Consider the following 50,977-nt stretch of genomic DNA (forward strand, 5'->3'; position numbering starts at 1 on the left):
GATAACAACCCTGCAGACTCATCCAATGTAAACGCTGCCATCTGAAATCGTAGCTTATCTTCACATCTTTTACCGGCGTGTGTACTTTTGAACCTTTTATGACCGGAACCACCAGCGTAAGCATCCCATCAGGCGAGTAGATATTTGCCCGGTTACGATAGGTTTGCTTTGGAAAATGCTCGTGCTTTTCGATCACAAAATCGGGATTATAGTTATTTAGCTCAGCAAAATATTCAACCGGTGGCAGATAAAACATGGGCAGTACAGCGCCTTTTTCAATCATATATTCTATGTTTGTGTTCAAAAATCGGACAAAATAATGATAAAAAAAGCGGTTTCGTACATAGGTATTTTCTTTTTATACCTATTGTCGTTGATGCCGTTTTGGTTTTTGTACCTTATATCTGACCTGCTTTATGTGCTGGTTTATTATATGGTAGGCTACCGCAGAAAGGTCGTTCAGCAGAATTTGCAAAATGCTTTTCCAGAAAAAAGTGCGGAAGAAAGAAAGAAAATCGAGCATAAATTCTATCATCATTTTTGCGACCTGGTAGTTGAAACAGTAAAAACTATAAGCATTTCGCCCAAGCAACTGAGTAAACGAATAGTGGCCACCAATCCCGATTTGGCCGACAAGGTACTAAGCAGTAAAAGTAAAGTAATAGCAGTTGCGGGGCATTATTGCAACTGGGAACTGTTGGCTTTGGGTATTACCTCGATTACGAGCAAAAAATTCCTGATTATTTATAAGCCTTTATCTAATAAAGTTTTTGACCGTTTTTTTATTAATACCAGGTCAAGATTTAGAGGAATTCCCGTTGCCATGAAACTGGTATTACGCAAAATGGTTGAACTGAAGAATGAACCTTTTATGACCGTTCTTTTAGGTGATCAAACACCGGTGCGCCACGAGGCAACCTATTTTACCAATTTTCTCAATCAGCCTACACCTGTGTTTTTGGGAGTAGAAAAAATGGCCAAATCTTTTGATTGTGAAGTTTATTTCTGCGATATGCGGAAGGTAAAGCGGGGTTACTATACCTACACGGCAGTTCCTTTGATAGAAGACGCGAAAGCGGCGGCACCGCATGAGATCACTAAAGCGCATGTGCAATATCTGGAAAAAGTGATCAGGGAGGAACCCGAATACTGGCTATGGTCGCACCGCAGGTGGAAGTTTAAACCTGAGGATATTGAAGGAGCAATTGTAGACTAGTTTATTTATGTGCCCGAAAAATTGTACAATTGCAGGCGCTATGCTTATCACCATAGCTCATCATAAATATTGAATGACAAGTACGCCTAAAGTTGCCATCGTAATATTAAACTGGAACGGGTTAAAATATCTCCGCGAATTTCTGCCTTCTGTAATGGCGTCAACCTGGCCCAACCTGGATATTGTTGTGGGTGATAATGGCTCCAGTGATGATTCAGTTATTTTTCTAAAAGAAAACTTCCCAACTGTTCAGATCATTCAAAACGATAAAAACTATGGCTTTACCGGAGGCTATAATCGTGTGCTGGAAAAGGTAGAAGCTGATTATTTTATCCTGCTTAACTCGGACGTTGAAGTGCCTGCTGGTTGGATAGAACCTGTAATTGAATTGATGGAAAGCGACTCGTTGATTGCTGCTGCTGCACCTAAGATCAGGGCCTTTGCACAAAAAGATCATTTTGAGCATGCTGGTGCTGCCGGTGGATTTATCGATAAATATGGCTATCCATTTTGCCGCGGACGCATGTTTTATGAAATAGAGGAGGATAAGAGTCAATATCAGCAATCGGGCGAAGTGTTCTGGGCCACGGGCGCTGCCATGTTTGTCAAAAAGCAATATTGGGTTGCAGCAGGTGGATTTGACGAACGCTTTTTCGCTCACATGGAAGAGATCGACCTTTGCTGGCGATTAAAGAACATGGGTTACAAAGTGATGTATTGCGCGCAATCAGAAGTCTACCACGTTGGTGGCGGGACCTTGAATACCGAAAATCCTTTTAAAACCTTCCTGAACTTCCGGAATAATTTATTGCTGCTCAGAAATAACCTTTCCTTTTGGCGGGGATTATTCATTATTGGCATCCGCTTTTGGATGGACTTGCTGGCTATAGTCCGTTTCCTAAATGAAGGCAAACGCAAAGATGCCTGGGCCGTGAGCCGCGCACATCAGAATTTTGTGGGGCACCTTTTCAAAGGCGGAGGGCCAAGGACCAAAAGGAGTAACCTGCCCGATCTGAAAGGCATGTACAAACGCAGCATTGTTTGGGACTTCTTCATGAAAAAGAAACATTCTTTCTCATCGCTTGATCCGAAGGACTTTTACTAATCGCCGATTTATGAAGCGGGTAGGTTAATGCCTTCCTTAGCAAATATTTCGTAAATGGCTGCCAAAATTTTGCTTCTCAATTCCGGCGCGTTTGAAATATCTGCTGCCCAGAATGATGCCCTGAACTCCACAAACTTATCGGTAATGTTATTTACAAAAACAGACGGCCCCGGCGTGCTCATGATATCATCACGGTTACAGAGCAAATCAGTCAGGAGTTTTTTCACCTTTTCAATATCCGAACCATAAGCTACCGCGATTGCCATTTCTACGCGACGATTGGTATTGCTCAGCGTCCAGTTCACTACCTGTTGTGATATCATGTCGCCATTTGGAATGATCACCTCAGACCCATCACCGGTAGCCAGCTTGCTTGATCGTATGCCAATTTCCTTGATGGTGCCGGCATGACCGCCTACTTCAATAATATCTCCGATCTGAATAGGCTTTTCAAATGCCAGTATCATACCTGATACCAGGTTGTTGACAATATTCTGTAAACCGAAACCAATACCAACGCCGAAGGCACTGAATATAATGGTCAGCTTATCTATCGGGAATCCTGATGCTGCAACCGCCAACAAAAAGCCCACGGTAAACACACCGATTCGGATTAAAAGGGTAGACGCCCGGTTTTTCTTCTTTAGTGCGCTCAGATCGGAAGCATGTTGGGCTGACAGATCATAAAAATAGCTAATGATCCTCGACAGCAGTGTAGATAACCAGATAACGATAATAAAGATTACAAATCCCCCGAATGTGAATGAAGCCCCGCCAATTGAACGTGATTGATTTAAGACATCAGTAAGGTAATCGTGCACCCAATCGTCAATGTTCAGATTTTGAAGCAGAAAAAAAATCCAAAGCAAAGCAGCAAAAGCGCTTAACGTACTTCTGAATTTCTTTTGCAATACCGCATAGTCTATCCAGGCAATAAAAGTACTTTCAGCTTTTTTGGAGTGAAATTGCAGGAATATTCCCTGTATCAATATCTGGATAATAAAATACAGGCTTATCAGCATCCATAAGTTAAATACAGCAGTTATTCCCAGTATCTTAGCCAGGCTGAACCTGCCTGTTAAGTTTAATATAAACGACAGCGCTTGCAGAATAATAAATACAATTGCAACGGTACGTGTACCAGGCAACTGGCCTTCTTTTTCCTTTCTAACTTTTTTCAAAAATAACCAAGCTATGATTATTGCTGCGATACTTAATAACAGGATGACATACTTATCAGTGATTGTGATCTGTATCAGCAGATTACTCAAGGCATAAACTATCGTGAGGACAAACATCTGAATCAGAAAGCTAAAGGTTGTTTGAGAGAAGCTCTTTTTAACGAGAATGAGGACAAAAATTATAGAGATTAAAAAGAATATCTCTGCATATGCCACCGGCGGATGACTGTAGAAATAGGGTATAAGGGCAGTAACCACCAGTAATGAAGCTGCCAGCGGATTTGAATAAATATAATTGGTATTATCCGGAATAACTTCAGTTTGTTCGCTGTTTTTTAGTGTTCTTTGCCTGTTATAGAATATCCAAAAAGTAAAAGCTATCAGGAATAATAAACTAACAAGGTGGGTGGCAGTGCCATTCTTTATAAAGTAATAAAGCTGTGTATTATTAAGATCAATTGTCGCTTTTAATGCAGAGCCTAAGTCGTTGTATTGAGGGCTCTTTTCCCATATCAAGCCAAACTCACCATCCACTGCTCTGTCGGCAAATCGTTTTATTTTCGCATCAATCTGGTCGCTTTCGTCCAATACAGTGGTATAGGCAACAGATACCTGATTTTGTAATAGATTTACAGCCAATAAATTCGCTCTGTTGGCAGAATCCGTTTTGCGCCACAAATCTCTGAGCTTGCTCAGCTTGTCATAAAAAGCACCCCTTAAAGCCAGGTCCTGTGGAACAGCTCTCAACAAAGTATCCTTAGAACATTTTATAATATCATGCTGGTTCTGTACAAGTTTTGAGTTGACATCATCAAGGCTTGATTGCCAATCGTCCAGGTTGCCCTGGATATGGTCCAGGTTATCGCGCAGCACAAACAAGTATCGCAGCGTGCTCGACTTTTTGTTATTGGCAAGCTGCTGTATTCTTGTCAGCCTTTTGGCTATACGCGGCATTTGCTGACTTACGTCTACGGTATCCAATCCATCAGCCAGGTCGTTGTTTATCTGGTTAAAACTGGAAATATACTGCTCAATATGCTGTAAAAGACTGTGAACTGAAGTATCGGCCTTGTTGAGGCTTTGCAAAACCGAATCGCGCGAATGTTTCAGTTTTCTTTCGTTATCCCTTAAATTTTTAGGCTTTTTCTTTTTCTCCTGGGCAAAACTATTATGAATGCCCAGAGTGGTCATAACCACTATGATCAGTAGAAGTGCTTTGGCTATTTTACGCATAGGATAATGTAAAAACGATGGATGCTAAGGCTTATTATCAGTTTTATACGCTCAAAAGTGGTTATACGTTTACAAAGTTTTCAACAGCCAGACGGTAGGAGTCCATTCCAAAACCTGCGATCACCCCACGACAATTAGCTGCCAGCAATGATTTATGACGGAACTCTTCACGCTTATATACATTGCTGATATGTACTTCGATCACGGGTGTTTTAATGCCGGCAATCGCATCGCTAATGGCTACCGATGTATGTGTATAAGCACCCGCATTGATCACAATACCATCGCAGCTAAAACCTACCTCGTGCAGCTTATTAATAATTTCACCTTCCACATTACTTTGATAATAATTTATGGTGATGTTTGCATAACGTTGGCGAAGGGCGACAAGGTAGTCTTCAAAACTGCTGTCGCCGTAAATGGATTTCTCGCGGACGCCAAGCAGGTTTAAATTAGGGCCGTTGATAATTTGTATATTCATTAGCCCAAACTTAAGTATAAAACATTAAAAGCAAAATCAATTGGACTGGCGATCGGCGATAAAAGGCTTTCAGGCATATCTTAAACTTGAAAAGGGGCTTTCAGATAATTCAATAGAAGCCTACAGCAGAGATATAGATAAATTGCAGCAGTTTGCTGATAGTCAAATCAATAATCTTAAACCCGATGCTTTTACGTTAAATGATCTTCGACAATTTATCAATTGGGTAAATGAACTGGGTATGATCCCATCATCACAGGCCAGGATATTATCGGGCATTAAATCCTTTTATAAATATCTGCTGGCTGAGGATATAATCAAGAATAATCCTGCCGAATTACTGGAAGCGCCCAAGAAAATGCGTAAGCTGCCTGATACTTTAAGTTACCAGGATATTAATAAGTTGATCGAAGCCATTGATCTATCCAAGCCAGATGGTACCCGAAATAAGGCCATCATCGAAGTGCTTTATAGTTGTGGCTTACGTGTATCGGAGTTAACAGAGCTCAAATTATCAAACCTTTATCTCGAGATAGAATTTGTAAAAGTAATCGGCAAAGGCAATAAGGAACGTTTGGTGCCCATTGGCGGCGAAGCCATAAAAGCGCTTAAACTTTGGATCGATCATGACCGGGTACACATCCCAATAAAAAAGGGAGAAGAAGATATGGTATTCCTGAATCGTAGAGGCTCGAGGCTAAGCCGGGTCTATATTTTTATGCTGATCAAACAACTGGCAGAAATGGCAGGCATTAAGAAATCTATCAGCCCACATACATTACGGCACTCATTTGCAACCCATTTAGTTGAAGGTGGCGCTGACTTGCGTGCCGTGCAGGAAATGCTGGGTCATGAAAGTATTACTACGACGGAGATATATACACATTTGGATAGGGAATATTTGAAGGAAACGATTATATCCTATCACCCGAGGAATTGAGTTGCAGCGGCACGGGCAGTAGCAGTTTTAACTTGAACAAATTAGTGCAACTGCAACTGCTAACTGCTACTATAAGCAGCTTTAATCATCCTGTCTTTACCACTCATGTCTTTTCTTAACTCAATGTTAGTGAATTTTTTACTGCTTAATAATTCAATTATTTGTTTACCATAACTTTCGTTGATTTCAAAGAATAATAATCCGCCTTTTTCTAGGTGAGTTGAGGCGAAATCTGCTATTGCTTTATAAAAAATAAGCGGATCATCCTCGGGTACAAACAATGCGGCATGCGGCTCAAAGTCGGTCACATTAGTGTGCATCTGCTTTTTGTCTTCAAGGGTCACGTAAGGGGGGTTGCTAATGATGATTTCGAATTTCGGATTTTCGATTTCGGATTTAAGGTTTAGTATATCAGCCCGGATAAAATTGACATTGACTTTATTTAATTCGGCGTTTTCTTTTGCGGTTTGTAAAGCTTCGGATGAAATATCTATTGCAGAAACCTGAGCATCAGGCAGGTTTTTCTTCAGGCTGATGGGGATACATCCGCTACCTGTACCGATATCTAATATATTAAAAGGTGGCTGCCAACTGCCAACTGCCAACTGCCAACTTTTTATCATCCAGTCTACCAATTCCTCAGTCTCTGGCCGGGGGATCAGTACTGATGGATTTACCTTGAAAGTCAATCCATAGAATTCTGTATAACCTAATATATATTGAATCGGTTCTCCTGTTGCCAGGCGTGTTAATATGTTTGTAATTCTCTCACTATCAGGTGTTGATATCTCTGTTTCCGGGAAAGCTTTGATTTGGGCTGATGAGATATTAACAACATTTTCTAACACCATCATACACAATGAATTGACTTCATTGGCGTCATAAATGGTTGATAATTGATCTGCGAATTCAGCCGATACTTGCTTAACCGTTTTCATGTCGCAAAGAAACGAAAAGTTCTTTGGTCAATTCACTGTATTTTAGCGCCTAACTAACCTTGATTTAACAACTTATTCTATAAATTTTAACATTATAAAAATTCCGGTTTGCACAAGCCTATATTTGCGGCATGTTATCCCATGAACAATACATGCAGCGCTGTATCGAACTCGCTGAATTAGGTGCTGGCAACGTAAGCCCTAATCCTATGGTAGGGGCGGTAATTGTTCACGAGGATAATATCATAGGCGAAGGTTTTCATCAGCAATATGGCCACGCACATGCCGAAGTAAATGCTGTAAACCAGGCCCTTGCCAACTTTGAAGATGCTGAGGAACTTTTAAAACAATCCACAATTTATGTTTCTTTAGAGCCTTGCGCCCACTACGGCAAAACGCCTCCATGTGCTGATCTGATCATTAAACATCGAATCCCCAAAGTGGTAGTAGGCTGCCGCGATCCTTTTGCGCAGGTTGATGGAAAAGGCATAGAGAAATTACAGGAAGCAGGTATAGAGGTCATAGTTGGCGTCCTGGAAAATAAATGTCAGTGGTTCAACCGACGTTTTTTTACCAGGGTGCAAAAACAAAGGCCCTATGTGATCCTGAAATGGGCTCAAACCAACGATGGTTATTTTGCGCCGGATGATAAAAGTCAGTTTTGGATAACAGGAGAAGAATCGCGCAGACTAGTACATAAATGGCGTAGTGAAGAAGATGCTGTACTGATCGGGAAGCATACTGCCGCCATTGATGATCCGCAATTGAATACCCGTTACTGGCCGGGTAAATCGCCCAAAAGAGTAGTAATCGATAGGAAATTAGAGCTAAATAAAAACTTAAATATATACGATCAAAATACTGAAACACTGATTTTTAACGAGATTAAAACTGATATTGACGGAAAAGTTAAGTATATTGCGCTTGAGGATTTTGAACGTTTTGTGCCGCAGTATATCCTATTCCAGTTATATATGCAGGATATTCAGTCGGTGATCATTGAAGGTGGTGCGCATACATTAAATAGCTTTATCAATGAGGGGCTATGGGATGAGGCAAGGGTTTTTACAGGTGAAGCGGTATTGGGACGAGGAATAAAAGCGCCTTATATCAATGGAATTTCGGGCAGGGAACAAATTGTGGGGAATGATCGTTTAAGATTCTTTTATTATAAGCCTGTTAATTAATGTTTTATATTTTTTTAAGCATTTGCTGCAGTGTTACCGTTTCGGTGTTGTTAAAACTCGCCAAGCGGTACCAGATTGATGTTTATCAGGCTATAACCTGGAATTACTCAGCAGCTATATTCCTCACCTGGATATTTTTCAGACCACATTTTACAGATTTGCAGGGAGCGCCAATTCTTACTTATGCTGGTCTTGGGATACTTCTCCCTTTATTATTCATCGTTATAGCGGCATCAATTACACTGACAGGAATTGTACGCACAGATGTAGCTCAGCGACTTTCATTATTTATTCCTGTTTTATCATCGTATGTAATTTTCGGAGAAGTTTTAAACGGTATAAAGATCACCGGTATATCCATCGGTATTATCGCTATGCTTTGCCTTATTCCATGGAAACAAAAAGGTGCAGTAAGAAGAAGGCCTACTAATTCCTGGCTTTATTTATTGACGATTTTTGTTGGCATGGGGGTGATTGATGTACTCTTAAAGCAGATTGCCAAATTCACTGCAGTTCCGTTTACCACCTCGCTTTTCATCGTTTTTAGCTTAGCTTTTTTTGTTGCATTTATAGGCTTACTTTATATGGTTTTCACCAAAAAGATGCGCTTTTCGTGGCCTCATATTCTGATAGGCTGGGTATTGGGTGCAGCTAATTTTGGTAATATCCTGTTCAATATCAAAGCGCACAAGGCTTTGGCCGATCATCCGTCAACCGTATTCTCCACAATGGACATTGGCGTTATCGTTGCAGGTTCATTGGTAGGCTTATTCATATTCAGAGAAAAACTAAGCAGGCTTAACGTTGGAGGCATTATCTTAGCAATTGTTGCCATCGTAATCATTTACTTTCCTGAAATCTTCAATTTCTAAGCGATATTTGCCGGATGCTTTTTGAGGATACTTATTTAACTATCGACGCCAAAAGCGAAGGCATATTCCGCGATCGCGGCAGCAAATTTCTGGGTTATGCTTATCCGATTGCTTCTGACCAGGATATCAAAAACATCATTGCTGATCTGAAGAAAGAACATCCGAAAGCCAATCATCATTGTTGGGCCATGCGTTGGAGCACTGATCGCTCTGTCTTTAAACTGAATGACGATGGCGAGCCCTTAGGCACAGCAGGCAGACCGATACTGAATACCTTATTATCCAAAAATATCACGAATGTGGCAGTTGTGGTAGTGCGTTATTTTGGCGGTACTTTGCTCGGTGTTCCGGGACTGATCAATGCTTATAAATCGGCAACCGAATTAGCACTTGCTGAGGCTAAGATCATCGAAAAAACGGTTAATGATGTATATACCATCGTATTCGATTATTTACAGATAAACGAAGTGATGCGGATTGTTAAAGATGATAACTTGCAGCTATTGGAGCAGGCTTTTGATAACAGTTGCTCGATAAAAGTTTCTGTACGAAAAATGCAGGTAAATCATGTTATTGCGAAACTTCAAAAACTGACCTCTGTCAAAATAAAATACAATTACAGTAGCTGATCTGATCTTTTAAAATCAACAGCTTTATTGTGGCGATTTTATCTTTCCGATTACGGCTTATTTGCCTTATTTTAGTCGGGCATGCAATCATTCGAGATCAATAAGGAAGACCTGGAGCGCATCAAAACCGCGCTTGAGGGCGATGATGCTGAATTAGAGAAAGTTCTGCAGGAGTACCATGCTTCTGAGATTGCTATATTATTCGAAAGACTTCCTGTCGAATCGCGCGAAAGAATCATCAATATTCTGCCCTCAGACGAAGCATCCGAAGTTATTGCGGAAATGCACGAGGAGCAGGAGCCTGGTGAGTTGCTTATTAGCCTTGATCCGGAGAAGCGTTCGGAGATCATTGAAGAGCTGGATTATGACGACGCGACGGACATTATTTCCCAACTGGATGAGGAAGATCAGCAGGAAATATTAGAGGATATTGATGAGGAAGATGCCAGCAATATCCGTGCGCTGCTAAGCTATCCCGAGGATACCGCTGGTGGTATCATGAACTCTGAGGTCATCAAGGTAAATATCAACCAAAACAAAAAAGATGCTTTGGAAGATATTATCCGGCAGTCGGAAGAGATGGAGGAGTTTTACACCATTTATGTGGTGGATAATGATAATATGCTCAAGGGTATACTTTCCGTTAAGTCGATCCTTAAGGCTCCTGCTTATGCACGGGTTGCCGAACTGGTAAATCGTGATTTTGTATACGTAAAGGCCGAACTTGACCAGGAAGATGTAGCCGGATTGATCTCTCAATATAACCTGACCACTATACCTGTTGTGGACGACCATATGAAACTGCTCGGGCGCATTACTGTCGACGATATCATGGACGTAATGGAGCAGGAGAGTACCGAGGATATTTTGAAGATATCGGGTGTATCGGAGGATGAGGAACTGAGCGGTAACTGGAAGGATGCGGTGAAAAGTCGTTTGCCCTGGCTGGTTATCAACCTGGCGACTGCTTATCTGGCTGCCTCTATTATCCGGCATTTTGACTCGACAGTTGCTTTGCTTCCACAGATCGCTGCTTATATGACGATTATAGCCGGTATGGGTGGTAATGCAGCCACACAGGCACTTGCTGTGACCGTGAGACGTATTTCGTTAAGTGACCTGACAGACAGACAAGCTTATAACACTGTAATAAAAGAATTCCTTGTTGGATTGATCGATGGAGCAGCGAATGGGCTTGTCGTTTTTGCCATAGCCTTAATGTATGATGCCAACCCGATGTTGGGTTTAGTATTGTTCCTGGCGATGACAGGTAACCTGGTGATAGCCGGATTAACAGGGTCATCCATTCCATTAATATTAAAGAGGGTAGGTATTGACCCGGCTGTGGCGTCATCCATCATCATAACCACATTTACAGATTGTGCAGGATTTTTACTGCCGCTTTACCTTGCTACCAAGCTTTTGTTGCACCATCATTAAAGCAACGGAGCTTTTCCATAAATTTGAATAATTAAACCGAAACGAATGACAGAGATTAGAAACAATTGGACGAAGGAAGAAATTGCTGAAATATACCATAAACCATTGCTTGACCTGATTTATGAGGCGGCAACCATACACCGCGAAAATAAGGATTATTCAGAAGTACAGATCAGTTCGCTGATATCGATCAAAACAGGCGGCTGTCCGGAAGATTGTGCTTATTGTCCGCAGGCGGCGCGCTATAATACTGGAGTGAATGTTCATGCCATGATGCCAACTGAAGAAGTAATTGCTGCTGCCGAAAAAGCAAAAGCAGGTGGTGCATCAAGATTGTGTATGGGCGCTGCATGGCGCGAAGTACGCGATAACCGCGATTTTGATAAAGTGATCGATATGGTAAAAGCAGTGAACGATCTGGATATGGAAGTATGCTGTACACTGGGTATGTTGACCGAAAGTCAGGCACAACGCTTAGCTGATGCAGGTTTGTATGCTTACAATCACAATCTGGATACCTCCGAAGATGATTACAAGCGTATTATCACTACCCGTACTTATGACGACCGCCTGAAAACTTTAGAGCATGTGCGTAAAGCTAAAATTACAGTTTGCAGCGGCGGTATCATCGGTTTAGGCGAAACGGTTGAAGACCGTATTTCGATGCTGAAAACATTGTCTAATCTTCCAAAACATCCGGAGTCAGTGCCGATCAATGCTTTAGTTCCCGTGCAAGGCACGCCATTGGCCGACCAACCACGTGTGCCAGTTTGGGATATGGTGCGTATGATAGCGACTACACGCATCATTATGCCGAAAACGGTAGTGCGTTTGTCTGCCGGTCGTACGGAAATGAGTTTGGTAGAGCAAGCATTATGCTTTATGGCAGGCGCTAATTCGATATTTGCAGGGGAGAAGCTGTTAACTACGCCAAATCCGTCATTTGATACGGATATGGCAATGTTTGAATTGTTGGGTCTGAAACCTCGTGCTGCATTTAAGAATGGCAGGCCTGGTAAAGTTCAGGAAGTAGTTGAAGCTTAATTTAATGGCAAAATGAAGCGAATAAAGTTCAATACTACTTTTAAAGAAGATGAAGATGAACGTATCCGTTTTTTTGCGTCACTTTCTTATTCTGAAAGATTGAGATACTTTCTTAAGGCCCGAAAATTAATAAATTTTCACGAGCCGCCTCTTGAGCGCTTTGACTTAAAAATAGACTATTCGTATCGTATGCCGAATAGTCTATTAACCAATTTATTATGAAAAAATATATCCGTCTTGTTTTATTACTGTTGATAGCTTGCGGATCATCTACAATAGGTTCATGCCAGAAAAAGTCATTAAAGGTTGTCATTATCAGGCATGGTGAAAAGCCTGATAATGGCGATAACCTGAACTGCCAGGGGCTCAACAGGGCTATGGCATTGCCAAAGGTTTTGTTTGCTAAATATGGGACTGCAAGTGAGATTTATATTCCTACTGTGAATGCTGGTGCCAAAACTAAATCTGCAAGGATGTTCCAGACTATTACCCCTTATGCGGTAAAATATAACCTGAATATTAACAGCAATTATGATACGGAAGATTATAAGCATATCGCCAAAGATGTGTTTCAGCAAAAAGGAACAGTGGTATTGTGCTGGGAGCATAATGCTATACCACACCTTGCCAAAGCATTAGGTGTTCAGGGAAATATCAGAGATTGGCCCGATGGAGATTTCGATAGCATTTGGGTAATTACCTATAAAAACGGCGAAGCTTCTTTAACTGCCGATAAAGAAGGGCTGAGTCCATCAGCAAATTGTTCGTTCTAAACTTTAGCGCCTAAAAGCCAGCGCCAGGCCCAACGCGTTGCACGGTTAAAACCTTTCCATTCGTCAACAAATTCAATAATATCTACAAGACATTTCTCAGCGAACTTCTGTTTAAAGTTTTTGGAGGCGATCTTAAAAACCTTATTCGGATTTTCAAGGCCAATGCGTTCATAAATTTCACGTTTCACATACATGGTTCGTACAAAAAGAATGTTTCCTAATATTACATAACTGTATAAGGTCCGTTTAATGTATCCTGCCTTTGCCGCATAAATTTTGAGCAGACTTTTAGTAAACAGTATATGTCTCGCTTCCTCAATATTATGCAGGTCGAACATTTTCTTTAGCACCGTGTAAATGTTTGGCGATTTACGGACATGATTACCATAAATGTCTGTAACCAACTCCACCGATACACTTCCCATAAACAGGTAATCTGCAGGAAGGTATTTGTTGCTGAATTCGCCTAAAAATTTATGTATGCCGGTTTGCTTGATGGGTTTGCCACCCAATTTTGCAATAGCTTGTCCAAACATTTCCTGATGACGAAACTCTTCAATCAACTCTCTCAGCAAGAAGCGGTGTTCGACATCATCCAAAGGCAAGGTGAGAATATGCCGTGTCATGAACAGGCAAAACAGGCATTCACCCCAGGCATAAGACGCAATCACCTGAACCAACTCGTGACGGCCAAGCTCTAATTTTTGCTCAACTGTTAGAGTATCATAGATTTCAAGCCCTTGTAATGAGGTAAGTATTTCAGGCAGGAATATATCATCAGCCTCAGGCTCCAGTTGCCATGGAATATAAGTTTCCGGCATCAGAGGACGTTCCTTGCTGATCCTGATCAAGCGTTCAATTTCCTGTACTTCCATGGTTAAATTTCCAGATTTATCATTTTAAAGTCAAAACGAGATACGCTAAAACTATCGAACAAAGTACCGCGTTATATGTTCGTGATAAGGTTTAGGTTAGTCCTGATGTAAAAATCAGGACAAGCTCCCCGCCGCCCGGTGGGGAGTTTTTTTATGAATGGGACGGAAATAAAAAGTAAAGGGTTGCCTTAGCTAAGCATATACTTAACGCCGCGGAAAACAGGGTAAATGATGATCGGCGCAGCAATCACATCGACAGTATAATGCACGTGCTGAACAAGTAGCAAACAAACTACAATGATGGTGCCGGTAAGTGCCAGTATCTTATCCCATTTCCTTTCCAGGCATAAAAATGCAAGGAAGAGGATGGATGTATGGCCTGAGAAGAACAGATCTTTGGTAATAGTACTTCTACCGTAAAAAACAGCCGTAAGCGGATCGGTTAAAACGATCAATCCTTTTGGTGGTTCAAGCGGAAAAAAGCTGATAGCCAGTACGCGCAATATGGTGATGAAAATAAACGTCCACAGATAAGTAATGTAGATGGTCGGCTTTTCGATACCGCGCCATAGAGCATAAAAGCCAATACCCCAGATCACGGTAAATATTTCCCACGAAACATCATGGGGGGGAATTGCGGCCAGTACCCAATCATTTAAGAGTGCACCATCTCTTTTTTGTATCAGGTTAAAAAAGGAGGGTAGCATTAAGGAAATAATGATCATCAGTATCGAACCAATGATCAGTTGTGCCCGTTGGAGCTGCGAACTCCAGGTCATTTTCCAGTTCTTTCTTAACGCTATCGCAATTGGTCTTGCCACTTTTCTCTAGTCTTTTAAATCGGGGAACAAAAATAACAATATAAATGAATTGTTAAGTTTCTCTAAATTCTAAATTAATAACTAAGACGTAAAAAGAAAAAAATAGTTACATCCGGTAACATTTTTCCTTTTCAGGCTGTCTTATAGGTATTGTGCCACCGATCTATTCTAATCCTCTTCATCTTACCACCTCTGTGTAAAATTTATTAGCTGAATATCAATAAGTTAATAAAAAATACTAATTGATTAGTTGTAATACTAATATATTAGTATTAATTTAGATTTAAATTTTATAACGACATGCAAAAACTGGCGAAAAGAGAAGAACAAATAATGCAGGTGTTCTGGACATTGGAGAAGGCGTTTATTAAAGAAGTGATTCCCGAGCTCCCTGACCCAAAACCGCACTATAACTCAGTGGCAACGATGGTGAAGATATTGGAAGACAAGGGTTTTCTTGCTCATGAGACTATCGGTAACATATATCGCTATTATCCAATTATTTCACGGAATGATTACCAGGGTCATGCGATGAAGGATATTGTAAGCCAGTACTTCAATAATTCGTACCCAAGCATGCTGGCCTACTTCGCCAAAGAGCAAAAACTATCAGAATCTGAATTAAACGAAATATTAGAAATCATTAAATCAGCAAAAAAATGATACCCTATATCCTGCATGTAGCATTGCTCATATTGGTTTGTCTGTTGTTTTATAAGATATTTCTGCAAAGAGAGACATTTTACCGTCTTAACCGGGTAGTGTTGTTGATCTGTCTTGGCTTATCCTTTGTATTGCCATTGATTTCCATTCCCCAGGCATGGACATTGCGGATTGTCCCAACTGAGGCTACTGCAATCCAACGAACGGATGTTAAACCAACACAACAGCCTCAGACCTCAGTACCCCTGGAGCAAATCATTAAAAAACTAGCTGTAGAAAAAGTGCAGCCTGTAAAGGCTAAGCCGGTTGTTGTGGCGCAGGAGAAACCAGTTGCACAGGAAAAACCTATTTGGCCGGTCGTTATAAAATGGCTGTTCTATTTGTACTGGGCCGGTGTTGCTGCTTTTGGGTTGAATTTGCTACTACAGGTTATTGTATTGCTGATCCGGGCTTATTCTCACCCTGTTATAAAGGATGGCAAATTCCGCATTGTGGAAGTAACTGGTGATAAAGCACCATGTTCATTCGGTAATAATATTTTTATTAATCCTGAAAAATACGACTGGGATACCTATAACCAAATATTGATTCACGAAAAAGTACACATACAGCAGGGGCATAGTTTTGATATTATGCTGTCTGAGCTAGTGCTTGTTTTTCAGTGGTTTAACCCATTTGCCTGGTTATACCGTGGGGAACTGGAAAATAATCTGGAGTTTTTGACTGATGAGGCTGTCCTCGATCAAAACGAAGTAGAGAAATCCAGCTACCAGATGAGCTTACTAAAAGTATCAGCGCCACATTTAGCGCTGAGCGTTACCACCAATTACAATCAATCACTATTAAAGAAACGTATAGTTATGATGAATGCAAAGAAGTCCAACATCCATACGATGTGGAAATATTTTATCCTCATCCCGATCATGGGAGGGTTAGCCTGCGCGCTGAACGAAACTGCTTTCAGCCAGACTAATAAAAGCACACACGCTAAAACAACAGTAAAGACTCACCAATCGCACCAAAACTGGGGAAATACCGACAGAACTTCAGGCTCGTGGTTTGCAACGATAAAAGGTGAGCGGGTTCGTATCGAGTTCAGAAGCGATGAGGATGATAAGGATTGGAACAGCAGTTCGGATAATTTTAAGCTGAGCGAATTATCAGCTGTCCCAAGAGACCAGAAAGGTGATTTTGCCATTACCCGCGATGCCGGTACAATGAAATTTAATGGCATGTTTGATGGGAACCAAGGCTTTGGACATTACAAGTTTGAGGCTAACAAAGAATTTGAAGCTTATGTAGGCAACCAGGGAGTAACCGATATGGATTACCAGGATGAGTTTTCGTTCTTCATCCTTAATATTACCAAGGACTACGTGGCAATGCTCAAAAGAAATGGTTTTGGCAATATCTCTAAAAACGAGATGATATCGATGGCCGCCCTAAAAGTGGACGAGCCATTTATTAAATCCTGGAAAGAAAACGGTTATCATGATATTTCTGCCAACGACCTGGTTTCAGCAAAAGCATTAGGAGTAGATGGTGAATATATCAAGGAGATACACAGCGCCGGGTATCCGCATATCAGCTATAACCAGTTAATCAGCTTTAAGGCACAGGGAATTACAGGAGCATATATTCGTGGCTTGCGTAAAGGAGAAAAACCCGGAGAAGTTAGTCTGCCTTCACCAGAGGATGTATCATCTTATAAGGCCTTAAATGTGGATTCATCCTATTTACAAGGTTTGAGAACTGCCGGTTATGACAATATCCCTTTCAATGAGGTGACCAGTATGAAATCGCTGGATATTACTCCGGAATATGTAAAAGGCTTTAACCAGATCGGTTATAAAGATCTATCACCTAATGACCTGATGTCGTTTAAATCGCTTGGCGTCACCCCTGAATATGTAAAAGCTTTTAAAGACATAGGTTACAGCGATATCCCTGCTAACGAACTGATGTCATTAAAATCATTAGGAATTGATGCTGAATATGTGAATGGATTTAAGTCATTAGGATTTAAAGATATTCCGGTTAACGACCTGAATTCATTCAAATCATTAGGTATTACGTTTGAATATGTGAAAAGCTTCCAGGCGATAGGTTATAAGGACATTTCTCCGAATGAGCTGGCCTCATTAAAATCACTTGGTGTAACCGCCAAATTTATCAAAGGGTTTAAGGATCTTGGTTTTAATGTCTCATTAAACGAGGCAACTTCGCTTAAAGCTACTGGCGTAACTCCTGAATATGTAGGACAAATGAAAGCCAAAGGTTTTAACTCTAAAGACCTTGACAAATACATCCAGTTAAAGAATACGTTTAACTAAATCAACCCCATAAAAAAGACTTACGAAGTTTTTAAAACTTCCTAAGTCTTAATCCAATTATTCTCCAATAGCCAGTATTATAGACTCTGTTTTTACTTTATTTAACCTTTATAAATAATTAATTATGTGGATATTAATTATTCTGGTTGTATTGGTTTGCGCGTTGGTGACTATGATTACCATGCAAAATGCGCGGCGTTAATAGTCCAGCTCTCTGCAACTAAACCCGGCGGTATGCAGAAGCGATTCCACCGATGCAGGCTTTAGCCCTATAGCTTCAATCCTTAATACTTTATCGCAATCTTCCAGGTCAAAGTTCCATTGCCTGATGCTCGGGAAAGAGGTTAACAAAGCCTTCACTTTATTTACTTTCCTTTTGCTGGACACATTGGTTTTAAAAACTAATACTTCCATAATCGTATTTTATAATGTTTTGAATCAATAACTATCGGGATCGTTGAAATTGGACAAAGCCTGGATTTTATTCCGTTTCTTTTGGAGCTTCCTGTGTTGTTTTGGTTTCATCCCAATCAAATCCGCCACGATGACGGCCCCATTTTCCACAACGGGCACGCATCTGCTCCCTGAAACGTTCCTGTTCTTCGGGACTCATATTTTTAAAGCGTTCCATTTTATGGCGCATCCATGGTGCACCGCCACGGCCCTTAGGGCCTCCAAATCCAAATAATATCTTAGATAATATCAGCAGTCCTGCGGCTTGCCAGTAGGTGATGGTGGTAACATGGAATATATCTGGCAACAGGTTATTCCACAGCAGCATCACAATGTAGCTGATGAGCGCTAAAATGCCCACTATCAGGAACGGTACAAAAATCAGTTTCTTTCTGAAGTGAAGCTTATATCTGTAAGCCGTATCTTCAAAGTTTCTATTTGTCATGTCTTTATTTTTTAATCTTCTATAATTTCTTCATACAACTGTTTAAGCCGTTTGCGCAGATGAAGTACTGCGTAACGTTTGCGCGATACCAGCGTTTGTATTTTTTCACCGGTACGCTCAGCTATTTCATTAAAAGGAATATTATCGAGTTCCTGCCATATAAAAACCTGCCGTTGTTCTTCGGGCAATTCATCCAGGGCCAGGAACAGCTGCTCCCAAAACAGGTTGCGGATGTATTCGGTTTCCGGGGTAGTGCCTTCGGTTAATAGTATGGCTCTAAAGTCTATACCTTCTTCATCATCCTCATCTCCGGATAGGTTGATGTCATATAGCTCCTCAGTTTTTTTGCGGTTTTTGTCGATGATCTTATTGGTCGCCACCTTGTAAAGCCAGGCGCCGGTTTGCTCTATCGGCTGGGCGTTAACTACCGAGCTGAGCTGGTACCAAACATCCTGCAGAATGTCCTCGGCATCAGCGTCGGTTTTTACCCTCCGGCGGATAAAGCCCAGCAAACCCTTACCATACGCCTTGATTGTCTGTATGATATGGTTGTTTTTTTCTTCGGGCATTACGGCTGTGATCAATTTATTTCTCCTTTAAAGGTAGAGACGAATGACCCTGAAAAACATTTTAAAAAAAATAAAAATTGTTTTTTGGGAACCTTTTCTTGTTCTTTTAGAGTGACTAAGACTGATTTTATTACAAGGGTTCAGGTTTCTGTTAAATGGTTTGGTGCAGCCAGGATTGATTACCTCATTTTTATTTCTGAAATTGGCTTAACAATCTCAAGCCAATTAATATGAAACTCGTTCCCAAGTTTATTTTATCTGTGCTATGTTTCATAAGTTTCTCAATGCTTTGGACACAAGCCAATGCTCAGGACGCTCAGTCAAAGATCATCGCTGCGATGAAAAATTCTGAAAATGATTGGAATAAAGGCGACCTGGATAGCTTTATGAAGATGTATACTGATGAGTCGACTATGATGATGCCTACCGGTCCTGCGGGAATAAACACCATTAAGGAGCTATATGAAAAGAAATACTTTAATGGCAAAATGCCCAAGCAGAATCTGCATTATGATGAGTTGAAGGTGACTTTGTTAGGTGAGAAGTATGCTTTACTAACGGGAAAGTTCACTTTGTCAGGTAATAATTTACCAGAAAGGTCAGGGCGGTATTCATTGGTGATGATCCTGACCAAGAATGGTTGGAAAATATTGCATGATCATTCAAGTTAATTCTGCCCACTATGAAAGCATACACACAAACAACCTTTGTTCCGCAGTTTTTTGTTGGGAAGAATGGCGCCGATGCTGTTGAATTTTACAAGAAGGCTTTCGATGCAATCGAACTAAGGCGCTTTAGCAATGATGATGGTACGGTGCATGTTTCAGAACTGGAGATAGGAGGTGCAATATTTCATATTCACGAAGAAAAACCCAGTGCAAGGCGATACAGTCCCGCTTTATGTGGCGGTACGACCACGATTATGGGTATAATGGTTGCCGATCCTGATGCAGTGATGGAAAAAGCAATTGCAGCAGGAGCCACGGTAATTTCACCTATGCAGGATTATGACTATGGCTACAGGCAGGGCGATATTCGGGATCCGTTCGGTCATCAATGGATGATTGAGAAGGTTATTTAAGCGCGTCGAAAGCATATTTAGCATCGCTCCAGAATTCATCTAACGCGATTATTCTCGGTTTGAAAAAGGAGATCAATTCCGGCCAATCGTCTTTATTGAAAATACTTACTCCGTATAAATGCCTTATTATACGACTGGTAATTTTCCCTTCCTCATTGATGTGGTGTAATTGCCATTCCCAATCCTCATTCAGGGCAGAATGAAGAACATTTTTTAGTTCGAGGAATTGCTCAAAGAATAATTCCTGTATTCCTACGTCAGGATGGGTAATGTCAATAGCTATTGAGGCAGATTTTTTTCCGGCCTCCATCCGGAAGTAAACGTATTTGATACCGGTTTTATAATTTACCCAGTTCACCCGTAAACTTTCGGCCGATAATTGGGGCGAAATGTATTGACCGAAGGTAGTCCAGAAAGTTTGTTTGAGTTGAGATGCTTCGTCTTTTGAATACAAAACGCCTAATTTATTGTGAACGCAAAATCCAGCTTATCATCCTGCGAGCTGCTGCCTAATACTAACTTGTAATCACCCGGATAGGTTTTCCATCCATGAATTTTCAAATCCCATTTTTGCAAGTCTTTTACAGGTATTTTGATTGTGACGGATTGCTCACCTCCTTTGGTTATTGATACGCGTTTAAAGCCTTTTAACTCCTTGATAGGCATACGGTCAACCTGAGGATATTGGATATAAGCTTGAACTACTTCATCGCCATCCATTTTACCTGTGTTTTTAACTTTCACGGTAACATTTATAGTGTCCTTGGTAGTGTATTTCTTAGCCGGACTTTTCTCTGCCTGGTATTCAAAAGAAGTATAGCTTAATCCGAAACCAAAAGGGTATTGAACGGGACCGTTGAAGTAACGATAAGTACGGCCTTTCATGGAGTAGTCAGAATAATCCGGAACGTCTTTTATTGATTTATAAAAAGTAAGCGGTAAATGCCCTGACGGGGATATTTTTCCAAAAAGGAGGTCAGCAAATGCATTTCCGCCTTGTTCGCCGGAGTACCATCCAAATACAATGGCATCTGCATAGGGCTCAATAGCTGAGATATCCACATCACTACCCGCAGTCACTACAGCAATGATCGGTGTTTTAGCACTATGTCTTAATGCTTTCATGAACGCGATCTCGCTTGCAGGTAGGCTTAGGTCTTTCTTATCACCGCCTGATTTTGACAGGAACGCATCGCCTGCCTCACCTTCTAAAACAGGTGATAAACCAACCACGGCTATAGTAACCGAGCAATTACCCGCGGCCCAAGTGCCACCAAAATGTGTGGTATCTGTATAGTCAGAACCTAAATCATATTCAATCCTGGTAGCCGGATCGACGGCACCTGTGATACCTTCGACAAAGTTTACTACCCTGCTGCCTACACCGTGATAATTTCCTATCATTGGATCAAGTGCTGCAGCATTAGGGCCCAATACCATAATACTTGGATAATCAGCTTTATTAAGTGGCAATATATTGTTGCTGTTCTTTAACAAAACCATGCTTTGCTGTGCTACTTTACGCGCCAACGCAACATGCGATGCATTGTGAACACTGTCGGCACCATAGCTGTGGAATGGTATCTTTTGCGGATCATCATAAAAGCCAAGCTTAAATTGAGTGCGCAAAAGCTCGGTTAATCGCTGGTCTACTTCTTTCTCGGTTATTAATTTCTGATCGATGGCTTTGATCACATCATTCTGCAATATGGTGGAACAATCGAGGTCGATACCTGCTTTTATAGCAGCAGCAGCTACCTCAACTGCATTAGGTAAAGTTTTGTGGGTTAAATAAACATCATCTAATGCACCGCAATCAGTTACAATATGGCCTTTAAAACCCCATTCCTTTCGTAATATATCAGTCAATAGCATTTTATTGATCGAATTCGGAACGCCATTGATACGGTTATACGCGCTCATTACTGATTCGACACCATTGCTAACTAAAGCATGGAACGCATACAGATAGGTTTCACGGAAATCTTTTTCATCTACTTTTGCGTCGAAGACATCCCTGGTTGCCTCAGGACCGCTATGCACGGCAAAATGTTTGGCAGTAGCGGATGCTTTTAAGTAATGCGGATCATTACCCTGCAAACCTTTAACGAATGCGCTGCCTATGGTTGCGGTTAGGAATGGGTCCTCGCCGTAAGTCTCTTGTCCGCGGCCCCAGCGTGGATCACGGAATATATTAATGTTGGGCGTCCAGAAAGTTAGCCCCATATATTGCAAGTGGCGGTCTTTGGCTATCGCAAGGTTATATTTTGCACGTGCTTCTGTAGATATTACTGTTGATACTTGTTTTACCAGGTCATCATTAAATGTTGCTGCCATACCGATAGCCTGAGGAAATATAGTAGCCTCACCGGCACGGGCTACGCCGTGTAAACCTTCATTCCACCAATTGTATGCCGGGATACCTAAACGCGGAATGGCTTTGCTATTATATCCTAGTAATGAGACCTTTTCTTCTAAAGTTAGCTTTGATATCAGGTCTTTAACGCGGGTATCCAGCGGTTGACTCATATCCTTATAAACAGGTACAGATTGTGCCTGGATAAGTGTTGAATAAAAGCAGGCAGAAATGGCAATAGCAAGGAGTTTTACAGGGTTTTTCATGACAGGCTAAACATAAGGAGAAAAATTGCAGTGCACAAGAAATGTTTGTCCAACGGTTAATGCTAAAAATTACTACTTTAGCAACCAACTACGCTTACATCCGATGAAAAAAATCTGCTTAACAATCCTGAGTTGCCTATTCATTATTAATGCCATCAGTCAATCTGCCCCAAAGCCTTATGGCCCATTGCCAACCAAAGGTCAATTGCAATGGCAAGAGACAGAAATGTATTGTATCATCCACTTTGGCCCCGATACCTATACAGATAAGGAATGGGGATATGGTGATGAAGATCCAAAAATTGTAAATCCGACTGAGTTTAGTGCGACGCAAATTGTGAGCTCATTAAAAGCAGGTGGTTTTAAAGGAATAGTGGTAGTTGCCAAGCATCATGATGGTTTTTGTATGTGGCCAACTAAAACTACTGAACATAACATATCAAAAAGCCCTTATAAAGATGGTAAAGGCGATATAGTAAAAGAGTATCGTGAGGCTTGTGATAAGCTGGGCATTAAGATGGGCGTATATTGTTCACCATGGGACAGGAACAGCGCATTATATGGAAAGCCCGAGTATGTAACTGAAGTTTATCGCAAACAATTGCAGGAGTTATATAATAATTATGGACCATTATTTATTGTTTGGCATGATGGCGCAAATGGCGGAGATGGATATTATGGTGGTGCGCGTGAAGTACGTAAAATAGATCGTTCAACCTATTATGGCTGGCCTATAACATGGGGGATCGCAAGAAAATTGCAGCCTAACGCTGTGATTTTTGGTGATGTTGGTCCTGATGTACGTTGGGTGGGTAATGAAGCCGGTCATGCAGGTGAAACTTGCTGGGAGACTTATACACCGCATGCACCAGAGCCAGGTAAGGAACCCGGCAACGGCTTTACGAAAGATGCCGAAGGTACTGAAGGCCATCGCGATGGTAAATACTGGATGCCTGCAGAGTGCGATGTGCCGCTTAGACCGGGATGGTTTTATCATAAAGATCAGGATGACAAAGTAAAAACGCCGGATTCGCTTTTCAACCTGTATTTCAAAAGTGTAGGGCATGGCGCTTGTTTAGATCTGGGTTTATCGCCTGATAGAAGGGGTTTGCTTAGCGATAACGATGTAAAAGCTTTAAAAAATTTTGGCGATATATTGAAACAAACATTTGCAACTAACCTTGCTAAAGGTGCCACATTAAAAGCAAGCAATGTAAGGGGAGGGGACAATGATAAATTCGGCCCCGCTAAATTGCTGGATAACGATCGCTACAGTTACTGGGCCACTGACGATAAAGTAAAGACGCCAGAACTTGTACTAGACCTTCACAAGAACAAATCATTTAATATTATTCAGCTTCGCGAAAACATTAAGCTGGGGCAGCGTATAGATGAAGTAGCTGTAGACGTTTGGCAGGATGGCAAATGGCGCCAAATCGCTACGGCAACAAGCATAGGAGGGAACCGCCTGATCCGTTTGCCAGAAAGCATCACTACTAATAAAGTGCGCCTAAGAGTTACTAAAGCGCCGGTTTGTATTGCGCTAAGCGATTTCGGATTGTATAGTGAGCCAAACCTTAAAAAAGGTTAATTTTAAATATGAATTACCGGAAGTTATCACTTGTTTTTTTATTATTTCTCGCCACAGTAATCACTGTATCAGCGCAGGAATTATATGATACGACTGCTAAACCAAAACTGATCTCAAAACAATTCAGCTTTACGGAAGGCTCGTCAGTTGATAAACAAGGCAATGTGTTTTTTACTGATCAGCCTAATAACAAAATATGGGAATATAGCGTAGATGGCAAGCTTTCTGTTTTCATGGAAGATGCATTACGGTCTAATGGTACCTATTTCGATAGTAAAGGTAATTTGATTACATGTGCAGAGAGCAAGGATCAATTGATCGCCATTAGTCCAAAAGGGAAAGTTAAAGTTTTAGTGAACGACTATAATGGTCACCGATTGAATGGCCCCAATGATGTATGGGTAGCGCCAAACGGGAATATATATTTTACCGATCCGTATTATCAGCGAGATTTCTGGGGCAGGAAAAAGCCGGATATCGAAGGGCAAAATGTTTATTTCCTTGCCAAAGGCAGCAGTAAACCGGTGATAGTTGTTTCTGACATGAAGAAGCCAAATGGTATAGTTGGTACACCTGATGGAAAGTATCTCTATATCGCCGATATAGAAGCTAACAAAACCTATAAATACACTATTGCACCGGACGGCACATTGACTGACAAAAAACCATTTGTTGAACAAGGATCAGACGGGATGACGCTGGATGAACAAGGCAATGTATATTTAACCGGAAATGGCGTTATTATCTACAATCCGCAGGGTGTTAAAATAGCTCACATAAAAATTGATGAACCCTGGACCGCAAACCTATGCTTCTGCGGAAAAAATAAGGATGACTTGTTCATTACCGCTTCAAAAGCCATCTACATTTTACATATGAATGTAAAAGGAGTAGAATAAAGGGCCCCTTATTATTGACTAATCAGATAGAATTTATCAACTTTGTAACATGGAAAACAATGTGCAATGCCCGGTAGATTTTGTGCAGATGAATGAGAATAAAGCACGGCTTACGGCTTTGTTCGTTTTAGCATTAGGTGTAATTTTTTTGTTTACAAACTGGTGGATCATTATCACCTTCCTGGTTATTGATTTTTTAGTGAGAGCTAATAACCTTGGGAAGTATAGCTTGCTTGCTATATTGAGTGATGCTCTAATCAGTCAACTAAAGATAAAAAACAAGCCTACCGACCGCGCTCCTAAACGATTTGCCGCTGGGGTGGGGCTGATATTTACTATAGGCATATTGATTCTGACCTTGCTAAAACTAAACACAGCGACGCTGATAGTCACTTTGGTGCTGATTTTTTTCGCTTTTTTAGAATCGTTCGTTGGCTTCTGCGCGGGATGTTATGTATACAGTATCTTAAATAGCATCGCTAAGCCATTTAAAAACAATTAATTATATAAAGAATATTTTTTTTCAAATAAATACTACTAAATAGATAGATATTATATACATTTATTGAGTCGATTTATTTAAACAAAGGATAGGTTATGTTATCAGCACTAAAACTAAACAGCTTTCCGTACTTCGATCTGACGGAGATTGAAGCAGATCGGGATTTGACCTTCAGATCATTTCAAAAATATGAACCCGTAAGATCAGGGGATGTATTACCGGATTTTTCCCTTGAGAAAGAACCAGGAAGATGGCAGCAGTTTTTTAACGGTTCTGAAACTCATGGCCCGATTCTATTTCATCAGTTATTGAATAAGCCATTAGTGATCGGATTTTATTCGTATCACTGGCAGCAATATGGAATCGAGTTGTTGAAACAATTAAGTTCTTTACAGGGTGAAATTACTGCTAACAAGGCGAGCCTTTTAATTATAAGCTCAGAAAAAGACAGGAAACTAGAAAAATTGGTATGGGACAATAACTTATCACTTAACTTCTATTTTGATAAGGATAAACAAATAGCCGAAAAATTCAGGATATACTCAGAACACGACCCAATCTGGAATAAGTTTTCGGGTATTGATACCAATGTGCCTTTACTGGCTACTTATGTGGTGTCGGCAAGCGGTCAGATTGAATATGATCATATCGATCCTGACTTTTCAAAAACATTTCCAACAGGTGAGATTATTTCTGCTGTAAAAAAGGTTAGCAGCCAGCAGAGTAATATACGAAATATACACAGGTCGGCGGGGCGATAACATAGTCTCGTAGCGACCAGTATTAAGAGACTATTTAGGTAGTGATTTCTTAGTTTTTTTGGTTTAACAACGGAAGCCGGGATGGTTTCCGTTGTTTCTAAAGTCGGGTGACCGAGTGGATAGGTGATGGTCTGCAAAACCTTTTACGGCAGTTCGAATCTGCCCCCGACGTCAAAATTCTTTTTTAAAACTTTTTAAAAAACATATTTGCGAAAGCCTTGTTTTCTGCAAAATCGATATGTTTTATTAAGATAATATTAATAAATATTATTTCGCTTCAAAAAAAGTTGTTCCCAAATCTAATTTAGTTAATATTGCACCCACCAACAGCCGGTTATGGGGAAACTTATAGCTACCGTACACAAAAATTACTTTAACAAGATAAAAAACTTTGCTATTAAAAACAGAGTTAATCAATGTATATCCTAACTTTGAATATCAATCTGCCGAGCTATAACATCACCTATAGAAAACACGCTTAACCCCGCAAACATTACATGGAAAAAAAAGCTGCATCTTCACCAAAATTCCTGTCAATTGATATTGGAGGATCGCACATAAAAGCTACCGTATTAAATGACAAAGGTGCCCTGCAAATGGATTACGACAAGATACCAACGCCATTGCCCGCAAGCCCCGAAAATGTGGTTAATGCCATCAAAAGATTAGTAAAGGGTTTTCCTGCTTATGATTATATCTCGGTAGGCTTTCCCGGTTATGTTAAACATGGCGTAGTTAATACCGCACCTAACCTTGGAACTGATTTTTGGAAAGATTTTGATCTGAGCAAAAAACTGGAAAAAGAGCTAGGGCAACCTACACGTGTAGTGAACGATGCTGATATGCAGGGCCTTGGAATAGTAAGCGGAAAAGGCCTGGAAATGGTGATCACCCTGGGAACAGGATTTGGTACCGCTTTATTGGTAGACGGTCAGCTGATGCCGCATTTGGAATTAGCACATCATCCTTTCGCAAAGGGAAAAACTTACGATCAGTACGTGGGCGAAAGGGCACTGGAAAAAGAAGGCATTGAGAAGTGGAACCGCCGCATGAAAAAGGTTTTGAAAACTTTAAAAACCGTAGTCAATTATGATACCTTATATATAGGAGGCGGAAATTCAGATAAACTGAAATTTAAGCTCGATAAGAATATGAAGCTGGTTACAAACCAGGATGGTATTAAAGGCGGATCGCGTTTATGGCTGAAAGATACCAGGCAGGATCTAATCACTTCGGTACCGTCAACAATTAGTTAATCAATTTAAATCAATCATTCATCTATAGTTAAAAATATGGATTCAACTACAAAAAGCATTGAACAGTTAAGTATCGATACCGTTAGGGTATTGTCAGCCGATGCAGTACAAAAAGCAAACTCAGGACACCCGGGCACACCGATGGCTTTAGCGCCGGTTGGTCATGTGCTTTGGTCCCAGTTTATGCACTATAACCCCAAGAACCCGCATTGGGCCAATCGCGACAGATTTATCTTGTCTGCTGGTCACGCATGTATGTTCCAGTATAGCTTTCTGTATCTGACTGGTTATAACATCACCCTGGATGATATCAAGAATTTCAGACAGTTACACAGCAAAACCGCTGGTCACCCTGAATATGGACTGCTGGATGGTATCGAAGTAACTACAGGTCCGCTGGGACAAGGGTTTGCTAATGGCGTAGGTTTCGCTATTGCTCAAAAATATTTAGCAGCAAAATACAACAAACCCGGCTTCGATATTTTTGATTATAAAATATATGCTATTTGCAGTGATGGCGACTTAATGGAAGGTGTTGCATCGGAAGCAGCTTCATTAGCCGGTCACCTGGAGTTGGGTAATATTATTTATATCTACGATGATAACCATATCTCAATTGAAGGTGATACTGATATTACTTTTAACGAAGATGTAGCTAAACGTTTTGAAGCATACGGCTGGCACGTGCAGGTAGTGAATGACGCAAATGACATCAAAGCACTATCAAATGCTATCAATAATGCAAAAGTTGAAGTAAGCAAACCATCACTGATAAAAGTTCGTTCGCACATTGCCTATGGTAGTCCTAATAAAGTGGACACCGCAGGTGCTCACGGCTCGCCGCTTGGCGCCGATGAAGTGAAACTGGTTAAAGAGTTCTTCGGCTTTGACCCTGAACAATCATTTGTTGTTCCGGATGAGGTATTGAACTACTACCGCAAATGTGGTGAAAAAGGTGCCGGTGCCGAACAAAAATGGAATGACCTGTACAAAGCATACAAAGAAAAATTCCCTGAACTAGCTGCTGAATACGAACAGGCAGCAAGTGGTGAGTTACCAGCAGGATGGGATGCTAATTTGCCGGTATTTAAACCAGAAGGAAAAATGGCTACCCGCCAGGCATCAGGCAAAGTATTGAATGCTATTGCCGGTAAATTACCAAACTTAATAGGTGGTTCAGCCGACCTTGCACCTTCAACAGACACTAATTTAAAAGAATACGAATCCTTTACTGTTGAACAACGTTTTGGCCGCAATTTCCACTTCGGTATCCGTGAGCATGGCATGGGTTCAGCATTGAATGGTATGGCGTTAACAAAAGGTATTATTCCTTTTGGCGCTACCTTCCTGATATTTTCAGAATACATGCGCCCGCCGATCCGTTTGGCTGCCATCATGAAGATCAGGCCGATATTTATCTATACACATGATAGTATTGGTTTAGGTGAAGACGGTACAACACACCAGCCGATAGAGCAATTGATTTCTTTACGTTCTATTCCAAATATTGTAGTGCTTCGTCCTGCTGACGCCAATGAAACTTCACAGGCATGGCGGGTAGCCCTTGAGCATAAAGATGGTCCGGTTGTATTAGTATTCACTCGTCAGGGATTACCGATTATCGACCAGGATAAATATGCTAAAGCTACAGGAGTAGAGAAAGGTGCTTATATTCTGTCTGATTCTCAAAGTACACCTCAGGTAATCTTAATGGCAACCGGTTCTGAAGTGTCGTTGATCCTTTCTGCGCAAGCTAAATTGGCTGAAGAAGGTATCCAGGCACGCGTGGTAAGTATGCCATCATGGGAACTGTTTGAAAAACAGGATGCTTCTTACAAAGAATCGGTATTCCCTAAAGCGATCAGAAAACGTTTGGCAGTTGAAGCAGGCTCACCACTTGGTTGGCATAAATATGTGACCGATGAAGGCGACATCATTGCGATGCACACCTTCGGTGAATCAGCACCTGCTGAAGAATTGTTCAAAGAATTCGGCTTTACAGTTGAGAACGTAGTAAATAAAGCAAAAGCGCTGTTATAAGATATGAGATTTGAGATGTGAGACATGAGATTTGAATCTGCGTCCCGCGTTTCTGTTTGAGTTTATTTATTAAGAAAAAATAGAAGGAAAATAAATCATGGCAACTAATAGAGTAAAACAAATCCACAGTTTCGGTCAGAGTATCTGGCTCGATTTTATTAATCGTGAGATCATCCAAAATGGTACTTTAAAGAAACTGATAGATGAAGACGGTGTAAGAGGGGTAACCTCAAACCCGGCTATTTTTGAAAAAGCCATTACCAGCAGTTCTGATTATGATGCTGATATTGCAGAATTAGCAAAAACTACAAATGATAACGAGGAGATATTCTTTGGAATTGCAGTTAAGGATATCCAAAATGCAACCGACCTTTTTAAAGGCGTTTATGAAGAGTCAGACGGTGTCGACGGTTATGTAAGCTTAGAAGTTTCACCTTTCCTTGCACTGAAAGAAAAGGAAACTGCTGAACAGGCTGAAAAATTATGGAAAGCTGTTGACCGCAAAAATGTGATGATCAAAATTCCGGGTACTAAACCGGGTTTGGGTGCTATCCGCAGCTCAATAGCAAAAGGTATCAACATCAACGTTACCTTGTTATTCGGCCTACCACGTTACGAAGAAGTGGCTGAAGCATACATTGCAGGTTTAGAAGACCATTTGGCTGCAGGTCATTCAATCGGTCACATCAGATCTGTTGCGAGCTTTTTCTTAAGCCGTATCGATGTGTTGGTTGACCCAATGCTGGATGAAAAAGGCGCTCCTGAATTAAAAGCGGAAGTAGCTATCGCGTCAGCTAAAAAAGCATATGAAATTTATAAAAGAATTTTCAGCGGTCCCCGCTGGGAAAAACTGGTTGCACAAGGTGCGAAACCACAACGTTTATTGTGGGCAAGCACCAGCAGCAAGAACCCTGCATTTAAGGATACCAAATATGTTGAAGCATTGATCGGTCCGGATACTGTTGATACAGTTCCATTAGAAACTATCGAAGCTTTCCGCGATCATGGTATTGCTGCGAACACATTGGAGCAAGGCCTTGACCAGGCAACTGCCGTATTGGAAAAATTGAAAGCGGTTGGCATTGATATCGACAAGATTACACAGCAACTGGAAGACGAAGGGGTCGATAAGTTCAACAAACCGTTTGAAAAACTATTGCAAGCAATTGAAGACCAAAAAGTTAAAGTCTGATTGCTGTGGAGACATTAGCCGTAAAATTCCTATTCTTTGACATAGGAGGCATATTGCTCACCAATGGTTGGGGGCATGAATCGCGCCAGGAAGCAGCAAGATTGTTTAAACTTGATTACAAAGAACTAAGCGATCTGCATACCTTCATTTTTAATGTGTATGAAGCCGCAGGCGTCGATCTGGATGAATACCTGGATACAGTTATTTTTAATCATCCGCGCGATTTTACCCGTGAGGATTTTAAAAATTTCATGTTCGAGCAATCAAAGGAGCTGCCTGATATGCTTGCCTGGTTAAAGGAATGGAAAAAAGATTGCGGTTTCCGGATCATATCTATTAACAATGAGGGCAAAGAGCTTAATGATTACCGAATCAAAAAGTTTAAGCTTCATGAATGCTTTGATGCATTTGTATCTTCGTGCGAAGTGGGTATCCGCAAACCCGATCCGGCAATATTCAGGCTGGCAATGGGCATAGCAATGGCGCAACCACAGGAATGTGTTTATTTCGATGACAGGAAAATGTTTGCACTTGCTGCCGGAAAGCTCGGTTTGCGCGCTTATCAGCATACCAGCTTCGAAACAACAAAAAAAATATTAGAAGATTTAAAAAAAGAAAACTCAAACCAAAAATGAGCACAACATCAAATAAATATGCCTTTGGCGTGATTGGCCTGGGTGTTATGGGCCGGAGTTTATTGCTTAACATGGCCGATCACGGTTATGCGGTAGCTGGTCACGATAAAGACGCTTCTAAAGTAAACTCGCTGAATGAAGAAGGAAAAGATAAAGATGTGCAGGGTTTTAGTGATGCGAAAGAATTTATAGCAAGTTTAACTAAACCGCGCGCTATCATGATGCTGGTACCTGCCGGTAAGATAGTTGACGCTGTAATAGAAGAAATGACCCCGCTGCTTGAACAGGGGGATATATTAATTGACGGAGGTAACTCGCACTTTACTGATACCAATCGCCGTGTAGAAGAACTGGAAGCAAAAGGCTTACACTTCTTCGGCATGGGGGTTTCAGGTGGTGAAGAAGGCGCACGTCGCGGCCCAAGCATGATGCCTGGCGGCGATAAAGAAGCTTACAATGTGATGAAGCCTATTTTCGAGGCCATTGCAGCAAAAGTTGATGGAGCGCCATGCGTAACTTATATCGGTCCGGGTGCATCAGGTCACTTTGTGAAAATGGTGCATAATGGTATCGAGTATGGTCTGATGCAATTAATTGCTGAGGCATATGAGATCATGAAAAAAGGTCTGCAGATGGATAATGCACACATTGGCGAAGTGTTCGCTAAATGGAATGCAGGTCGTTTGCAGTCATTCCTGCTGGACATCACCAAAGATATTTTCCATTACAACGCTCCGGGAACAGATCATTTGTTGATTGACGACATTAAAGACGAAGCCAAAGCAAAAGGTACCGGTAAGTGGACCTCACAAGTGGCTATGGATCTGCAGGCACCGATCCCGACAATTGACAGCTCAGTGTCTATGCGCGATCTTTCTAAATACAAAGAGTTGCGTGTGCAAGCTGGTGCTTTATATGGTGATGGTGAAAAAGCCTTAGATGTTGATACAGATTCTTTCCTCGAATCACTGGAACAGGCATTTTATTTCAGCATGATTGTTTCTTATGCACAGGGCATGCACCTGCTTTCAAGAGCATCAGAAGAATATAAATATGATCTGAAACTTGGCGAGATCGCTAAGATCTGGCGCGGAGGATGTATCATTCGTTCTGCATTTTTGAATGATATTTTCAAGGCGTACGAAAAGAATCCAGCATTGGCTCACTTATTATTGGATGATAGCATTCATTCAATAGTATCACAAGCGGTTAAAGGCGCCCGTACCGTATTGCCTGCAACAATCGCTGCCGGGATAGCTGCGCCATGCTTTACTGCATCTATCAGCTATTTCGACAATTTTATTAATAAACGTATGCCATCGAACCTGATACAGGCTCAGCGCGACTATTTTGGAGCGCATACTTATGAGCTGATCGGCAAAGAAGGTGTATTTCATACTCAATGGGCTGAAAATAACCGTGACTAACAAACCCTTATTCAATCGAAAAACTACCATGAGCGCAAACACAAAATCAGACCCAACTATATTTGTCATTTTTGGCGGAACCGGCGACTTGACGTCAAGGAAAATAGGTCCGGCTTTATATAACCTGTTTCTGGACGGCTGGATGCCAAATAACTTTTCAATAATTGGAACAGGCCGTACACAATATACTGACGAGCAATTCAGAGAGAACCTGTATAAGGATCTTAGCCAGTTTTCGCGCAGCGGAGTACCGGATAAAGACAAATGGGCCACATTTTCTGAAAATGTTCACTACCAGGTTTCTGATGTAAAAAATGCTGAAACCTATAAAGAGTTCGGCAAACGCATAGAAAAACACGCTGCTGATTGGAAAGCAAAACCTAATGTGATCTATTACCTGGCGGTGTCTCCAAACCTGTTCCCGATCATTGCATCGAATCTGGCTAAAGCTAAGCTTGCAGATGATAAAAAGAAGACCAGGATCGTAATAGAAAAACCATTCGGCCACGACCTGGAAACCGCTAAGGAACTTAACCAGCTACTATCAGGTATATTTGATGAATGCCAGGTGTATCGTATCGACCATTATTTAGGTAAGGAAACAGTACAAAATATCATGGCCTTCCGTTTCGCGAACTCGATTATGGAACCGCTTTGGAACCGTAATTTTATTGAGCACGTCCAGATATCAGTTTCTGAACAATTAGGTGTAGAAGAACGCGGCGATTATTATGACGGTTCTGGTGCACTGCGTGATATGATTCAGAACCACCTGCTGCAATTGCTTTGTCACATTGCAATGGAGCCGCCTGTAAGCTTTAATGCTGATGAAGTGCGCGACCGTAAAGTGGACGTGTTGAGGGCCATGCGTAAATTCACACCAGAGGATGTTCGCAATTCAGCAGTACGTGGACAGTATGGCAGCGGCTGGATGAAAGGCAAAGAAGTTCCCGCATACCGTGATGAACCTAAGGTTGATCCTCAATCGAATACGGAAACTTTTGCAGCTATCAAATTCTTTATCGATAACTGGCGTTGGCAGGGGGTACCGTTCTATCTGAGAACAGGTAAACGCCTTCACCAATCTTCATCGGTTATCACCATACAGTTTAAAGACGTTCCTCACCTGATCTTCCCTACGGAAGCGGCAGAAAGCTGGCAGCAAAACAGGCTGATCATCAGCATACAACCTGAAATGAGCATTCGTTTGCAGGTACAGGCTAAGCGCCCGGGTATTGATATGGTTCTGAATGCTGTTGACATGGTATTTGACTATAAAGGAACTTATAGCCAACAGGCGCCTGAAGCTTATGAAACCCTGATACTGGATACTATGCTTGGCGATCAAACCCTGTTTATGCGTGGTGACCAGGTGGAGGCTGCATGGGAATTGGTAATGCCAATATTGAGCACATGGCAAAATAAAAAGAGCCTGAATTTCCCGAATTATTCAGCCGACTCATGGGGACCTGAATCTGCTGAGGCACTAATTGCACGCGACGGATTTAACTGGTTTACACTACCTGTACAAGGGAAAAAATAATTATTTGATGAAAATAAATGTTTTTAAAAACGAGGACGAAGTTCTTCATGGTTTGGCAAATTATATTGTGGAAACCGCATCGGCATCAATTTCCTCAAATGGGCAATTTTCCATTGCGCTATCGGGCGGAAATTCCCCTAAAAAATTATATGAGCTTTTAGCTTCTCCATCCTACAAGGATAAAATTGAATGGAGCAAGGTTCATTTCTTTTTCGGGGACGAGCGCTATGTGCCGCATACCGATCCGCAAAGTAATTACCTGATGGCCAAAAAAGCTATCCTGGAGCCTTTGGAGTTGAGTTTTAAGCAAATATTCCCGATTGATACCTCGCTAAGCCCTGATGAAGCGGCAAAAGCTTATACACATGATATCAATTTGTACTTTGCAGGTACTGAGCCATGTTTCGACCTGGTTTTATTGGGATTAGGTGATAATTCGCATACTGCCTCATTATTTCCGCATACTCCTGTTCTACATGATAAAACTGCTTCTGTAAAAGCTGTTTACCTTGAGGATCAGAAGGTATATCGTATCACGATGACAGCGCCTTTGATCAACCTGGCACGTCACGTAGCTTTTCTTGTGTATGGCGAAGGTAAAGCGATTGCAGTACATCATATTATCGAAGATAAAAGAGATATTGAAGAATATCCTGCCCAGTTGATCAAACCTCAAAGTGGTGATTTACAATGGTTTTTAGATACTGGGGCAGCTAATAAATTAGAACGAAAATAAATTTCTTTTTAATTGACATTCAAAATATATTTGTAAAAAGCATTATAACTGTTTACTACTTTATATGAAACGTCTTAAGTATTGAGCTTAAGACGTTTTTCATTTTTGTATAAACCTGATTTATTGCACAGGTTTTTGCTTAACGAATACTATACACGGGGGAATTTGTGTGGTATAATAATTGTAAGTTAAAAACCAAAGTTTGAAAATCCCGTAAAAAGAGCTTATCAAACTAAATGTTTCAGGAATTAATTAATTTAGTTCCTCGTTAACAGGAGATTAACCGAAATCTACTTATTATGTCGAACCTTACTTTATCGGAAAACACGCCTTTTGAACCTGAAATAAACTATTGGAAAGATAAGCTGAGATGGATCAAACCGTTAAACCTGTTTACCGACTCTGCCAGATCTGATAAAAAGGGGAACAACAAGCATAGTTCCGAATTTATTGTAGACGAAAAGTTAAAGAAGCAATTAAGCAAATTCAGTGATGATCAAAAAGTGTCGCTGTTTGTTACATTGCTGTCTGCCTATAAGGTATTGCTGTATCGGTATAGTTCGCAGGACGATATCTGCGTAGGAAATGTTATTACCCCTGACAATCAACAAGCAGATCATTTAAACATACTTCCTTTACGGACAGAAATAAACAGCAGCAGCAGTTTTGAGCAATTGTTACAAAGTGTAAACAGCACGGTGAACGAAGCCCGCCGGTATCAGAATGTCCCTCATGAGAAATTGACGGGACTGATAAGCGAGGAGGCGGACCTGAATTCTAATCCTCTGTACCAGGTAATGTTCATTTTGCAGAATGGCGTTGCTATTCCATCAGAGCTTACACGTGAGTCGGATTTAACTCTTTTTATTAAGGAGGGAGATGCCGCGCTTTCTGGCAGAATAGAATACAACTCAGACCTTTATAAAGAGGATACCATCTGTCGTATAATAGATCATTATACACTACTGCTTAACTCAATACTTGCCCATCCTAAAAAAAGCATCGGTTTGTTACCTATATTAACTGAGACAGAAGAGCATAAGCTTTTAAACGAGCTTAATAATACAGCATTTGATTATCCTAAGGATAAATCGCTGATCGATCTGTTTGAAGAACAGGTTAAAAAAACGCCTGATAATATTGCAGTTATTTTTAATGAACTTGAAATTACCTATAGGGAGTTAAATACGCTTGGCAATCAATTCGGAGACTACCTTCGCAAAACTTACCAGGTAAAGGCTGATGATCTCATTGGGCTTAAGCTGGAACGGGGCGAGTGGCTGGTCATAGCCATTATCGGGATACTGAAAGCAGGCGGGGCGTACGTTCCTATTGATCCGGATTATCCAGTTGAGCGCATCAACTATATGATAAATGATAGCGCTTGCAATGTATTGTTAGACAAAGAGGAAATAGAGCGATTTAAAAAAGTACAGGCCGATTTTAGCAAAGAGAATCTGAAAAGCGGCGCTAAAGCTGATAACCTTGTCTATTGTATCTATACTTCGGGATCTACAGGTAATCCTAAAGGGGTTTTGGTTGAACACAGAAATGTGGTAAATCTGATCTGGTCTCAACGTGATGTTTATAAGATAACTGCTGACGAAAGAGTACTTCAGTTTACCACCATTACTTTTGACCCTTCTGCAGAACAGTTCTGGATAGCGTTTTTAACCGGCGCTGCATTGGTTGCACCCGATAAGGCTACGGTATCAGACCTCCATGCACTGGAAAGCTATATTATAGCCAAAAAAGTAAGTCATATTCACACAGTACCGGCAGTTTTAGCTGAACTATCAATCGATGATATGAGTAATGTGAAGCGGGTGATAACCGGGGGGGAAAGCTGCTCGCCATCACTCGTGGAAAAATGGAAAGGCTGCTTCACGTTCATTAATGAATATGGCCCTACGGAAACTACTATTACCTCGATAGAATATAAGGCTGAACAGTCGGACAACTATCATGTTTTCGTGCCGATCGGTCGACCTGTAGCTAACACAGATATATACATATTGGATGATCATCAGCGCTTATTGCCATTTGGCGCTTTGGGCGAAATCTATATTGGTGGTGATGGAGTGAGCAGAGGATATTTAAATAGGCCTGAGTTAACCGAAGAAAGGTTTCTAGCCGATCCGTTTAAAAAAGGGAAACGGGTATACCGGACGGGGGACCTGGGAAGATGGCTGCCTGATGGCAATATCGAATATCTTGGACGCATAGATGACCAGGTAAAGATTCGCGGCTTCAGGATTGAGCTGGATGAAATAACAGCTAGTTTACTAAAGCATCCGAAGGTTAGTGCTGCTGTTGTGGTTGCTAAAGCTGTCAGCGGACAGGACAAAGAATTGATCGCATATATAACAGGCGAGTCGGAAAGTGTAGAGTTAAGAGACTATTTAAAAGATCAGTTACCATCGTACATGGTGCCCGGCTATTATGTACACATGGATACAATACCATTGACCAGCAATGGTAAAGTGAATAAAAAAGTATTGCCAATGCCCAAGGGAAGCGGCTTAAGCGATTCTTTATATATAGCGCCATCTACAGATATAGAAACAAGCCTGGTAAAAATTTGGGCGGAAGTATTAAATCTGCCTGAAGAGAGCATCAGCATAAAAAGTGATTTTTTTGATCTGGGTGGCCATAGCATAAAAGCTACAAGGTTAAGAGGGCTGATCCACAAAAAATTGGGTGTCAAACTGCCTATAAAAGAACTTTTTTCAGAAAATACAATTGAGCTCCAGGCAAAATCAATTGCCAATAAAGAGATCAACACATATGAAGCGAAAGAATTAGTTTCTGAACAGCCTGATTATGTTTTATCACCAACGCAGCGCAGGTTGTGGGTACTACAGCAACTGGATGCTTCACAAAGTGCTTACAATATCTCTTATGTTGTAAAACTTGAAGGTAAATTAGATAAAGCAGCTTTAGAAAAATCAATCCAGTCCATCATATCGCGCCATGAAGCTTTAAGAACTGTATTTAAAGAAGATGATGAAGGCAACCCTAGGCAGCAGATCATCAACCCTGAAAACTTCCAATTTAAGTTAAAAGAGACCAACCTTGGAAGAACGGCTGATAAACAAGCTGTATTGAACAGATTGACCGAAAAGGAAACTACTTCAGGATTTAATTTAAGTACCGGCCCACTGCTACGTTGTCATCTTATTCAGCTTGAGGCTAATACACATGTGCTGGTAATTGTTCACCACAACATCATCAGCGATGAATGGTCGATGACCAATTTCCGCAGAGAACTTAGTACTTTCTATAACGCTTATGCTGAAAATAAAACGCCAAAGCTTTCTCCGTTACGCATACAATATAAAGATTATGCTGCATGGCATAATCACCAGCTTGGTTCGGATGAGATTGCATCTCATAAAGTATATTGGCTAAAACAATTCGAGGGTGAAGTGCCGGTTTTAAACTTGCCTGCAGATAAAGAACGCCCTATATCCAAGACCTTTAACGGCGCCGGGCTTAATCTGAAAATCAATATCTCTGTATTAGATAAACTAAATAAAACAGGTAAATCTTCGGGCAGTACCTTATTTATGAGTTTGCTGGCCTGTGTTAATGTCTTGTTTTATCGTTATACCGGCCAGGAAGATATTGTAATAGGCAGCCTGATAGGAGGGCGCGATCATTCAGACCTCGATGATCAGATTGGTTATTACATAAATACTTTGGCTCTCAGGACCCGCTTTAATGGTTCAGACAATTATGAAGATCTATTAAATCAAATAAAAGAAATCACTTTCGGCGCTTATGAGCATCAATTATATCCATACGATGAATTGGTTGATTCATTAAAGCTTCCGAGAAATATAAACCGTAATCCGCTTTTTGATGTAATGGTAACATTACAAACCTCGCTGGAGCAGGATGCGGAATTTACGATGACCGGGTTAAAAACCAGTCAGTATGATGCTGGCGAGTCGCGGATAATAAAGAATGATGTAAACTTTATATTTTCTGAATCTAAAACCGGTCTGGAACTATTTTTGGAGTATAATACGGATATATACGGCGCAGAGCAGATGAAGCGAATGCTGAAGCATTTCGAAAACATCATGACTGCGGTAGCTCGTGAACCCAAACAGAGTTTGTCGGGCATAGATTTCCTGACTAGCGATGAAAAGAAACAGTTATTAAGCGATTTTAATAATACAACTATCGGTTTTCCTTCTGATAAGACAATTGTGGACCTGTTTGAAGACCAGGTAAGGAAAACGCCGGGAAACCCTGCCGTTATTTTTGAAAGTACAGAGCTTAGCTATCAGGAGCTGAATTTTATAAGCAATCAGCTGGCTGATTATTTAAGAAAAACTTACAGGATTAAGCCTGATGATCTGGTGGGTCTTAAACTGGAACGTAGCGAGTGGATGATCATTGCTGTTTTAGGTATCCTGAAAGCTGGGGGGGCATATGTGCCAATTTCACCTGATTATCCGCAGGAGCGTATCGACTACCTGATTAATGATAGCGGCTGTAAGGTGGTGATTGATGGTGAAGAGTTAGAGAAATTTAATAAGGTTGAAAGTAAATACAGCCTGGAAAATCAATCAGCCGGTCTTGAGCCTCATCATTTGGCTTATTGTATTTATACATCGGGTTCAACCGGTATGCCAAAAGGGTGTTTAATTCAGCATAATAGCCTGGTAAACAGATTGTCATGGATGCAGCGGAGTTATCCTTTAACCGATAATGACGTCATTCTGCAAAAAACAACTTTTGTATTTGATGTTTCGGTTTGGGAATTACTATGGTGGGCAACACAGGGCGCGAGTGTTTGCCTGTTAAAAGATGGTGAGGAAAAGAATCCTGATGCTATTATAAGTGCCATTGATGAGCATAAAGTCACTGTAATGCATTTTGTGCCTTCGATGCTGAATGTGTTTTTAGAATCGCTGGAAAGTGATAAATCTAAGTTATATCAGTTAAAAGATATCAGACAGGTATTTATTAGTGGCGAGATATTAACTGTAAACCAGGTAGAAAGATTTAAAGAGCTATTCTTTAACAGGTCACTGGTGAATTTATATGGCCCTACAGAAACTTGTATAGATTCAACTTATTTTGATCTGACCGGTGAATCGTTAAAAACTTCGGTACCGATTGGCAAGCCCATTGATAATACACAAATTTATATTCTTGACAAACAAAAGAACTTATTGCCGGTTGGAGCAACGGGTGAAATTTGTATCGGAGGAATAGGCTTGGCGCGAGGGTATCAGAATGAACCTGATTTGACAAATGAGAAATTTATCCCGAATCCTTTTGTAAAAGGAAGCAGGATATATCGCACAGGTGATTTTGGCAGGTGGAGAGCAGACGGTAACCTGGAATACCTGGGGCGTGCTGATGACCAGGTAAAAATACGTGGTTACAGAATTGAACCTAACGAGATATCGGTAGTTCTTCAAAAACATCCTAAAGTAAGAGAGGCAATTGTAATTGCTGCACAAATAAATGAACCAGAAAGCGAACTAATTGCGTATACAACCGGCGATGTAAAGGCTATTGAGTTGAAGGAGTATTTGAAGGAGCATCTGCCGTTGTATATGGTGCCTGGATATTACGTTCATCTTGATCGGATTCCTGTAACAAATACGGGTAAAGTAGACAGGAAGGCTTTGCCAGTTCCGGAAAGTAGTGGTATATTTAAGCCTCCTCACATAGCGCCTTCAACAGAGCTCGAAAAAACTTTGGTGAGGCTATGGGCTAAAGTACTTAATCTGCCAGAAAAGGCCCTGGGACTAAAAAATGATTTTTTTGATATGGGCGGCCATAGTATAAAAGCTATTCGCCTGCTTGGATTAATACATAAAGAATTGGGAGTAAAATTACCATTGAATGAGTTGTTTTCTAAGGGCACCATTGAACATCAGGCCTCTATGATAACCAATAAGGAATTAAATACATATGAGGTTATCGATAATGTTCCTGAGGCGGAAGAGTATAAGTTATCTTCAGCGCAGAAGCGCCTGTGGATACTAAATCACTTTGAAGGCGCACAAAGTGCATATAATATTCCATACATTATTTCACTGGAAGGGAATTTAAATAAAACGGCCCTAAAGGATGCTTTCAAGGCTATGGCGGTGCGCCATGAGATATTAAGAACTGATTTTAAAGAAAATGCAGCTGGCGCAGTATTTCAGGAGATTGCCAGTCCTGATAAGTATGTTTTTGAACTCAAGGAAACTGATTTAAGTAAAAATGCAAATAAGCATACCGTATTAAATCAGATAATAGAACTTGAAAGCTTTGGCGGTTTTGATTTTATAGAAGGCCCGTTATGGAGATGTCATCTTGTCCGGTTAGAAGAAGATAAGCACATTCTGATCATGGTACACCATCATATTATAAGTGATGGCTGGTCAATGGATATTTTCCGTAAAGAATGGTGTGCGTTATATAATGCCTATTCAGGAGGAAGCTCACCCCAATTAGCTCCGTTACGTATTCAATATAAAGATTATGCAGCATGGCATAATAAACAGCTGCAGTCTGATGATATACTTTCACACAGAGAGTATTGGTTAAAGCAATTTGAAGGCGAAATCCCTATCCTGGAGTTGCCGGCTGAAAAAGAACGGCCTGCGATAAAAACCTTTAATGGCACAAGCATCACTACTACTATTGATGACAATGTTCTGGATAAGCTAAACAGGACAGGAAAAGCACTGGGTGGTACACTGTTTATGACTTTACTTTCCTGCGTAAATGCTTTGATGTACCGTTATACCGGGCAGGAAGATATTGTGATAGGAAGCCCGATAGCAGGCCGCGAACACCCTGACCTGGAAAACCAGATAGGTTTCTATATCAATACACTGGCTATCAGGACGCGTTTTGATGGTTTAGGTAATTATGAGACTTTATATGATCATGTTAAAGAGGTTACTCTCAGTGCGTATGAGCATCAAATATATCCTTATGATGAACTAGTTGATTCCTTAAAATTACCGCGAAATATCAACCGCAATCCATTGTTTGATGTAATGGTCGTACTGCAAAACTCAATGGAGCAGGATGCCGAGTTTACATTGAATGGGTTACATACAAGTGAATATAAAGCAGGGGAGTACAGGGTTGCCAAGTTTGATGTTAACTTTATATTTTCTGAATCAAAGAATGGACTAGAACTGGTTTTAGAATATAATACGGACATCTACAGTGATGAGCAAATGCACCGGATGTTAAGTCATTTCGAGAACCTGATAGCTGCAATTGCACAGGATCCAAAGCAAAGTATAGCTGCAATCGATATTCTAACCAAGGAAGACAAACACCAGCTTTTTGATGTATTTAACGATACACTGGTATATTATCCGAAAGAAAAAAACCTTGCCGGCATTTTTGAAGAACAGGTATTAAGAACTCCAGATGCCGTAGCACTGCGTCAGCACGATCAGACTATGACGTATAGGGAGTTAAATGAGCGTGCAAATCAGCTGGCTCATTACCTGATCGAAAGTGGTGTAAATAAAGCAGACAACATCGGTTTATTGGTAACCCGTAATTTCCATATGATTGTGGGAATGTTCGGTATTCTTAAGGCCGGTGGTGCATATGTGCCTATCGATCCGGAATATCCGATAGACAGGCAGGAGTATATCCTTCAAAACTCAGCGGTTAAGAAAGTACTTACCGACGGGGAGTATCCGCTTGCTCAACTTGTTCCGGCCGAATTATTTGTTAAACTCAGAGAAATTGATCTGAGTACCTACAGTAAAGAAAATCCAAACCTTGATATAGATAGTACACAACTGGCCTATACCATTTATACATCCGGCTCTACCGGTCGGCCTAAAGGTGTGATGATCGAGCACCACATGGCGGTAAACCTGGTATTGTGGGTAAATACCGAATTCAACGTCGGGCCTGATGACCGTTTACTATTTATTACGTCAATGTGCTTTGATCTTTCGGTTTATGATATTTTCGGAATGTTGTCTGCGGGCGGATCATTGGTTATTGTTCAGCAGAATGAGTTGTTGGATGTGCCGAGGCTGAAGGATATGATGCTGAGCTATAAGATCACCTTCTGGGATACGGTACCAACTACCATGGATTACCTGGTGCGCGAACTCGAAGCTCACGACAGATCGTTCCTGCAAAAAACGCTTCGCGTTGTATTTATGAGTGGCGACTGGATACCGGTAAACCTGCCTGATCGTATCAAAGTCTATTTCCCTAAAACCCGTGTTATAAGTCTTGGTGGTGCAACAGAAGGCACAGTATGGTCTAACTTCTATCCTGTTGAAAAAGTTGGTGCCAACTGGGGAAGCATACCGTATGGCCGGCCGATGAATAATAACTTCTTCTACATTCTGAATGAGAAGTTACAGCCCGCACCGATCGGTGTAGTTGGCGAATTGTACATTGGCGGGGTAGGTGTTGCGCGGGGCTATGCAAACGATAAGGATAAAACCGATTATGCCTTTGTAAAAGATCCGTTCAGCGATAAGGCAGGCGGTCGAATGTATCGTACAGGCGACCTGGGACGAATGCTTCCGGACCTTAATATGGAATTCATCGGTCGTAAAGACGACCAGGTTAAGATCAGGGGATATCGCATTGAATTGGGCGAAATTGAAAGTGTTCTGCGTCAATGCGAACAGGTAAGCCAGGCAGTAGTATTAGCAAAAGCCGACAAGGACAAGAAAAAACGTCTGATAGGTTATGTGGTTGGTAAAGAAAATTATGATCGTGCATTTGTTATCGCTTTCCTGAAAAGCAAGCTGCCTGATTATATGGTGCCGACATTATGGATGGAAGTTGACAATATTCCGCTCACGGCTAACGGAAAGATCGACAAAAAATCGTTGCCGGAATTTAATGCGGAAGAACAGATCAAAGACCAATATGTTGGGCCGCGTACAGAATCAGAACGCCTGCTGGTTAAGATTTGGGAAGATGTATTAAGAGTAGGAAACATTGGTGTAACACATGACTTTTTTGACCTTGGCGGCCACTCGCTGTTAGCAGTGCAGATCGTCAACCAGATCAAGAAGCATACAGGTAAGATATTACCGATCTCAGTTTTGTTTAAATACAGCAATATTGAGTCATTAAATGCGTTTCTGAACGAGAACGATACAGAGAAGGTATCCAAATCTTTGGTTCCGATAAAACCTTCCGGTAATAAAATGCCGGTGTATTTTATCCATGGCGTTGGTTTAAACGTAATGAACTTTGCCGACCTGGCGATGTATATGGATAAGGAACAACCGGTATTCGGAATTCAGGCGCTTGGTTTGGGTGGAAAATTCCCGCCTGTTACAACGATAAGTGAAATAGCCAAAATATATGTTTCTGAAATAATTGAGCATAATCCTAATGGCCCTTATGCTATCGCAGGTTATTCTTTAGGTGGTTTTATCGCTACAGAAATGAGGAAACAATTTGAAGCATTAAACAAAGAAGTGACCGTATTAGCTATTATTGACACCTTTGCTGATTATACAGATGACTTCTTTACTATGCTGCCTAAAAAGCTCGACAGGCATATCAGGAAGTGGATAAACCTGGGATTTTCATTTATTCGCAATCCGAATAAAACAATTCAGAAGCAACGGAGTATATATCTGGAAGATAAACAATATCGTTATGATGCGATAAAGCTGGCAAAGGAAAGTGGAGATATAGAGTTTTACAATTTGATGAAACATATCAGGGCAACTTATTACGAATCTTACAGGAAATCGAAAATGGAGCCATTTGATGGGTTTGTATACCTGTTCAGAGCTACGCATTGTTTACACTATACAGATGACAAAGTATACCTTGGGTGGAGAAAATATGCGTTAAAGGGGGTGAAGGAGTTCTTAATTCCCGGAGATCATAGAACAATGTTGCTAAAACCTAACGTAGAAGTGTTTGCAAAGGCTTTACAAGAGGTGCTGGATAATTCTGTTGCGGAAAACAAATAAAAACTAAAAATGATGTGAATGAAATCACATCGAAAAAATAATCTACCAAACTGTATGAAGACAGGCAACAAAAAAGCCATGTTCATATAGCGTATTAACTACTTAAATGAAAATAAATCACATAATAATGAATTTTGATGCCGGGGGTGCGCAGACCTTTGTGGCATCGCTGGCAATGGAACAGAAAGACCTTGGACACGATGTTTCAATAATCGTAATTGATGAGCTTATAAATTCAGATTTTCAAAAGCTGTTGGTTCAGGGTTTACGCGAAAAATCAGTTGATCTTTATTTTCTAAACAGAAGGCCCGGAAGAAATATTACAATAGTTAATACAATAAGAGGGATTATAAAAACGCTTTCTACAGTTAACCCCGATATTATTAATACGCATATTTCTACCTCGCATTTAATTGTAAGTATTTGTTTAAAATTTGCATTAAGCCGCTTGAAAGACAGGCATGTTATCACTGTGCATAATGCTCCTGAAGAGTGGAGCAATATGACCCATAGGTTTAATGAACATACGCCAAGTATCTACTGCTCATATTCTGCATTGGATATGAATCCGAAAAGGGATTGTTTAAGTACCGCCATTCAAAATGGCATACCGAATTTAAAAATTGATGACCGAGCGCTGCCGATACTAAAGCAGTTTAATAACAATGGCGTAGCGCACCGCTTTGTTTTGTGTGTTGGACGACTGTCAAAACAGAAGAATTATGATATGGTGTGTGAAGTAGCGCAACATTTCGAAAATAAGAATGTACATTTTTTAATATGCGGTATAAAGCAGGAGACGGCAGAACAAGATCTGGAGAATTTTAGTAAGATATCAAATATTCATTACCTGGGTACTAAAACCCAGGAAGAAGTCTATTCATTGATGCATAATTGCGATTGCTTTTTTAACGCATCTTTATGGGAGGGTTTGCCAATAACGGTATTGGAAGCCTTCTTCTCTGGTATACCTTGTGTCCTCTCAGATATACCTCCGCATATTGAAATTGGCACCGATATGCCTTGTTGTTATATTTCAAGCCTTGATTCTAAGGATTCATTTATTCATAACATAGAAAAAGCACTTACTCACGCAGAAAGCAAGGAGGAGATATTAGAGGCACGCAAGCCATTCTTAAGGAAGTATAGCATTGCAACAACTGCAAGTAATTATGTGGAGTTTTATCACAAAGTGTTGGAGAATGTATGATATTAGTTAAATAATGATATCCCGGAAATCAGGCACCTCAATGCCTGATTTTTTTTGCCTGGCCACATCTGAAAGGGGGATAACCCCTTTTTTAGATATCTGGTTTCTCCGTTCTTACGTCCTAATAAGTTCAATTTTAATTGGTTAGTTATTTGTAAAGAACTTGTTACGTTTCTTGAATATCTGACGTTTTTCTTTCCCAAATAACCCTGCTACAGCGGATTTTCGATAAAAATTTTAGAGAAAATATACCATTTTCGTCTGTTTTCTGAAAAAAATTAAAAACCCATAATAGGTTGATAATCAATATGTTTTTGAAAATCAATTAAAGTATATATTAATTTTTTTTCTCCATAATTAATTTTTATGAAACTTCAATTCTTACACGAGCGTAGAAGAAACCCTAAAAAAATGCTGTTATGGAAATGAAAAAATTGGCCCCCCTCGCAGGTGTAATGTGCTCCCTGGCATTACTAACTGCCACGATGCTCTCATCCTGTAAAAAGGATTCTTCAGTAATTCCTTCAACTGATGTCACCGGCACAACCGAGGCATCGAATAGTATAAATTATGGAAGTCATCATCACACCGGATATATTGATACAACGAGTAAACCCCAGGGTGGTACATCATTGGGCAATCCATCTGGCACAAACGGTTCAACCGGATCAACTGGTACTGTAGGAGCAACAGGAACAATAGGTACCGCTGGTACAACGGGTGTAACCGGTAAGACCGGTAAAACTGGTAAGACTGGCACTACTACTGGAACTGGTGGCACCGGCACAACTGGTACCACAGGAGCAACAGGTTCAACAGGAACAACCGGCACTACCGGTTCAACAGGTACTAAAACCGGAACTACCGGTACTACAGGAACAACTGGTACAACCACAGGTACATCAAGTACAAACACCAATTTGGTGTATAAAGCGTCGGCACCTATAAGTTTAAGCAATCAAAGCAATATCACAATTAGCGGTGATTCGATCAACGTTGGCAATAGCGGTACAGTGGGTATCAAACTAAATAATTGTACTAATGTGCATATCACCAAATGTAAGGTGATGAATTCTACCAATGATGGTATTCAGCTTAACAATTGTACTAATGTTACCATAGACAGTTGCTTTGTTACCAACGTAAGAGCCGGTGTTAATGCTATGTTCAGTACAACTGTAAAGGTGAACAACAACCAGTTCCTGAATATGAATGGGCCATTCCCATCAGGAAACTTCGTTCAGTTTAATAATGTGAACGGTGGTGGCTGCCAGATCGAGTATAATCATTGCGAAGATATAGTAGGCGTAGCCCAGCACCCTCAGGATGGTTTGAGTGTTTATCAGTCAAATGGTTTGCAAGGCGACTCTATTATGGTGATCGGTAATTATATCAGAGGTGGCCAGGTACAGCATGATTCAGGTGGTGCAGCAGGTATAGTTTTAGGTGATGTTGGTGGTTCATACCAGGTAGCCCGTTACAATATCCTGGTTAACCCAGGTGCAGTAGGTGCACAGGTACAGGGTGGTAGCCATATTACGATGGATCATAACACTATCTATAGTGCAGCAACACCATTTACCATGACAGGTATAGCATATGGTAACTATTCGGGTGCTGCCAGTACAGATGTCACGATTAGCTATAACAAGGTAAAATTCTTCCAGACATCAGGAGCAGAAATGGATGCATGGTGGGATCCAAGTACAGCAACTCAGCCACAGGGATGGACTACCAATATTCTTAAAGCAAGTATTGATGCCAGCATATTACCAACAACAATAATTACACTCAACTTATAAGATTTTAAGAATATCCTTAATCTAAATCAAAAACGTGAGCCCGGTTAGTATATCACATACTACCGGGTTTTTGCTTTTTATACTATAGAAATTTCCTTCGGCGACACTTTCTCCATAACCTAACGGAAATTGTTTAAAACTATGTAGAAAACGTGTTGAAATTTAATCAATTGATAATCAGGCTGTTTGAATAATTTCAGCAATGTAAAATTTTGGAGACAATTTATACCGGGTTTAGTCCTGATAAAATTGCCTTCAAAACCCTAATTAATTTAACTGCTATGATTCAACCTGGACTCGCCAAAGGCCGCGCTGCCTTTGCTTTGCTCTCATGTGCATTTCTCTTTGCACTATTTGCAACTTCCTGTAAAAAGGATGAACCCGATCCCCAACATTCTGCGGACGTAAACTTCAATGAAAGTAATAGCCTTATTTTTAAACATTATCATCCCCGAACTCATAATCAGTCCTCGTCCGGCACGAGTGGTACTACCGGGACGACAGGAACAACGGGAACCACAGGAGCTACTGGTACGACAGGCACAACCGGCTCTACTGGAGCTACAGGCACAACCGGAACCACTGGAAAAACCGGCACCACCGGTAAAACAGGTACGACAAACGGTACATCAAGCACAATAACCAATTTGGTGTATAAAGCATCGGCACCTATCAGTTTGAGTAATCAAAGCAATATTACTATCAGCGGTGATTCTATTAATGTGGGCAATGGCGGCACAGTAGGTATTAAGTTGACTAATTGCACGAATGTTCACATCACCAAGTGTAAGGTAATGAACTCTACTAATGACGGTATTCAGCTTAATAATTGCGCGAATATTACTATTGACACCTGTTTTATTACCAATGTTAGAGCAGGTGTTAATGCTATGTACAGCACAGCAGTAAAGGTGAACAATAACCAGTTCCTGAATATGAATGGTCCATTCCCGTCAGGAAACTTTGTACAGTTTAACAATGTAAGTGGTGGTGGTTGCCAGATTAATTATAATAAATGCGAGGATGTGGTAGGAGTGGCCCAACACCCCCAGGATGGTTTAAGTGTTTATCAGTCAAATGGCTTACCTGGTGATTCAATAATGGTAATCGGGAACTATATTCGCGGTGGCCAGGTCCTGCATGATTCAGGCGGTGCAGCAGGTATAGTTTTGGGTGATGTTGGCGGTTCATACCAGGTTGCCCGTTACAACATATTGGTAAACCCAGGTTCAGTAGGTGCACAGGTGCAGGGCGGTAGTCATATCAAAATGGATCATAATACCATTTATAGTTCTCCTACGACTTATTCGGTTGTGGGAATTGCTTACGGGAATTATTCAGGTGCATCAAGCAGTGATGTGACTATGAGTTATAACAGCATTCGATTCTATCAGACCTCCGGCGCAGAGTTGGATGAGTGGTGGGATCCAAGTACAGCTACCCAGCCGCAAGGATGGAGTACAAATATTCTGCAGGCAAATATTAGTGCAAGTATATTACCTTCAGTTATAATTACCCTAAACCTATAACAATCAGCCCCGAACAGAACATATATAAATGTGGCTATCTTGTGTTGTGAATTATGGATACGCCTAAACACCAAGCGGTTAGCATGCTGATAAAATGCTAGCCGTTTTCTTTTTTACCCCTGATTTCAATTATTAAATTAGAAATCATTGCTCCTTTAGTATCAATAAAATTTATAATCCAAGGTGCGATTTTTTGCATAGTAATTAAAAAATGTGCATAAAAATGTGGAAAGTATAATTCTTTGACTGCCAGTTATTTTAAATATTTTGCGGCGTTAATAATTCCGAAGAACGATTTTCATTGAACTAAAACTTTGAAAGCGTCGTTCAAAAAGGCATAATTAATTTAACTACTATGATACAACCTGGACGTGGACAAAGCCGCATGGCTTTCACTTTGTATTCTTTTGCCCTGATCGCGGCATTATTGATATCCTCCTGTCAAAAAGACGAAACAACAATTCCATCCGGAACACTAACTAACTCTTCTGGTATAGGAAAAGGATCATCATCAATCGACAACAGCGGCGGTACCACCGGTACGACAGGAAGCACGGGTGCTACCGGAAAAACAGGAACAACCGGCACAACGGGCAAAACCGGAACAACAAGTGTTTCAACCCCTACTGTGTATAAGGCCTCAGCACCAATCAGCCTAAATAATCAAAACAATATTACCATCAGTGGTGACTCGATCAACGTGGCTAATGGTGGTTCAATAGGTATCAAGCTGAACAATTGCAGCAACGTACACATCACTAAATGTAAAGTGATGAATACGACCAATGATGGCATCCAGCTTAACAATTGTACTAACGTAACTATCGATAGCTGTTTTGTTACCAATGTAAGGGCTGGTGTTAACGCGATGCAGTGTAAAACTGTTAAGGTAAACAATAACCAGTTCCTGAACATGAACGGTCCATTCCCTTCAGGTAACTTCGTACAATTGAATAATGTGAGCGGCGGCGGTATCCAGGTAAATTATAACCATTGC

40 protein-coding genes and 1 tRNA gene are annotated in these 50,977 nt (G+C 40.8%); 30 read left to right on the forward strand and 11 right to left on the reverse strand.

What is annotated here, in order from left to right:
- The coding region (locus tag VIM89_RS04560; RefSeq protein WP_488154947.1) for a WbqC family protein at nt 1-283 on the reverse strand (283 nt) is incomplete at its 3' end.
- Between the two features lie 36 nt (nt 284-319).
- Here VIM89_RS04560 and VIM89_RS04565 point away from each other — a divergent pair.
- Both VIM89_RS04565 and VIM89_RS04570 read left to right on the forward strand, forming a co-directional pair.
- A complete protein-coding gene (locus VIM89_RS04565; RefSeq protein WP_488154948.1) occupies nt 320-1,216 on the forward strand; it encodes a lysophospholipid acyltransferase family protein in 897 nt (298 codons plus the stop codon).
- 73 nt (nt 1,217-1,289) lie between these two features.
- Nucleotides 1,290-2,321 carry a glycosyltransferase family 2 protein gene (locus VIM89_RS04570; RefSeq protein WP_488154949.1) on the forward strand — a complete coding sequence of 344 codons (1,032 nt, stop codon included), beginning with the start codon at nt 1,290-1,292 and terminating at the stop codon, nt 2,319-2,321.
- An 8-nt stretch (nt 2,322-2,329) separates the two neighbouring features.
- On the opposite strand, the gene VIM89_RS04575 is transcribed toward VIM89_RS04570, so the two are convergent.
- Nucleotides 2,330-4,735, reverse strand: coding sequence for a mechanosensitive ion channel family protein (locus VIM89_RS04575; protein WP_488154950.1), 2,406 nt, complete (start codon nt 4,733-4,735; stop codon nt 2,330-2,332).
- Nucleotides 4,736-4,796: 61 nt separating this feature from the next.
- Nucleotides 4,797-5,216, reverse strand: a complete 420-nt coding sequence (gene aroQ, locus VIM89_RS04580) for a type II 3-dehydroquinate dehydratase (protein WP_488154951.1) — start codon at nt 5,214-5,216, stop codon at nt 4,797-4,799.
- 40 nt (nt 5,217-5,256) lie between these two features.
- On the opposite strand from aroQ, the gene xerD reads away from it, so the two are divergent.
- A complete protein-coding gene (xerD, locus tag VIM89_RS04585) occupies nt 5,257-6,156 on the forward strand; it encodes a site-specific tyrosine recombinase XerD (protein ID WP_488154952.1) in 900 nt (299 codons plus the stop codon).
- Nucleotides 6,157-6,215: 59 nt separating this feature from the next.
- Here xerD and prmC read toward each other — a convergent pair whose 3' ends face one another.
- Entirely contained in the window at nt 6,216-7,094 is an 879-nt protein-coding gene (prmC, locus tag VIM89_RS04590; protein ID WP_488154953.1) for a peptide chain release factor N(5)-glutamine methyltransferase, read from the reverse strand.
- A gap of 131 nt (nt 7,095-7,225) precedes the next feature.
- On the opposite strand from prmC, the gene ribD reads away from it, so the two are divergent.
- The 6 genes from ribD to VIM89_RS04620 all read left to right on the forward strand — a co-directional run bounded on the left by ribD (nt 7,226) and on the right by VIM89_RS04620 (nt 13,039).
- Nucleotides 7,226-8,281, forward strand: a complete 1,056-nt coding sequence (gene ribD / locus VIM89_RS04595) for a bifunctional diaminohydroxyphosphoribosylaminopyrimidine deaminase/5-amino-6-(5-phosphoribosylamino)uracil reductase RibD (protein WP_488154954.1) — start codon at nt 7,226-7,228, stop codon at nt 8,279-8,281.
- Nucleotides 8,281-9,153, forward strand: coding sequence for an EamA/RhaT family transporter (locus VIM89_RS04600; RefSeq protein WP_488154955.1), 873 nt, complete (start codon nt 8,281-8,283; stop codon nt 9,151-9,153). The genes ribD and VIM89_RS04600 overlap by 1 nt, the downstream gene beginning before the upstream one ends.
- Before the next feature lie 14 nt (nt 9,154-9,167).
- On the forward strand, nt 9,168-9,782 hold the full coding sequence (locus VIM89_RS04605) for an IMPACT family protein (protein ID WP_488154956.1): 615 nt from the start codon (nt 9,168-9,170) through the stop codon (nt 9,780-9,782).
- An 81-nt stretch (nt 9,783-9,863) separates the two neighbouring features.
- Nucleotides 9,864-11,222 carry a magnesium transporter gene (gene mgtE / locus VIM89_RS04610; protein ID WP_488154957.1) on the forward strand — a complete coding sequence of 453 codons (1,359 nt, stop codon included), beginning with the start codon at nt 9,864-9,866 and terminating at the stop codon, nt 11,220-11,222.
- Nucleotides 11,223-11,267: 45 nt separating this feature from the next.
- Nucleotides 11,268-12,266, forward strand: coding sequence for a biotin synthase BioB (bioB, locus tag VIM89_RS04615; RefSeq protein ID WP_488154958.1), 999 nt, complete (start codon nt 11,268-11,270; stop codon nt 12,264-12,266).
- Nucleotides 12,267-12,484: 218 nt separating this feature from the next.
- Nucleotides 12,485-13,039 carry a histidine phosphatase family protein gene (locus VIM89_RS04620; protein WP_488154959.1) on the forward strand — a complete coding sequence of 185 codons (555 nt, stop codon included), beginning with the start codon at nt 12,485-12,487 and terminating at the stop codon, nt 13,037-13,039.
- On the opposite strand, the gene VIM89_RS04625 is transcribed toward VIM89_RS04620, so the two are convergent.
- Both VIM89_RS04625 and VIM89_RS04630 read right to left on the reverse strand, forming a co-directional pair.
- Nucleotides 13,036-13,914, reverse strand: a complete 879-nt coding sequence (locus tag VIM89_RS04625; RefSeq protein ID WP_488154960.1) for a diiron oxygenase — start codon at nt 13,912-13,914, stop codon at nt 13,036-13,038. The genes VIM89_RS04620 and VIM89_RS04625 overlap by 4 nt on opposite strands.
- Before the next feature lie 188 nt (nt 13,915-14,102).
- Nucleotides 14,103-14,735, reverse strand: a complete 633-nt coding sequence (locus tag VIM89_RS04630) for a phosphatase PAP2-related protein (RefSeq protein ID WP_488154961.1) — start codon at nt 14,733-14,735, stop codon at nt 14,103-14,105.
- 300 nt (nt 14,736-15,035) lie between these two features.
- On the opposite strand from VIM89_RS04630, the gene VIM89_RS04635 reads away from it, so the two are divergent.
- Together VIM89_RS04635 and VIM89_RS04640 are read left to right on the forward strand one after the other, a co-directional pair.
- Entirely contained in the window at nt 15,036-15,398 is a 363-nt protein-coding gene (locus VIM89_RS04635) for a BlaI/MecI/CopY family transcriptional regulator (protein ID WP_488154962.1), read from the forward strand.
- Nucleotides 15,395-17,731 (forward strand): M56 family metallopeptidase, encoded by a 2,337-nt coding sequence (locus VIM89_RS04640; RefSeq protein ID WP_488154963.1) that lies wholly within the window; start codon nt 15,395-15,397, stop codon nt 17,729-17,731. Before VIM89_RS04635 ends, VIM89_RS04640 begins: the two co-directional genes overlap by 4 nt.
- Before the next feature lie 198 nt (nt 17,732-17,929).
- Here VIM89_RS04640 and VIM89_RS04645 read toward each other — a convergent pair whose 3' ends face one another.
- From VIM89_RS04645 to VIM89_RS04655, 3 genes are all read right to left on the reverse strand, one after another.
- Nucleotides 17,930-18,145: a hypothetical protein gene (locus tag VIM89_RS04645; RefSeq protein ID WP_488154964.1), complete on the reverse strand. Its 216-nt coding sequence runs from the start codon at nt 18,143-18,145 to the stop codon at nt 17,930-17,932.
- 67 nt (nt 18,146-18,212) lie between these two features.
- A complete protein-coding gene (locus VIM89_RS04650) occupies nt 18,213-18,629 on the reverse strand; it encodes a hypothetical protein (RefSeq protein WP_488154965.1) in 417 nt (138 codons plus the stop codon).
- 11 nt (nt 18,630-18,640) lie between these two features.
- Complete coding sequence (locus tag VIM89_RS04655; RefSeq protein WP_488154966.1) at nt 18,641-19,198, reverse strand: RNA polymerase sigma factor; 558 nt, start codon at nt 19,196-19,198, stop codon at nt 18,641-18,643.
- A 230-nt stretch (nt 19,199-19,428) separates the two neighbouring features.
- On the opposite strand from VIM89_RS04655, the gene VIM89_RS04660 reads away from it, so the two are divergent.
- Both VIM89_RS04660 and VIM89_RS04665 read left to right on the forward strand, forming a co-directional pair.
- Nucleotides 19,429-19,869 (forward strand): YybH family protein, encoded by a 441-nt coding sequence (locus tag VIM89_RS04660; protein ID WP_488154967.1) that lies wholly within the window; start codon nt 19,429-19,431, stop codon nt 19,867-19,869.
- Nucleotides 19,870-19,880: 11 nt separating this feature from the next.
- The gene (locus tag VIM89_RS04665) at nt 19,881-20,279 is read left to right on the forward strand and encodes a VOC family protein (RefSeq protein ID WP_488154968.1); all 399 of its coding nucleotides are present in this window, start codon (nt 19,881-19,883) and stop codon (nt 20,277-20,279) included.
- On the opposite strand, the gene VIM89_RS04670 is transcribed toward VIM89_RS04665, so the two are convergent.
- On the reverse strand, nt 20,272-20,733 hold the full coding sequence (locus tag VIM89_RS04670; RefSeq protein ID WP_488154969.1) for a DUF4268 domain-containing protein: 462 nt from the start codon (nt 20,731-20,733) through the stop codon (nt 20,272-20,274). The genes VIM89_RS04665 and VIM89_RS04670 overlap by 8 nt on opposite strands.
- Before the next feature lie 5 nt (nt 20,734-20,738).
- Nucleotides 20,739-22,901, reverse strand: a complete 2,163-nt coding sequence (locus tag VIM89_RS04675; RefSeq protein WP_488154970.1) for a glycoside hydrolase family 3 N-terminal domain-containing protein — start codon at nt 22,899-22,901, stop codon at nt 20,739-20,741.
- A 103-nt stretch (nt 22,902-23,004) separates the two neighbouring features.
- On the opposite strand from VIM89_RS04675, the gene VIM89_RS04680 reads away from it, so the two are divergent.
- The 17 genes from VIM89_RS04680 to VIM89_RS04760 form a co-directional block, all read left to right on the forward strand.
- A complete protein-coding gene (locus tag VIM89_RS04680; protein WP_488154971.1) occupies nt 23,005-24,492 on the forward strand; it encodes an alpha-L-fucosidase in 1,488 nt (495 codons plus the stop codon).
- A gap of 8 nt (nt 24,493-24,500) precedes the next feature.
- The gene (locus tag VIM89_RS04685) at nt 24,501-25,391 is read left to right on the forward strand and encodes an SMP-30/gluconolactonase/LRE family protein (protein ID WP_488154972.1); all 891 of its coding nucleotides are present in this window, start codon (nt 24,501-24,503) and stop codon (nt 25,389-25,391) included.
- Between the two features lie 49 nt (nt 25,392-25,440).
- Nucleotides 25,441-25,893, forward strand: a complete 453-nt coding sequence (locus tag VIM89_RS04690; protein WP_488154973.1) for a DUF4395 domain-containing protein — start codon at nt 25,441-25,443, stop codon at nt 25,891-25,893.
- A 95-nt stretch (nt 25,894-25,988) separates the two neighbouring features.
- Nucleotides 25,989-26,654 (forward strand): redoxin domain-containing protein, encoded by a 666-nt coding sequence (locus VIM89_RS04695; RefSeq protein ID WP_488154974.1) that lies wholly within the window; start codon nt 25,989-25,991, stop codon nt 26,652-26,654.
- Between the two features lie 101 nt (nt 26,655-26,755).
- Nucleotides 26,756-26,826 (forward strand) — tRNA-Cys (locus tag VIM89_RS04700).
- A gap of 325 nt (nt 26,827-27,151) precedes the next feature.
- On the forward strand, nt 27,152-27,910 hold the full coding sequence (locus tag VIM89_RS04705; RefSeq protein ID WP_488154975.1) for an ROK family protein: 759 nt from the start codon (nt 27,152-27,154) through the stop codon (nt 27,908-27,910).
- Between the two features lie 36 nt (nt 27,911-27,946).
- Complete coding sequence (gene tkt / locus VIM89_RS04710) at nt 27,947-29,950, forward strand: transketolase (protein WP_488154976.1); 2,004 nt, start codon at nt 27,947-27,949, stop codon at nt 29,948-29,950.
- Nucleotides 29,951-30,047: 97 nt separating this feature from the next.
- Nucleotides 30,048-31,142, forward strand: coding sequence for a transaldolase (gene tal / locus VIM89_RS04715; protein ID WP_488154977.1), 1,095 nt, complete (start codon nt 30,048-30,050; stop codon nt 31,140-31,142).
- Nucleotides 31,143-31,147: 5 nt separating this feature from the next.
- A complete protein-coding gene (locus VIM89_RS04720) occupies nt 31,148-31,777 on the forward strand; it encodes an HAD family hydrolase (protein ID WP_488154978.1) in 630 nt (209 codons plus the stop codon).
- Nucleotides 31,774-33,204, forward strand: a complete 1,431-nt coding sequence (gndA, locus tag VIM89_RS04725; RefSeq protein WP_488154979.1) for an NADP-dependent phosphogluconate dehydrogenase — start codon at nt 31,774-31,776, stop codon at nt 33,202-33,204. Before VIM89_RS04720 ends, gndA begins: the two co-directional genes overlap by 4 nt.
- A gap of 28 nt (nt 33,205-33,232) precedes the next feature.
- Nucleotides 33,233-34,747: a glucose-6-phosphate dehydrogenase gene (gene zwf, locus VIM89_RS04730; protein ID WP_488154980.1), complete on the forward strand. Its 1,515-nt coding sequence runs from the start codon at nt 33,233-33,235 to the stop codon at nt 34,745-34,747.
- A gap of 7 nt (nt 34,748-34,754) precedes the next feature.
- Nucleotides 34,755-35,483 (forward strand): 6-phosphogluconolactonase, encoded by a 729-nt coding sequence (gene pgl / locus VIM89_RS04735; RefSeq protein WP_488154981.1) that lies wholly within the window; start codon nt 34,755-34,757, stop codon nt 35,481-35,483.
- 299 nt (nt 35,484-35,782) lie between these two features.
- Nucleotides 35,783-45,439 carry an amino acid adenylation domain-containing protein gene (locus tag VIM89_RS04740; protein ID WP_488154982.1) on the forward strand — a complete coding sequence of 3,219 codons (9,657 nt, stop codon included), beginning with the start codon at nt 35,783-35,785 and terminating at the stop codon, nt 45,437-45,439.
- A gap of 127 nt (nt 45,440-45,566) precedes the next feature.
- Complete coding sequence (locus VIM89_RS04745) at nt 45,567-46,649, forward strand: glycosyltransferase family 4 protein (protein ID WP_488154983.1); 1,083 nt, start codon at nt 45,567-45,569, stop codon at nt 46,647-46,649.
- Nucleotides 46,650-47,068: 419 nt separating this feature from the next.
- Nucleotides 47,069-48,451 carry a right-handed parallel beta-helix repeat-containing protein gene (locus VIM89_RS04750; protein ID WP_488154984.1) on the forward strand — a complete coding sequence of 461 codons (1,383 nt, stop codon included), beginning with the start codon at nt 47,069-47,071 and terminating at the stop codon, nt 48,449-48,451.
- Nucleotides 48,452-48,732: 281 nt separating this feature from the next.
- Nucleotides 48,733-49,980 (forward strand): right-handed parallel beta-helix repeat-containing protein, encoded by a 1,248-nt coding sequence (locus VIM89_RS04755; RefSeq protein WP_488154985.1) that lies wholly within the window; start codon nt 48,733-48,735, stop codon nt 49,978-49,980.
- Nucleotides 49,981-50,335: 355 nt separating this feature from the next.
- Nucleotides 50,336-50,977 (forward strand): right-handed parallel beta-helix repeat-containing protein (locus VIM89_RS04760; RefSeq protein ID WP_488154986.1); only part of this gene is annotated, 642 nt, incomplete at its 3' end.

The organism is Mucilaginibacter sp. (assembly GCF_036568825.1).
Classification (GTDB): Bacteria; Bacteroidota; Bacteroidia; order Sphingobacteriales; family Sphingobacteriaceae; genus Mucilaginibacter.

Bases quoted from the DNA above. Each gene is read 5' to 3' on its own strand.
- VIM89_RS04565 (WP_488154948.1), top strand. From the start codon at position 320: ATGATAAAAAAAGCGGTTTCGTACATAGGTATTTTCTTTTTATACCTA.
- VIM89_RS04570 (WP_488154949.1), top strand. From the start codon at position 1,290: ATGACAAGTACGCCTAAAGTTGCCATCGTAATATTAAACTGGAACGGG.
- VIM89_RS04575 (WP_488154950.1), bottom strand. From the start codon at position 4,735: ATGCGTAAAATAGCCAAAGCACTTCTACTGATCATAGTGGTTATGACC.
- aroQ (WP_488154951.1), bottom strand. From the start codon at position 5,216: ATGAATATACAAATTATCAACGGCCCTAATTTAAACCTGCTTGGCGTC.
- prmC (WP_488154953.1), bottom strand. From the start codon at position 7,094: ATGAAAACGGTTAAGCAAGTATCGGCTGAATTCGCAGATCAATTATCA.
- ribD (WP_488154954.1), top strand. From the start codon at position 7,226: ATGTTATCCCATGAACAATACATGCAGCGCTGTATCGAACTCGCTGAA.
- VIM89_RS04600 (WP_488154955.1), top strand. From the start codon at position 8,281: ATGTTTTATATTTTTTTAAGCATTTGCTGCAGTGTTACCGTTTCGGTG.
- VIM89_RS04605 (WP_488154956.1), top strand. From the start codon at position 9,168: ATGCTTTTTGAGGATACTTATTTAACTATCGACGCCAAAAGCGAAGGC.
- mgtE (WP_488154957.1), top strand. From the start codon at position 9,864: ATGCAATCATTCGAGATCAATAAGGAAGACCTGGAGCGCATCAAAACC.
- bioB (WP_488154958.1), top strand. From the start codon at position 11,268: ATGACAGAGATTAGAAACAATTGGACGAAGGAAGAAATTGCTGAAATA.
- VIM89_RS04620 (WP_488154959.1), top strand. From the start codon at position 12,485: ATGAAAAAATATATCCGTCTTGTTTTATTACTGTTGATAGCTTGCGGA.
- VIM89_RS04625 (WP_488154960.1), bottom strand. From the start codon at position 13,914: ATGGAAGTACAGGAAATTGAACGCTTGATCAGGATCAGCAAGGAACGT.
- VIM89_RS04635 (WP_488154962.1), top strand. From the start codon at position 15,036: ATGCAAAAACTGGCGAAAAGAGAAGAACAAATAATGCAGGTGTTCTGG.
- VIM89_RS04640 (WP_488154963.1), top strand. From the start codon at position 15,395: ATGATACCCTATATCCTGCATGTAGCATTGCTCATATTGGTTTGTCTG.
- VIM89_RS04645 (WP_488154964.1), bottom strand. From the start codon at position 18,145: ATGGAAGTATTAGTTTTTAAAACCAATGTGTCCAGCAAAAGGAAAGTA.
- VIM89_RS04650 (WP_488154965.1), bottom strand. From the start codon at position 18,629: ATGACAAATAGAAACTTTGAAGATACGGCTTACAGATATAAGCTTCAC.
- VIM89_RS04655 (WP_488154966.1), bottom strand. From the start codon at position 19,198: ATGCCCGAAGAAAAAAACAACCATATCATACAGACAATCAAGGCGTAT.
- VIM89_RS04660 (WP_488154967.1), top strand. From the start codon at position 19,429: ATGAAACTCGTTCCCAAGTTTATTTTATCTGTGCTATGTTTCATAAGT.
- VIM89_RS04665 (WP_488154968.1), top strand. From the start codon at position 19,881: ATGAAAGCATACACACAAACAACCTTTGTTCCGCAGTTTTTTGTTGGG.
- VIM89_RS04675 (WP_488154970.1), bottom strand. From the start codon at position 22,901: ATGAAAAACCCTGTAAAACTCCTTGCTATTGCCATTTCTGCCTGCTTT.
- VIM89_RS04680 (WP_488154971.1), top strand. From the start codon at position 23,005: ATGAAAAAAATCTGCTTAACAATCCTGAGTTGCCTATTCATTATTAAT.
- VIM89_RS04685 (WP_488154972.1), top strand. From the start codon at position 24,501: ATGAATTACCGGAAGTTATCACTTGTTTTTTTATTATTTCTCGCCACA.
- VIM89_RS04690 (WP_488154973.1), top strand. From the start codon at position 25,441: ATGGAAAACAATGTGCAATGCCCGGTAGATTTTGTGCAGATGAATGAG.
- VIM89_RS04695 (WP_488154974.1), top strand. From the start codon at position 25,989: ATGTTATCAGCACTAAAACTAAACAGCTTTCCGTACTTCGATCTGACG.
- VIM89_RS04705 (WP_488154975.1), top strand. From the start codon at position 27,152: ATGGAAAAAAAAGCTGCATCTTCACCAAAATTCCTGTCAATTGATATT.
- tkt (WP_488154976.1), top strand. From the start codon at position 27,947: ATGGATTCAACTACAAAAAGCATTGAACAGTTAAGTATCGATACCGTT.
- tal (WP_488154977.1), top strand. From the start codon at position 30,048: ATGGCAACTAATAGAGTAAAACAAATCCACAGTTTCGGTCAGAGTATC.
- gndA (WP_488154979.1), top strand. From the start codon at position 31,774: ATGAGCACAACATCAAATAAATATGCCTTTGGCGTGATTGGCCTGGGT.
- zwf (WP_488154980.1), top strand. From the start codon at position 33,233: ATGAGCGCAAACACAAAATCAGACCCAACTATATTTGTCATTTTTGGC.
- pgl (WP_488154981.1), top strand. From the start codon at position 34,755: ATGAAAATAAATGTTTTTAAAAACGAGGACGAAGTTCTTCATGGTTTG.
- VIM89_RS04740 (WP_488154982.1), top strand. From the start codon at position 35,783: ATGTCGAACCTTACTTTATCGGAAAACACGCCTTTTGAACCTGAAATA.
- VIM89_RS04745 (WP_488154983.1), top strand. From the start codon at position 45,567: ATGAATTTTGATGCCGGGGGTGCGCAGACCTTTGTGGCATCGCTGGCA.
- VIM89_RS04750 (WP_488154984.1), top strand. From the start codon at position 47,069: ATGGAAATGAAAAAATTGGCCCCCCTCGCAGGTGTAATGTGCTCCCTG.
- VIM89_RS04755 (WP_488154985.1), top strand. From the start codon at position 48,733: ATGATTCAACCTGGACTCGCCAAAGGCCGCGCTGCCTTTGCTTTGCTC.